The following is a 56,915-nucleotide window of genomic DNA, read 5'->3' as shown; positions in this document are numbered from 1 at the left end:
GGTCGGCCAGAACCTTAAGGATCTGCCAGGCCGCAGCAATACGATCGGGATTGGGGTAATTTTTGTTAGCCAGCATCACAATACCCAGCTGCTTTTCCGGGATAAAAGCAATATAGGCACCAAAGCCGTTAGTGCTGCCGGTTTTCTGCACCCAGGATGAGGCAACGGCAGACTGCGGTGCCTTGAGCGCGCTGGCAGGCCTGGCCTGCAAAGCCATCTCGTTACCGCTACCGGCGATCACTTCAGCAGGGACGATAGGCCAGTCCACCATTTCCCATCCCAGCCCCTGGTACATATTGCCGATGCGGTAATAGCGTGACTGCGCGCGGGTAATTCCCTTTGCTAACACTTTGTTTTCTGGAGACAAGCCTGCCGGATTGATGTTCGCCTGCATAAATTTCATCATATCCCCGGTGCCCGACTTCACCCCATAGGCCTCCGCATCCAGCATTCCCGGCGTAACGCGCACCGGCTTTCCGTCCTGATATCCCCACGCGTAGTTGGCCTGCGCCGATGGCGGAACCGTAATAAAGGTTTGGGTTAACTTCAGCGGCTGTAATACCGATTTTTTCAGGTAGTCAGCATAATTTAGGCCGCTGTTCTTCACCGCCAGCGCGCCGAACAGGCCAATGCTGGCGTTGGAATAATTGCGCATGGTGCCCGCAGGCCACTGCGGCTGCCACCCTTGATAATAGCGCCACAGCCCTGCGGGATCTGTCACCGCATCCGGCAGCTGAAGCGGCAGGCCGCCAGCGGTGTAAGTCGCCAGATTGAGCAGGGTTATCTTCTGCCACTGCTCACCCTTAAGCTCCGGGCTGTGCTGCGCCACCGTATCATTGAGATTAATCAGGCCACTCTGCACGGCAACCCCTCCAGCGACTCCGGTAAAGGTTTTGCTCACCGAACCCAGTTCAAACAGGGTATCTTGCGTGACCGCGCGCTGGTGCTCCGTTTCCGCTACGCCATAATTAAAAAACTGCGGCTGACCGTGATACAGCACCGCCACCGCCATACCGGGGATCTGCCGTTTTTCCAGCAGGGGCTTGATGGTGTTATCTACCAGCTGCGTTATCTGCTGCTGCGTCATTGGGGCAGCGGCGGCGTGTAACCAGGGGGCTGCGGCAAAGGCGGTGCCCAGCAGAAGCGTATTAAGCGATTTTTTCTTCATGGCATGATCTTCCATTAGTGACGGTGGGAGGTGTTCCTTTCGCCGAGAAGTGTGAACGGATTGACCCACGGTGACAAACGGTTATATTTAGCGGCAGACAATAGAAAAACTTACAGACACCGTCATGACACGCTCATATATCCCGCTGAACTCCCTACGCGCCTTCGAGGCTGCCGCCAGATTATTAAGTTTTACTAAGGCATCCAAAGAATTAAATGTAACCCATGCCGCCATCAGCCAGCAGGTTAAGGCGCTGGAACAGCACCTGAAATGTCGGCTTTTTATCCGTATTTCGCGCGGCCTGATGTTAACCGCCGAAGGAGAAAGCCTGCTGCCGATCCTTAATGATTCCTTTGATCGCATTGCCAATACGCTCGATCGTTTCTCCGACGGCCAAATGCGCGAAAAGATGAAAATTGGCGTGGTGGGCACCTTCGCCATTGGCTGGCTGCTGCCGCGTCTGGAAAATTTTCGCCGACTGCATCCGCATGTGGATGTACTGCTGTCGACGCACAACAATCAGGTCGACAGCGTGGCCGAAGGGCTGGATTACGCCATACGCTACGGTAGCGGGGCCTGGCACGGTACCGGGGCGCAGTTTCTTTGCGATGCGCCGCTTTCCCCGCTGTGCTGCCCGGCGCTGGGCGCGCAGCTGCGCGACCCCGGCGACCTGCATCGCTTCACCCTGCTGCGCTCGTATCGACGTGATGAGTGGTCAACCTGGTTTTCCTCGGTCGGCGCATCAGCGCCCTCCCTTTCTCAGCACTTCATGATGTTTGATTCCTCGCTGACCATGCTGCAAGCGGCACAGGCCGGTGCCGGCATCGCGCTGGCACCGGCGACCATGTTTAACCATCTGCTGGAGGACGGGCGTATCGTGCAACCTTTTAGCCAAAGCGTCAGCCTGGGTGGCTACTGGCTAACCCGCCTGCAATCGCGTGTAGAAACCGCCGCCATGCGTGATTTTTCCGCATGGTTGCTGGCAACGATAGCGGCTGAAGCCTCTTCCGCACCAGGTGGTTAGCCCGCGAGTTGGCGACTTTTGTCAGTACTTTTTGCGATATTTTTCCCGGTTGCTGGTTCTACCCATCGCTGATTGCCTTTAAAAGTCGGCGGACGTATTACACTGAGGGAGGTTTTATCAGCAATAAGGCAGCCATTCCCATGATGACTATCCTGGCGAAACAGGTAAGCAACAAAATCGTAACGATGGCCTACGGCCAGCGTAAAACTGAATTTATTAAAGAACGTTAAGTGATTAATCCCAAACCGTAATCGATAAAACTTTTCCTTAGGTTGACCTGGCAAAAGCGTTTGTATGGCAATAAACAGCAGTTCGCAGGAAATTTCAGATCGCGACAGGGTATGACAAAATCTAACCATCACAACCGACAATGGGTTAGGATTAAAACAGTTGCCAAGATGAATAAACGTGCTGACAATAAGCTCAAAGCTTCGTAGATAATTCTGTATCACCGCCATGCCATTATTATGTGCCTGTCACTGTTGTTGCAGTGAACATATCAAAAACGGGGTATGACACAAATTAAATGACAGGCTCCATTTTCATGGCAACAAAAAGCGGTGTGCTCGGCGGAAAAACCGTGTTGATTGGCTAAAATTCTGTCGTCAGCCCTTAGCTATAAATATCCAAGATATTTTTATTGAGCGCCACCCAATGATACGCAGCGCACCTATCACTTAAGCGTTGCAGACTCGTCTTAGCGACATTGTTGTCAGTCATTGCGAAAACGGCTCATTGAACCTGAAACACTCTCACTATCATATACTTGTGGATTTGCACAACTCATATGTGCTGCATTAATAAAACTGAGCATTTTGATTTTTGCCTGTTCAATAAGTCGAAAATCTAAGGGGTAATGAATTCCATTTAAGAATTCTTTTGTGGTATCTTCCAATTCTTTACAGTATTTTTCTATGTTATTAGCCTTGTATGCTGCGACGCTTTTAATTAGTTTTTTTGAATGATTAACTGTTTTTTTATAATCCTGATTATTTTTTTCACACAAATTATTTTTAACCGATTTTAATTTCTCTAAAAACACGCGCCCTTCAGTTATAGCAAACAACCGCTCTTGAGGAATATCACTTCTCTGGCAAAAAATAAAATAAGATGGATTAATTAGGGACATATTTCACTTCACTTTAAAATTATTTGAGAAACAAGCATATATTTATATTTCAGACTTAAATATCAAAAAACGCTTAGTCCTTATAAAGTGAACGTCGTTTGGTTTTTTCGCACGGGAAAGAATAGGAGAACATGTCGCGTAGCACCACCTGCGGTTTAAGAATAATCCAATGAAGTCATTCTGCGTATTAACGTTATCTTCCCACTGCATAAAAAACCTTAACGGAAATAGCCCGACTGCATTGTACTCATAAATACCGTCGCCATCTCAATTCGTATCGTATCAATAAATCCCCTCATCACCAGTGAGACTTTTATCACAATCCTCAGGTATATAGCCCGACAGCAAAACCGCTTAGCCCGATGTGTAACCGCTTATCGTGGTATTTAACCACTGAATCAATTATCCCTCCGCTGGCTGTGATAATTTGCCATCATATACCCGGAACAATATTGGCTTCTTACAATACCATCCCGATCACAATCTGATCCCCTATGAATAAAAATGAACGCTTCAAACATACCTCCTGGATGATCCTCAGGATCAACGGTACCAGCGCCTGCCTGGGTAGCGACTGGCTGACCCGCCTGCAGTCGCGTGTAGAAACCGCCGCCATGCGTGATTTTACCGCATGGTTGCTGGCAACAATAGCGGCTGAAGCCTCAACGCCAGCCGCGTGATGAGTGAGCGTATTGGCACAATTTTGCGCGTTTTCTTCGCGATTTGTCCTCCATCGCAACATCCCCTGCGTTTTATCGTCTGTGCTTAAGAGAGCATTTCCCCTTTTACACATGGCACTAAATCACCCAGATTTAAGAAGTATCTTATATTACGACATTGATAATCTCGGAGGGGAAGGAGTATGAAAGCACCCGGTGGGTTAGAAACGTTGTTCTGCCAAAGATTGCGGTACGGCCCCTGGCAAACCGGGGAAAGGGGAAATCCGCGTTGCTCTCGGCGGTCATATTGCGCAGATTGGGGTTTTATCAGGCAATGAAGCGGAAATCCCCATCCTGAGCATTCTGGGGAAACAGGCGCGTATCCACGGCCAGACGGTTGCCAGCCGCCAGGATCAGATTGAATTTGTTAAGGCGCTTGAAGTGATTGAGACTCAACCCGTCATCGATAAAATAGCCCACTATGATGACCTTGCTGAAGCCTTTGCCAGACAGCAAAGCGTCGCGCACTTCGGCAAAATTTGCGTTGAGTGGTAAAGTCGGCAACGTCATAAATATTAACCCAGCCCGGAGCCATTGCATCATGGCTCCGGCGTTAATTCGGAACGGTGGATCGGGGTAAGAATTTGTCGCCCAGTCCCCAAATCTGGCTGATGCTTCCCCCCTGATGAAGTAATAACTAAGCGGGTCGGACAGATTTCGCGGCAGCGATTAAATTATCACTGCAATTTTGTGAATGAATGATGGCCGGGTTATTTTCATCATCATTGATGCTATTAAAGAAAAGATCAGAGCTCACGGCAACATTATCAATGTAATAACTAATAAGATGAAAATGACCTTTCTGCACATTTTCTTTTAAAGCCTGCGCTTTCGATACCGTATTATTAAATGCACCTTCAACTCCTGCGCCTCTTTCAAGCACAATATGTTTAATGCTGCTCAAAGAGGTTAAGAATTCATTCGCACAGAAAAGGGTTTTTGATGCTTCGGGTGAAAGCCTGCGTCCAAGAAGATTAAGAAAGCAACAGCGGAAAAATTCCAAACTTATGCCCCTTTCAGATAGTTTATAAAAAATAATATATTTCATTACTGCTGACTGGGATACTGGAAAAAGTGCTCCCATCAATCCTACATTTATATCAACGGCCCTTTCCCCAGTGAGACCTTCCTCACAACAATCAGGCCATTAACCCAGGGGAAAAACCGCTTAGCCCCGTTAACAACCGCTTATTATGATATTTAACCGCTTAAACATTTATCCCCCCGGTCGATGTTGATTTTTGCCACCATATCCCCGCTATCAACATCTGTTTCTTCCAATGCTGTCTCTCTTGGTAAAAACCGGGTTCACTATGAATAAAAATAAAATTTTCAAACATATTCCCTGGATGATCCTTGGGATCATCGGTGCCTGCTGTCTGGCCGTGGTGGCGCTGCGACGCGGTGAGCATATCAGTGCGCTGTGGATCGTCGTCGCGTCAGTGTCAGTCTACCTTGTAGCGTATCGCTACTACAGCCTGTATATCGCCCAAAAGGTGATGAAACTTGACGCCAGCCGCGCCACGCCTGCCGTGGCCAACAACGATGGGCTGAACTACGTGCCTACCCACCGCAACGTCCTGTTTGGCCACCACTTCGCGGCGATTGCCGGGGCCGGGCCGCTGGTTGGCCCGGTGCTGGCGGCGCAAATGGGTTACCTGCCCGGCGTTCTGTGGCTGCTGGCCGGCGTGGTGCTGGCCGGAGCGGTACAGGACTTTATGGTGCTGTTTATCTCCACTCGTCGCAATGGCGCATCGCTCGGCGAGATGATCAAAAATGAGATGGGCCCGGTTCCCGGCACCATCGCGCTGTTCGGCTGTTTTCTGATTATGATTATAATCCTCGCGGTGCTGGCACTGATCGTGGTGAAGGCGCTGGCGGAAAGTCCGTGGGGGGTATTTACCGTCTGTTCCACGGTGCCGATCGCGCTGTTTATGGGCATCTGGATGCGTTTTATTCGCCCCGGGCGCGTGGGCGAAATTTCGTTGATTGGCGTATTGCTGCTGATCGCCAGCATCTGGTTTGGTGGCGTGATTGCGCACGATCCTTACTGGGGACCGGCGCTGACCTTTAAAGACACCACGATTACCTTCACCCTGATTGGCTATGCGTTTATTTCTGCGCTACTGCCGGTGTGGCTGATCCTTGCCCCGCGTGACTACCTGGCGACCTTTCTGAAAATCGGCGTTATCGTCGGTCTGGCAATCGGAATTGTCATCCTGAACCCGGAACTGAAGATGCCGGCGCTGACACCCTATATCGATGGATCGGGGCCGCTGTGGAAAGGGGCGCTGTTTCCGTTCTTGTTTATCACTATCGCCTGCGGTGCCGTTTCTGGTTTTCATGCCCTGATCGCCTCCGGCACCACGCCGAAGCTGCTGGCATGCGAAACCGATGCGCGCTTTATTGGTTATGGCGCGATGTTGATGGAGTCCTTCGTGGCGGTTATGGCGCTGGTGGCCGCTTCGATTATCGAACCGGGCCTTTATTTCGCCATGAACACGCCGCCGGCCGGGTTGGGCATTACCATGCCAAACCTGCACGAGCTGGGCGGGGCTAACGCGCCGATGATTATGGCGCAGCTGCAGGACGTCACCGCACAGGCGGCGGCAACCGTCAGTTCATGGGGGTTTGTCATCAGCCCAGAGCAGATCATGCAAACCGCCAAAGATATCGGCGAACCCTCGGTGCTCAATCGCGCCGGAGGGGCACCGACGCTGGCGGTCGGCATTGCCTGGGTCTTTGATAAAATGCTGCCAATTGCCGATATGGGATTCTGGTATCACTTCGGCATTCTGTTTGAAGCGCTGTTTATTCTCACCGCGCTGGATGCCGGGACACGCTCCGGCCGCTTTATGCTCCAGGACCTGCTGGGCAACTTTATTCCATTCCTGAAAAAAACCGACTCGCTGCTGGCGGGCGTGGTGGGAACGGCAGGCTGCGTGGGGCTTTGGGGCTATCTGCTGTATCAGGGCGTGGTCGACCCGCTGGGCGGCGTGAAAAGCCTTTGGCCGTTGTTTGGTATTTCCAACCAGATGCTGGCCGCCGTGGCGCTGGTATTGGCCACCGTGGTATTGATAAAAATGAAGCGGAATCGCTATATCTGGGTCACCGTGGTCCCAGCCGTATGGCTGCTGATTTGTACCACGTGGGCGCTGGGCCTGAAGCTGTTCAGCCAGGACCCACAGATGGAGGGCTTCTTCTTTATGGCGAGCGAGTACAAGGCAAAAATCGCCGCTGGCGGAGCGAACCTCACCGCCGGACAGATCGCCAATATGGATCATATTGTGGTCAATAATTACATCAATGCCGGTCTGAGTATTCTGTTCCTGCTGGTGGTTTACAGCATTATCTTCTACGCCATCAAAGCCTGGCTGCGTGCACGCCAGAACGACAGCCGGACGGATACCGAAATGCCTTACGTCACCGTGCCAAAAGAAGGGTAAAAGGCCCTTATCGCCACTGAACCTGTTCAACCGCCCCGCCGCCGCGGGGCTACAGGAAACACCATGTTTGACAACTTAGGCGCAGCGAAAAAATACCTCGGTCAGGCGGCCAGAATGCTGGTCGGCATTCCTGATTATGAGACTTACGTACTGCATATGCAGACTAACCATCCGGATGAAGCGGTGATGACCTATCAAGAGTTCTTTCGCGAACGCCAGCAGGCGCGTTACGGCGGAGAGGGTAAGGGTGGGATGCGCTGTTGTTAACAGGACAAAAAATGGAACCGATTACCGTTACGATACTGACCGGCTTTCTCGGCGCGGGAAAAACCACGCTACTGCGCCACATCCTGCACCAACAGCAGGATTATCGCATCGCGGTGATTGAAAATGAGTTGGCAGCCGTATCCGTGGACGATCGGCTGCTGGGCGATAGCGCCAGCCAGGTAAAAACCCTGGCCAACGGCTGCATCTGCTGCACGCGCTCCGGCGAACTGGAAACGGCGCTGCTGGAAATGCTCGATGGCATCGATCGGGGCGAACTGGCGTTTGATCGCCTGGTGATTGAATGCACCGGCATGGCCGATCCCGGCCCGATTATTCAGACCTTTTTTTCACACGATATGCTCTGCCAGCGCTATCTGCTGGACGGAGTTATCACCCTGGTGGATGCGGTTCACGCCGGACAACAGATGGATCGATTCCCCATTGCCCAATCTCAGGTGGGCTACGCAGACCGTATTCTGCTTAGCAAAACCGATATTGCCGGGGCCGTGCCAGCGTTGATGCAGCGGCTACAGCGCATAAATGCCCGCGCGCCCGTTTATCCGGTGGTCAAGGGGGATATCGACCTCTCGCTGCTGTTTAATATCGGTGGTTTTATGCTGGAAGACCGAGTCGTTGCGACCATGCCTCGTCTGCACTATATCCCTGAACAGCAAACTGAGGTTACCTCCCTGGTGCTGGAGCTGGGTTATCCGCTGGCGTTGGATGCGGTCTCAAAAGTGATGGAAGAGCTGCTGGCAGGCTTTGCCGACAGGCTACTGCGCTACAAGGGCATGCTGTGGATTAAAGAGATGCCCTGCCGCCTGCTGTTTCAGGGAGTCCAGCGCCTGTACAGCGCCGACTGGGATCGCGAATGGCAGCCCGACGAGCAGCCCGGCTGTACGCTGGTCTTTATCGGCATGCGGCTGCCGGAGGAGCAGATCCGTGCGGCGTTTTCCCGCCTGAAAAACGCGTAACGCTGGCGATCACAGCCCAACGGCCTCTTTCAGGGCTTTCAGATAACGGCGGCTGGCCGGCACGATATGGTTTCCGCGCAGCAATAGCGCTGCCTGGCCGCTATCCTCAAGGCGGATTTCCTGCAAATGCGCCATATTTACCAGAAACTGCCGATGGCAGCGCAACAGCGGCGTACGCCTTTCCAGCGTGCGCAGGGTCAGCTCGGTAAAACCCTCTTTGCCATCCAGACAGGTGACATAAATCCCGCTCAGGCGACTGCTGACAAAAACGACCTCCTCCATATGCAGCAGGCTGATGCGGCTGTGGCCGCTACAGGGAATACACTTCAGCGGCTGCTGGCTGTCCACCAGTGCCGAGAGATCCTGCCCGTGACCGTCGTAGCGCAGACGCGTAAGCGTTTTTGCCAGCCGTGACGGATCCACTGGTTTCAGCAGGTAGTCAAAGGCATGTTCTTCAAATGCCCGTACGGCGAACTCATCGAACGCGGTAAGAAACACAATCCGCGGCCGATGTACCGGGTCCAGCATGCTGACCATCTCCAGGCCGCTAATACGCGGCATCTGGATATCAAGAAAAACTACGTCGGGGCGCAGCCGGTGCACGGCCCCCAACGCCTCAATCGCGTTGGCACACTCGCCAACTATCCTGATATCGTTTTCAGCCTGTAACATGACCCGCAAATTTTCGCGCGCCAGCGGCTCATCATCGACAATCAATACGCTTAACATACTGGCTCCTCCAGCGGAAGATGCAGGGTAATACGGGTAAAGCTGTTCGGTTGGCAGTCAACGCGAATACCGCAGTCGTCACCAAAATGAGCGCGTAAACGCTTATCAACAAGGCCCATCCCCAGGCCCTCGCTGCCATTTTTCGCCTGATAAAGACCGGCATTATCCTCAATAGCCAGCAGCAGATACCCGTCCTGACGACTGGCCTGCAACGTGATTTCGCCGCAGCCGATCAACTGTGAAGTACCATGCTTGATAGCGTTTTCCACAATGGGTTGCAGGATAAAAGCGGGCAGTTGGTGATGGCCCAGTTCCGGCGGCACCCGCAGCTGTACCCGCAGGCGAGACTGGAAACGCGCCTGTTCAATTTGCAGATAGGCATTCACATGCTCAACCTCATTAGACAGCGTAACGATTTCCGAAGGGCGTTTAAGATTTTTACGGAAAAAGGTCGACAGGTACTGCACCAGCTGACTGGCCTTGTCACCGTCATGGCGGATCACGGCCAGGAGAGTGTTGAGCGCATTAAACAGAAAGTGCGGGTTGACCTGCGCATGCAGCAGCCTGATCTCCGACTGCGCCAGCAGTGCCTTCTGCCGCTCATACTGCCCGGCAAGGATCTGGGCCGACAGCAGCCGGGCGATCCCCTCTCCCAGCGTGCGGTTAATTGAGCTAAAAAGCCGATTGCGCGGCTCATAAAGTTTGATGGTGCCCATCACGCGCTGGTTTTCTCCGCGTAGCGGGATCACTAAGGTCGAACCCAGTCTGCACCCGGCATGCAGCGAACAGCGATAAGGCACTTCGTTTCCGTCTGCGTAAACCACCTCACCGCTCTCAATCGCCTTTAGCGTCAATGAAGAGGAGATCGGTGTACCCGGCAGATGGTGATCGTCGCCAGTGCCGATAAACGCCAGCAGCTGGTCGCGATCGGTGATCGCCACCGCGCCAATATCCAGCTCCTGGTAAAGCACCTGTGCCACCTTCATGCTGTTCTGCGAGTTGAACTCCTGACGTAGCATGCCTTCGGTCAAGGCCGCCACTTTCAGGGCGGTAGTGGAAAACGCCGTGGTGTATTTCTCAAACATCGCACGCTTATCCAACAGAATGCGCATAAACATCGCCGCGCCGAGAGTATTGGTGACCAGCATGGGTGCCGCAATATTTTGCACCAGGTGCAAAGCGTCATTAAAGGGGCGGGCAATAAGCAAAATGATTGCCATTTGCAGCAGTTCGGCAATAAAGGTAATGCCACCGGCCATCAGCGGGCTAAAGACTTTATCGCTGCGCCCGCGCCCGATCAAAACCGCATGTAAAACGCCACCCAGCAGCCCTTCAGCCATGGTGGAGATCATACAGCTGAGCGCGGTCATGCCGCCAAGCGAATAACGATGTAGCCCGCCGGTCAGGCCAACCAGTCCCCCTACCATCGGCCCACCGAGCAATCCGCCCATCACCGCGCCAATCGCCCGCGTGTTGGCAATAGAATCATCAATATGCAGACCAAAATAGGTGCCCATCAGGCAAAAAATGGAGAAGGTGATATAGCACAACAGTTTGTGCGGCAGGCGAACGGTAACCTGCATTAACGGGATAAAAAGACGTGTTTTGCTCATCAGCCAGGCGATGACCAAAAATACACACATTTGCTGTAGCAGCAGTAAGATTAACTTCAATTCGTACATTGTCTAAAACTCTGTATTCCCTGTAGCAGGCAACATACCCTGGCCGGTGGCATCCTGCCTTCCGGCAGTGAATGAAATGCGAGCTGGTACGATAATTTTTTCAAATTAACGTAGCATTTTCACTGCCTGACTGATGAAACATAATATTGTTCGTAAAGATAAATAAAGAATAATTCACCACTTAAAAAGGGAAAATACAGAGTAAAGAATTGAAAAACTTTTCTTTCCCTTCGCTTTACGTGGTAAAAGAGAGGCGTGTTTAACTACTGAGGACAATTTCCTTTCCGCACCGACGAGAAGCAACAATGCGGATAAGTTGTAAAAATTATGGACAATAAGAGCAAGGCTTGGCAAAAACGATCCCTCCCTCTGTTCTCTTCTGCTTTTACCCCTTCCGGTGAACAACACTGGCGTAACGCCCTTTAGTCCCGCTTCCTGCAACTAACTTAATGCTATTCAGGCTGCCGTCGGTTTTTTCCGATGCGGCGCGTTATTACGTTATCTCGCGGAAGATAAATCATGATTTACTGGATGTTACTGGCACTGGCAATTGGGCTTGAAATCACCGGCACCCTGTTTATGAAGTGGTCAAGCGTCAGCGGTAACCCACTGGGTTACATCATTATGCTGCTTATGATCGCCCTCTCTTATATTGCACTTTCCATCTCGATTAAAAAGATTGCAATGGGCGTTGCCTACGCAATGTGGGAAGGTATCGGGCTACTGTTTATTACGCTGTTCAGCGTGCTGCTGTTTGAGGAATCATTTTCGCTGGTCAAGATGGCCGGTCTGGTCACGCTGGTGACCGGGATCGCCCTGATCAAATCTGGCAGCTACAGCAGGAGGCCGCATGTCAGCGTTTGAATGGACCCATGCAGCCTGGCTGGTGGTAGCGGTCATACTGGAAATTGTCGCCAATATCTTTCTTAAACTCTCCAACGGCTTCCAGCGTAAAGTTTACGGCCTGATGTCACTGCTGGCGGTGCTTGCCGCCTTTAGCGCACTGGCGAAAGCGGTGGAGGGCATCGACCTTTCCGTTGCCTACGCGCTATGGGGAGGTTTCGGTATTATTGCCACCATTGTCGCGGGCTGGATCCTTTTCGATCAGCGCCTGAGCCGTAAAGGCTGGGCAGGCGTGCTGCTGCTGCTGATCGGTATGGTGATCATCAAACTGGCCTGAACCGCCTTTGTGACGGTGACCTTGCGTGGCCAGCTTATTCAGGTGCACCCGGCCGGACGAACCTGTAAAGTCGTGATGGGAACCAATCACCGCTGCCGGGACGCCAGCCATGAAACAGCAAAAAGCAACGCTCATTGGCTTAATCGCCATCCTGTTATGGAGTGCCATTGTCGGACTGATACGCAGCGTCAGCGAGGGATTGGGGGCCGTGGGTGGCGCCGCCATGATCTATACGCTTAGCGCTTTATTATTAGTCTTCACGGTTGGCTTTCCTAAGGTAAAAACCTTTCCACGCGGCTATCTGATCCTGGGTAGCCTGCTGTTCGTCAGCTATGAACTCTGCCTGTCGCTGTCGCTAGGCTATGCCCGCAGCGGCAGCCAGGCTATCGAGGTCGGCATGGTGAACTATCTCTGGCCCAGCCTGACCGTGCTGCTGAGCGTGCTTATCGCCCGGCAAAAATGCAGCCCGCTAATTATTCCAGGAATGCTCATCTCCCTGACCGGCATTGGCCTGGTACTGGCAGGCGACAGTGCCCTGTCGCTGGCTGAAATTGCGAGTAACGTAGGCTCTAACCCACTCAGTTACGGGCTGGCATTGAGCGGAGCGCTCATCTGGGCGCTGTACTGCGTGCTGACGCAAAAAGCAGCCAGGGGCAGTAACGGTATTACGCTGTTCTTTATGCTGACCGCGCTGGCGCTGTGGGGAAAATACTTCTGCACGCCGCAGCCGGAAATGACCTTCAGTTCGACGGTGCTGCTCGATCTCGGGCTGGCTGCCGGGGCGATGGGGTTTGGCTACGCCGCCTGGAATATCGGCATTCTGCACGGCAACGTCACGGTGCTGGCGACCGCATCCTATTTTATTCCGGTGATTTCCGCGCTGCTGGCCTCTTTTTTACTCCACTCCAGCCTCTCGCCGGGATTCTGGCAGGGAGCGGGCATGGTTAGCCTGGGCTCCCTACTTTGCTGGTGGTCGACCCGCACGAAAACGCGGGCGGCGGATGGTGCATAGCCGCACGCCGATGACGCTGGTAACGGCGATATCCTGCCACAGCACCCGCGACGATGCGATCCTCTGTTCCGGGGTTCGGCCTGTGCCGATCTGTCTACGAAGGTATTGCACCCCCGAAGAGAAACGAGGTGAGGCAAAGCATGCGGGTTATGAGGGAAATTAAGCCGCTTAGCGGCCGTCCGATTAAGCCGGCGTGGCGGGTACTGCCTGATAAGGCGAAAATAATGCCAAAAAGTGCATATTTGGCAAATCATCGTCCGGGTTTCTTCGTATAATGCGCCCCCTGTTATCACCCGCTCGGATAAATTGACATGAAAAAGCGGTTTTTGCTGTTAATCCTTACGGTTATCGCTCTGCTACTGGGATGGTTTACATTACGTACGCCCGCGCATGATGCGCATTACGATGCGGCAACCTGCGCGGCGGTAGTGGTTCTCGGGCCGCCGGAAAGCCCACAGGATTTTACTGATAAACTCCGCGCGGTCATCGTCAGCGAAAACAACTCCTGGTCACTAAAGCAGGTCGCCTATGACGATCGGCTGGGGCAGTTATCGATAGCAAAATATCAAAAACTTAGCGCCCCGGACAAAACAACGGCGGCGCAAAGCATCGACAGCTGTATAAAATCGATGCAGGTACAATAGCGTCAATCAGGCAAGGTGGAACACCGCGGTCGGCTGCTTGCACCAGCCTGGGCTTTATCGCTGGTCAACGCTACTGCTTTATTTATATTTATGTAAAACAAACGCCGGTTATTTGATAAACTTGCTACTGATGTCAAACGGCGTTAATGGCAACAAAACATTACCCTTCAAATTGTATATTTGGCAAAATTCAGAATAAATAAGAACTTTATCAATGCCTTAGCATGATAAATTATTCGTGAATACCTCTATAAAAAACAAGGTTTTTTAGAAAAACCATAAACAGAATCACCTCCCCCCACTCAATTAATAGGCACACCAAATCAATAAATGATTATTGATCTTTATTGTCGTTATAGTTAAGCGTACTTATAATCAATTACGTTCCGTGACTGATGATTTTTTCTGTTGATTTCCCGAATGAGGTACGCCGGATCTGCTCTCACGATCCCCGGGCGATGCAGTCATCAAGTACCCAATATAAAAATGTCCACAGGGAAGAAACAGTGATGAATGACCGATGGATGACAACGGTGATAGCGACCTGGATAATGGTTCCGGCGATCCTGCTGAGTGTCACCGATCGTGTTCGTGCCACAGGGATGGTTCCGCAAACTTCCGTGCTGATTGTCGATGAGCACGATGAAGAAGCATCAATGACGTTAACCAATACGGATACCCAGCCGGCACTTCTGGTGACCAGCGTAGAGGGTATCGGGCAGGACAGTGAGCGTTTGCTGCTTGTCTCCCCGCCGGTGGTGCGTGTGGAGGCGGGAAAAAACAGCGGGTCAGATCCCTGTTGACCTCACCGACACCGCTGAAAACAGAACGACTTCGCCGGATGATATTCAGAGGTATTCTGCCGCGAGATGGCGATGGACGGCAGATACGGGTTAGCGTGACGCAAAATTTGCCGGTCATTATAAGACCCGCCGGATTACCTAGAGATCCGGCACCGTGGGAGCGCTTTGGTAACCGATACTTCCGATACCCTGATCACCCTTGTTGATGAAGATGGCACTATTCTTATTCCGGATGCCAAACCGCAGCAAATTTTGTTTATCGCTATGCCCTACGGCCGTTGCAGATTGCTACCGGAAAACCTTCCTGAAAGGCCTCCCCGGGATAATATCATCTACGAAAAGACCGATAGGGTGTCTTGGGAAGTATGATTATTACATAAATTTCCTTGAAGTATATTTAAGGATAATCCATATTGTGATTGCCCATCAGACCTGAAAGATTCAGGAAGATACTCACTGAGATATCCTGTTTGCTGATGTTTTCATTCAACAAAGGACTGCTAAATGTTAAATAATTTTTTACTAACCTACTCTGTTAAGGCTCAAGACTTTTCAGAATCCAACAAAGAAAAAGCCTCAAAGGTTCGGGATGAGATTGCTGAACTCAACTGCTGGGATAAGCTCGATGAAGTCGAAACCACCTTTAGAGGTGAAATTAATGCCTCTGGCTCATTGGACTCAGAAAGAAAAAAATCGGCAATACGAGCAGTTGAGGAGCAATTCCAACCTGTTTTGAAAAAACACCATGCCAGCAGCCACAAAGTGAAAATTTTCTGCGCAATGATGCTGGATAATGTTGATATCCCATTCTATTTCACCATAGAAAATAAGCTCTAATCATCAGACCCACTCGCAAAGGGATCTTATGATGCCCCTGGCCGCCGCTTGCTTTTACTCTCACTGGGTTTAACGGCGGCCATCTACAGGATTGATACCTGCCAAGCAGGATATTGTTCTGTACGTTATTTATTCTTTTTAAATTTGCTACCTGCCCCCTCCATCAGCCTGCTGCCAGATCGCTTCAAGTGAGACGACCTGATAATTGTGACCATTCAACGCTGTAAAACACGCCCAGGTGAGTCTTAATGACCCTTCAACAGGCTGACCGATGTTTTATTTCCCTCACCCACATCATAGACATACTCTGAAAGCGGAATAAAAAGGGAGAAAATGCTGTTGAAATTCATTAGCATTGCATGATGGTTGAATACGGAAATATAGAGATACTATTATTACTTCACTAAAAGATAGGTTTGACTTTCAGGCGAAAGAATTCTGCCAAAAAGGGGGATTTTCAGCCCGGCAGAAATTGATACGCTGTTTTTCATGCTGCAACGCATGACGACTAAGAAATTGCCCGAGTTTATCAACTTAGCCACCACACGGTAGAGAGCCGTATTGATCGGAAGTCCGGAGTGTATACCCTGAACCAGTTTGAAGAGTTCTGCCGCCGTGTGGGGCTGGATCATTTCATACCGGATCGCCTGATATAAAAAAAGAGATCCCGGTTATTTAATCTGATAAAAGGAAATTATCATGCTGCGTATTGAAGATTATCCTCTAAGCCGCGTTCCCACCAATAAGCGCGTTTCGTTTCTCAGTGTTGCAGTCGTCCATATGGGAATGCTGACCGCGCTGGATCAGTTTATGCTCGCCGCCATTCTGGGTGATTCGATGAGTCTGGCCACGGCACTGCTGGCTATTTTTTCCGGGAGCGTGATTTTTGGCATCGTTACCTTTGGGTTAGGCTATGCCGGGATGAAAGAGGGCATAGCCGGAAGCCTGCTGGCGCGCTGGTGCGGTTTTGGTCGTATTGGTTCCGTGCTGATCGGGCTGGTGGTGGCTATCAGCCTGTTGGGCTGGTTTGGCATTCAAAATGCCCTCTTCGCCAAATCACTCAATTTTGCCCTCGGCGATGCGCTGGGCTTTCCCCTGGCGGCCAGCCTTACCGGCCTGCTGCTGACCAGCCTCGTCACGTTTGGCTTCAAGGCGCTGCGCGTCACGGCACGTATCGCGGTTCCGCTATTTATCTGCCTGATGGGCTTTATTTCATTTAGTACCCTGTCCGGGCAGAGCCTGCAGCAGATCATTGCTCTGCCTGCCACCGGTAGCCCGCTCGCCTTCAGCGCCGCCGTCACGATGGTGGTCGGTGGCGCAACGGTAGCCAGCCTGATGACGCCAGACCTGACGCGCTATTCCCGTTCGGCGAAGCACGTGGCCGCAATGACGTTGATGACGATCATTGCCGGTGAATTTGTCGTTAACGGCCTGGCGATTATGATTGCGCGCACTCTGCAAACCGCCGATGTGGTCAGCATTATGTCGCAGGCTGCGGGCGGCGCCGGGCTGCTGGTGGTCATCCTTTCCACCCTGCGCGTTAACGATCTCAACCTGTACTCCTCCTCGCTGGGAGTGATCAATGCCGTAGAAGGGATATTCGGGAAAAAGCTGCAATACCGATCGACAACGCTGGCAATCGGCGTGGCGGGCACTCTGCTGTCGGTGCTCGGTATCCTTGACCGCTTTGTCGACTTCCTTACCCTGCTCGGCGTTGTGTTTCCACCGATCCTCGGCATCATGCTGGTCGACTATCTGCTATTACGCACGCATCGCGAGGTGCTGGATCGCAGCCGTATGCAGGGCAAACTGCCCGACGATGACGAAACACCGGCCATTGGCTGGGTGGCTATCATCGCCACAATCATCGGCAGCGTGGTGGGGCTGTTATTCCATTGGGGGGTGCCGACGCTTAACTCGCTGCTGGTTTCATGCGTCATTTATTACCTGCTGATGCTGGCGTTGCGTAACCGGGCAATAGCGCCGGCGGTTGAATAACCGGCGCGCGGCCGGCCCTGCTCTGAAACCTTCGTGGTCACCGGGTTCAGCGGCCAGCCAGCCAGGGCCCCGGGGCCACGGAGTCGCGCACCATCAGGCGGCCGGCGATCGCGGGCAGCGGCTCGCTGGAATCCCCACCCAGCATCAGCACCAGCTTCTCCAGCGTATGTCTGATCATCTCCCCAACGGGGACATGCACCGTGGTCAACGGCGGCACGAAGAAAGACGCCATGGGGATGTCATCAAAGCTGAGCAGCGAGACATCCTGCGGGATGCGTTTCCCGGCAGCGTAAAGCGCGCGCGCCGCCCCCATCGCCATATCGTCGTTACTGGCCATCAGAGCGGTAAAACTCACACCACGGGCCATCAGTTCCTGCGCGGCGTTAAAACCGCTTTGCAGCGTCCACTCTCCCTGTACTATCCGTTGCTCATCCAGGTGAATGTGATGCGCCCGTAGAGCCTGGCGATACCCCTTAAAGCGGCTGAGCCCGGTTGGCGAGCCTGACGCACCGTGAATAAACGCGATTTCACGATGCCCTTGCGCCACCAGATAATTCACCGCCTCAACGCTGTTTTTCTGATGGGCGGCGATAACACAGTGTGCGGGATGCTTTTTCAGCAGGCGGTTAACCACAATAATTGGCCTGTGGGTTTGCTCAATAATATCATCCAGCTCGTCGGCATTCAGAAAACGGGGATAAATAATAATCGCATCGCAACGTAAATCGAGAAGAAATTCAATGGCCTGCCGCTCCTGACGCGCGTCATGCTTGCCATCGGCCAGGATCAGCTGGCGGCCGTGTTGTTCAGTCACTGTTGCTGCCTGAAATAACAACTCGTTAAAGTAAGGGCCGTTATATAAGGTATTGGTCACGACCAGCCCAATATTTTGCGATTTGCTGGTGGCTAAATTCCGCGCCAGTAAATTAGGCCTGTAGCCCGTCTCTTCGATCGCTTTTAATACCCGCTCGTGAGTGGTTTTACTGACATAATTATTGCCCGCCAATACTCGGGAGACCGTTGCTTTTGACACACCTGCTTTTTTGGCAACGTCCAACATGGTAATCATCATGTCATCCTGAAGGCTAAGTTTCGGCTGTCATAATAAACTGTTTATCCACATCGCCCAAGCCAATGTCACAAGACCATAGAGAAAAAAGGTCATCGTCATTCTGTCAGGTACAACGAGATAAAACGGATCAGAATTTCGCGGGAAAAACCCTCTCATAAGCACCTAACGTCATGAATAAAATCAATTTTTATATATTTTCCGACGTTGAAATCTGGCCCTTCACCTACAGCCTCATGCCGTTTGAGATCGTGCTCACAGAATAAACCAAATAATATGAAACCGGTTGCAGAAACGAGTCTCTTTCGGATATTTATATAAAAAAACAGACCGGAGACCCGCCATGAAAAAAATATTACTCTGTTGTGCCGCAGGGATGTCCACCAGCATGGTCGTTCAGCGCATGGAAAAAGCGGCAAAGGAAAAAAATATTGCGGTTGAGATAGATGCAGTGGGGCTTGAAGAGTTTAGCGAGCAGGTTAGCGGCCGCGACTGTTGCCTGCTGGGGCCACAGATTAAATATAAACTGGCTGACTTTGCTCCGCTGGCCGCGGAGCTGAACAAGCCCATAGCGGTCATCAATACCATAGATTACGGCATGATGAATGGTGAAAAGATCCTCACTGAAGCCCTGTCGATGATCGAGAACGCAAGGATCGCTCAATGAGCAGCCTCAGCCAGAGCCTGTTTGCCGTTATTGAAAACCGCATCAGCCCTGTAGCGGCACGTCTCTCCAGCCAACGCCACGTTGTGGCGATCAAAGACGGCTTTATCTCCTCGATGCCATTCCTGATCGTTGGCTCATTTATGCTGCTGTTTGCTCACCCGCCTTTCTCCGCCGATAGCCAGTGGGCGTTTGCCCAGTGGTGGCTGGGGATGGTGGATCGCCATTTTGCGCAAATTATGATGCCCTACAATATGACGATGGGCATTATGGCGGTGTATATCACCGCGGCTATCGCCTACAACCTCGCCATCAGCTATAAGATGAACGGCTTTATGGCGGCGTGCCTGGCACTGATGTCATTCCTGCTGGTGGCGGCACCGCAGAGCAACGGCGCTCTGCCGATCGGCTCGCTGGGTGGAGAAGGGATCTTTACCGCGATTTTAGTCAGCCTTTACTCCACCGAACTGATGCATTTTCTACAAAAACATCATATTGGCATTAAGCTGCCTGAGCAGGTTCCCCCCAAAATACGTCAATCTTTTGACCTGCTGATCCCGATCCTCGCCATTTTCCTGACGCTGTTCCCGCTCAGCCTGCTGATCCAGGATGGGTTCGACATGCTGCTGCCGCAGGCGATTATGGCGCTGTTTAAGCCCATCATCTCAGCCTCTGACTCTCTGCCCGCGGTACTGATTGCCGTGTTGCTGTGCCACCTGCTGTGGTTCGCCGGGATTCATGGCGCGGTGATCGTCGGCGGTATTTTGCAGGCTTTCTGGCTCACCAATCTTGGGATCAATCAGCAGGTATTGAACGGTGGGGAGCCCATTAGCCAAATTTTTATCGAGCCATTCTGGCAATTCTTTATCGTCGTGGGCGGCTCCGGTTCGACCATGGGCCTGGTGTTCCTCTACCTGCGTAGCCGCTCGGCACATTTACGCTCTATCGCCAAGCTGGGTCTGGTTCCAAGTATGTTCAATATCAATGAGCCGATTATCTTCGGCTCGCCGGTGGTGATGAACCCGGTGCTGTTTATTCCCTTTATTACCGCGCCTCTGGTCAACGCGGTTATCGCCTGGATCGCCACCCGTACCGATATGGTGAACCACGTCATCTCACTGGCCCCCTGGACAACGCCTGGCCCCATCGGTGCGGCATGGTCAACCGGCTGGGACTATCGTGCGGTGATTCTGGTCGGCGTACTGATCGCGATCTCAACCCTGATTTATTACCCGTTTTTCAAAATGTATGAACGTCAGTTATTACAACAGGAACAGCCCGCGGCGGCTGAAGAAAAATTAAACGCAGTGGAGAGCTGATAATGGATATGGAAACCACGGTGATGGAGCTGATTATTCAGGCTGGTGAAGCCCGCTCCTGTGCGATGCAGGCGCTACGTGCCGCACGCGGTTATGACTGGGAGGAGTCAGATCGGCAGCTGCTGGCCGCTACCGCCGCCGCCAGGGCCGCGCACAAGATCCAGACGTCGCTAATCGGGGCTGATGAGGGCGTCGGCAAGGTGCCGGTAAACCTGATCCTGGTGCATGCTCAGGATCACCTGATGAACGCGATGCTGTGCCGGGAACTGGCCGAAGAGATCGTGATCCTTCATCGCGAAGTGCAGGCCCTGAAACGGGTAAACGGCTAACGACCCTTTGCTAATGCGGTCTGACCTCGAGCGCTGCCTTTGTCATTCGCTGCCCTATTCCAGGGTTTTTCGGTGAGAAGCATGCCGCCAGCCTGAATATGCCACAGACCCGTCTGGGCAAAGGTTTTATTAAATTTCTCTCGCGCCTCAGCAGGCGCGGCTTTTTTAAACGTGGTTAATCTCACCGGAAAGGAAAGATGATGTCATTACCAAACGATTTTTTATGGGGCGGCGCGGTAGCGGCGCATCAGGTTGAAGGCGGCTGGAACCAGGGCGGTAAAGGCCCAAGCATCGTCGACGTGCTGTCCGGCGGATCGCACGGCGTAAACCGCGTCATTACCGACGGCATCGATGCGCAGCATCAGTATCCCAACCATTTGGCGGTGGATTTCTACCATCGATATAAAGAAGATATCGCGCTGTTTGCCGAAATGGGCTTTAAGTGTTTCCGCACCTCAATTGCCTGGACGCGCATCTTCCCGCAGGGCGACGAGCTGGAGCCAAATGAGGCTGGACTACAGTTTTATGACGATCTTTTTGACGAGCTGCTGAAATACAATATCGAACCGGTGATCACTCTGTCGCACTTCGAGATGCCGCTGCATCTGGTGAAAGAGTACGGCGGCTGGCTGAATCGCAAAGTGGTCGATTTCTTTGTGCGCTACAGCGAAGCGGTGCTGAAACGCTATCAGCACAAAGTAAAATACTGGATGACCTTTAATGAGATAAATAACCAGCGTAACTGGCGTTATCCGCTGTTCGGCTACTGTAACTCCGGGGTCATTTTTACCGATCACGAAAAGCCAGAGCAGGCAATGTATCAGGTGCTGCATCATCAGTTTGTCGCCAGCGCCCAGGTGGTGAAACTGGGCCACCAAATCAACCCCAATATGAAAATCGGCTGTATGCTGGCCATTGTGCCGCTCTACCCCTGGTCATGTCACCCGGACGATGTCATGTTCGCCCAGGAGGCGATGCGTGAACGCCATCTGTTCGGCGATGTTCATTTGCGCGGTTACTATCCGTCTTACATTGTCAAAGAGTGGCAGCGTAAGGGCTATCAGATTGAGATGCAGCCAGGTGACGAGCAGACGCTGCGCGAGGGTTGTGCCGACTATCTGGGCTTTAGCTATTACATGAGTAACGCGGTGCAGTACTCAGAGAAGGACAACAGCGATGGCCGCCATATTGAAGGCTTCCCTGGCAGCCGCCCGAACCCGCATGTGAAGGCGTCTGACTGGGGCTGGCAGATCGATCCTGTCGGCCTGCGCTACACGCTGAATGCCTTCTGGGAGCGCTACCAGAAACCGATGTTTATCGTGGAAAACGGTTTTGGCGCTTACGACAAGGTGGAAGCCGATGGTCAGATTAATGATGATTACCGCATCGCCTATTTGCAGGCGCATATTGAGCAGATGAAGATCGCCGTGCTGGAAGACGGCGTGGATCTCATGGGCTACACCCCGTGGGGCTGCATTGACTGCGTTTCCTTCACCACCGGCCAGTACGACAAGCGCTATGGCTTTATCCACGTCAATAAAAACGACGACGGCAACGGCGACCTGGCGCGCTCAAAGAAAAAGAGTTTCAACTGGTATAAGCAGGTGATTGCCAGCAATGGCGAGGATGTGTAACGCACCGTCGCAACCTGAGGATCGGGTTTAGCGCGATGAGGCCTAAGCTGAAAATACGCTAAATAACGGCGCGAAATAGTACACGAACTGCCCGCTTAGCGGGCAGATTCAGCCCTGTTTCAATCGGCAGTGCCTCACGATTAACATCATCAACCGCATTGAACGTGTGAAAACGCCGAACACAAATCAGAACATCACGCATGAAATCAACGGACTCACTGTGGTTTAACGCTTTTGGACGTCGCCAGCGGCGATGGATTAAGCACCATATGAATGGCACTGTTATACGGGCTGCTTACATGATCAGCGCGCCAGATGCCGCCGTTTTAATCCTTTTCCTGCCAGATACGCCAGCGCACTGCACAGCAGGTAATAGATGACGCCAACAAACAGAAAAATTTCGGCCGGGTAGAGCTGCACCCGGTTGTTAACCTGCCCGGCAACCGTAGTGAGCTCTGGGACATTAACAATAAACGCCAGTGATGTGTCCTTCAGCAGCGAAATCAGTAAACCCAGGTACGATGGCAGTAGATTTGGCCAGGCCTGCGGCAGCAGGATCACAGTGAGAATTTTGATTTTACTGAAGCCTGACGCAATGCCTGCTTCTGTCTGCCCGGCGGGCAGCGATTCCAGCCCAGCCAGCGTTGAGTGCATGACCGCCGCTGAGGTAAACCATGCCAGCGCGATAATTACCGTCAGCGGTCCGGGGATCGAACCGCCAAACACCACCGGCAGCAGGAAATAGAGCCAGAAAATGACGAAGATCAGCGGGATGCCGCGAATAAAGGAGGCCCAGAGAAACAGCACTCTACGCGTCCAGCCCCCGTAACGCCAGGCCAGCCCGGCCATCAGTACACCCAGCATCAGCGCGAGAAAACCGGCAGAGGTAGCCATAATCAACGTCAAGAGTACGCCGCCGGGTTCACCTTCCGTCACTCTTCCCCACAGCATGTAGCCGATATTATCGTGAAGTACTGAGTAATCAAATTCCATCGTTTGAACGCTCCGACAGGGCAGATTTTGGCTGATGGCGCTTAGGGCCGATCACGGTTAACAGCCCCCCCAGAATAAGGCCAAGCAACAGATACAGTGCAGTGCCCACCGCAAAACCTTCAAAAGCATGAGCGTTATAGCTTTCAATACGGCTGACCTGATAGGTCAGTTCGGAAAAGCCAATACCGGTTGCCAGCGAGGAAAGTTTCATCAGGTTAAGGTATTGCCCGGCGACAGGCTGCCAGGCATTAGTCAGTGCCTGGGGCAACAGAATTTCCCGCAGCAGCGTCCAGCGGCTGAAGCCCTGTGAAATCGCCGCCTCGCGCTGGCCTTTTGGCACGGAGTTCAGCCCGGCCTGAACCTCTTCCACTAAAAATGCCGCTGTGAACAGCCCCAGTCCCCAGACAACGCAGAGAAACTCCGGCGTCAGCCAGCTGATATCACCAGGGAACGTTGCCCAGGGATGAATATCCCCGATGTAAAAACGCCAGCTCTGCGGCAGTGCGCCCCAGGCGGCGAAATACCAGAACAGCAGCTGTACCAGCAGCGGTGTATTACGAAACAGGGAAACAAATGCCGACACCGCACCCTGTGCGATCCGTGATGGACTCAGACGCATAGCCAGCAGCAGTACCACCAACAGTGTGCTGAACAGGCTGGCGATCAGGCTGACGTAAAACGTGGTCAAAAAACCGGAGATAATCCATTGCAGGGGCGGCCCGGTCAGCACACCAGCCCAGTCGGGCTGCCAGTTCATCGGCCCACCTGTGATTCAGGATGCAGCGGGAACAGCACTTTCTGCAGAAAACGCTGGGCGCGCGGATGGGTGGGACGGGTAAAGAAATCTTCCGGGGCGGCCTGCTCCAGAATTTCACCCCCATCCATAAAAATCACCCGATCGGCGATTTCGCGGGCAAAGCTCATTTCATGAGTCACCACAATCATGGTGATACCGCTGCGTGCCAGTTCGCGCATCACCAGCAGCACTTCCCCGATCATCTCCGGGTCAAGTGCCGAGGTCGGTTCATCAAACAGAATGATATTCGGGTCAGTTGCCAGCGCCCGGGCAATCGCCACGCGCTGCTGCTGGCCGCCGGATAGCTGCTCGGGGTAATGCTGTGCCTTATCGGCCAGCCCAACGCGCGTCAGTAAGGCCAGCGCTTTTGCCCGTGCCTCCGTTTTCTTCCAGCCGTGTACTTTTATTAACGCCAGGCTGACATTGTCTTGTGCGGTCAGGTGGGCGTAGAGGTTGAACTGCTGAAACACAAAACCAATATGTGTTCTCAACCGCTGCAGTGCTGCCCCTTTCAGTCCCCGCGTTGGTTTACCGTCAATCAGGATCTCGCCGTCGCTCGCGGTTTCCAGTTGGTTAATCAGGCGGATCAGCGTCGATTTACCGGAACCTGACGGGCCGCAAACAGCGACCACTTCACCGCTGGCCACGCTAAGATCGACGGTAGTGATGACCTGATGGTGACCAAAAGACTTACTGACCTGACGGAATTCAACGGCGGTGCTTTGTCCTGGCGATGAACGTGAATAAACCGCAGACGCCGCTGCGGTTGATAAATTTTCTTGCTGCATGTGTGGCACCTGGCTGATTATTTTTCTTCGATTTTGAATAACCGGGGTTGTGGCGATTTTGTTTGCGGACCAAACCAGGTGTCATAGATTTTCAACGCCTGGCCATTTTTCTCCAGGTTCAACAGTTCATCGTTTACCACTTTCAGCAGGCTGGCTTCACCTTTTTTCACTCCCACGCCAATCTCTTCTTTGCTCAGTAACTCAGGCAATACTTTGTATTTCGCTTTATCCGGTGCACCGTCCAGCAGGCCAGCGAGAATGGTGCTGTCCTGAGTAATCGCCTGCACGTTGCCGTTACGCAGGGCAGAAAGCGCCAGGGGAATATCTTCATACGACAGCACGCGTGACTGCGGGAAACGGTTATGCAGTTCCTGCTCGCCAGTGGTGCCTTTAACGGCACCAATGCGTGCCGTCGCGTAGCCGTCCAGTTTATCCGGTGAACTGACGGGGACCAGGAACTGCTGCCCGGTGACAAAGTAAGGCACCGAGAAATCGATCACTTTTGCACGCTCTGGTGTGATAGTTATATCGGCCACAATCAGATCTGCTTTGCCTGACTGCAACAGAGGAATGCGATTAGCCGGGTTGGTCGGCACCAGTTGCAGCTTTACGCCCAGGGTTTTTGCCAGCGCTTTCGCGAAGTCGACGTCATAACCGACGATCTCGTGGGTTTTGGCATCTACCGAACCAAACGGTGGGTTGGCGTCAAAGGTCGCGACTTTGACCACACCGGCTTTTTTGATATCCGCCAGCCGATCGGCATGAGCGGCAAAAGTGGTGATACCGGTCAGTGTCAGCAGCAGTGCGGCAGAAAGACGGGTTTTATTCAATGAGAAGTTTTTGCGTGTCGCCGTAGTCATAATTTTTCCTTATGTATCATCTTAAAGGGGATAGCCCCGTTATCCTGAACGCAGGTGATATTTATTATTTTCTTTTAGGATCAATAGCGTTGCATAAAGGGAAAATGACGGCTACAAACAAAAAGGTATATCAACTGATAAATAGTGCATAAGTAAAACATCTGCATTGCGTGGAGCGATTCGTTGTTGGCAGGGCAGCACCGATGCTGCGTACCCATGACCCACACAACGATGAAAAAGTGACGTTAATCCACAACGCGCTGGAAGAGTGTCGCGCAGAGCATGCGGTATTTGATAAAGGCGAAACTCGGCGCTGGCTGAAAGCGAACCCGAAGCTCAGCGTGATTTATCAGCCTGTTTATTCGCCGGGGGAAATGAGGAACAACGGCATACGGCAGCCGCCGATACATGTCCGCGCCCTGCCGCGCCGCGACAAACCGCTTACGTCATCTTCCGCCGGCATTTTTTTCAGTCAATCACCCCTTCCTGCCCCCTGACTTGCCAATCCCCCGGTGCAGATCCTGAATACGCTTCATTGATTTCATGGTTTTTTGCGGCGTGGTTGAGGCCACCGACATCACCAGCATCTCCAGACACAGCAGCACCGAACCGTGCAAAGGTACCCTGCCGTTCTCACCGCCACGCGGCACGCCGATCACCGTATGCGCCTCGCGGCTGAAACGCGAGTCGGGCGCGTTGGTCAGAAGTATCACCGGGATCCCCAGACGGCGCGCCTCACCTAACGTGGTCAATCCTTCACGGTGCGCCGACTTTTGCCCCATCATAATCAGCACGTCGCCGCGCTGCATGTTCAGCAGTTGTTCAGCCAGCAGGATACCCGTCCGGTTAAGCACGCTGGCGGGGGTGCCGATTCGGGTAAACAGCCTGGCGGTGTACTCCGCCAGAATGCCGGAAGCGCCGATGCCGAAAATCGCCACCTGCCGGGCTTCCGCCAGCAGCGCCACCGCCTGTGCCATCGCCGCGCGGTTATGGGGGGCACTCAACGCCTCACAGGCACGCTGATGCCCATCAACCACAAAATCAATGCTGGCGTTAATATCGCTGGCCAGCGCGCCAACCGTGGTGTTCATCTTTTCCGCCGAGTTGATCCCCGGCCCGAAAAAACGCTCGATGGTCAGCTTCACATCACGCAGCCCGGCGAAGCCCAGCGCCTGCACGGCGCGGATCACCGTGGCATCCGAGCTCTGCGTCGCCGCCGCAATCTCCAGCGCGGTGCATTCCAGCACCCTGTGACGATGCTCGTTGATATAGCTGGCAACCGCAAACAGCCTTGGCGACAGCTGGTGAGCACGGGCGCGAAAGCGGTCGCCCAGCAGATCAACACGCCTGCGCGCCTCGGACAGGCTCATTTATTCTCCATTTGCGCCGGCAGCGGGCGGCCGGAAATCTGCGACTGTACCTGGGCCACCAGCAGCGCGAGGGCAGCAAAAGAGTTTGAAATCACCTCATCGCGCGACAGTAAAATATAATTTCCACGCCGACAGGCGGTTAAAAACTCGCAAAATCCCGGCAGCACGCGATTCATCTCCGCCAGCTCGTCCGCCGGTTTCCCGCCGGTATCGGCACGCCAGGTATCAAAAACAAAATCGGCATCCAGCTCCGGCAGACGCTCCGCGCTAACGTCAATGCGCCCACCGTCCGGGATCGCATCGATCAGCGGCGGAAAGCGAAAGCCCGCATCGCGCAGAACGCGTCCCAGCGAATGGTAGCTGTGATGAACGGTGATCTTGCCATTATTCGCCTGTAGCACCGCAACGCGGGTATGTTGCGTATCAACCACGTGCTTCAGCTGGGCGACCTGCTGCTGGTAACGGCGTTCAAGGATCGCCAGCTGCGCCTGGCGTCCGGTTAGCTGTGCCAGCTTGCGATAGATCGCCGGTGCGCCTCCCGTCAGATGATCGATACTGACCGTGGGTGCGATCTTCTCCAGCTGCTCCACCGCCACGTTGCGGTTGGGCTCGGTGATAATCAGATCCGGTTTGGCTGCGGCAATCGCCTCAATATCCATATCGGCAGTGCCGATAAACTGAATGTCTGAGTTATCAAAATCGACCCCGGTCAGCAATGCGCTGGAACGCAGAAAATGGCTGCCGTCCGGCCGGGTACGCCCGTGGCTTGCCACCGGCGGTACGCCCAGTTCAATCAGCGGAATGGTGATATCCAGATCGTGCAACGAGACGATGCGCTGTGGGTGCAGCGGAACGTTGACGGTTCGCCCCAAATCGTCGGTAAACGACTGGGTTGATGTTGCGGCCGCGGCGGCGCTTGTCAGCAGCAGCAGGAAAGTGAACAGAAGACGCATAAAGACTCCATGCAGCAAAGGGTTAAAACGCGTCACGACGACGCCAGAGCAACAGCAGGAAAAACGGCCCACCGACCAGTGCCATCACGATACCCGCCGGGATTTGCAGCGGGGCGAACGCCAGCCGCCCCAGGGTATCAGCCACCAGCACCAGCAGCGCACCCAGCAGCGCGCTGCCGCTGAGCAAGGTCACCTGCCCGCCGCGCAGCAGGAAACGTGCCATATGTGGCGCGATCAGCCCGACAAATCCGAGACTGCCAACGCAGGAGACGCTGGCCGCCGTCAGCAGTACTGGAGCGGTGAAACGCCACAGCGCCAGCCGCGCTATCTGCACGCCCAGTCCGGTGGCCGCCGGGTTACCCAGCGCCACCACGTCAGAAGCACGGGCGGTGAGGAACAGGATCAGCGCTCCCGGCAGCGCCCAGCCTGCCGCCACCGCCAGCAGTGGCCAGGTCGCCGCGTGCAGGCTGCCCGCCATCCACACCAGCGCCGTCTGCACGTCACGCACCTCTGCGGTAGTGATAAATACGCCAATTCCGGCCGCGAACAGCCACGAAACGCCGATTCCGACCAGGATAAAGCGCGGACGCGATATATCCCGCGCCAGCAACACCACCAGTAATGCCACCAGCAGGCCCCCCGCCATGCCGGCCAGCGGCCGCCACAGCAGGCTAAGCCCTGGGAATAACAGGATCAGCGTCAGCACTACCGCGCTGGTGCCCTCTTTCACCCCAATCAGCCCCGGATCGGCCAGGCCGTTGCGGGCTATCGACTGCATCGCCGCCCCGGCCATGCCGAGCATGGCGCCGCTCAACGCCGCCATCAGTAAACGCGGCAGCCGGATATCCCACACGATAAAGTGCTGCTGCGCGGGCAGCGCCTCCGGGTACAACAACGCCCGGCCAATCGCCGATGCCGGGACCGGCAGGGAACCCTGGGTCACGCCCAGTATCACCAGCCCCAGCAGTACGCCGATGAGCAGCAGGCACAGCGCCAGTACGCGCGGGCGTAGCAGCAGGGTATAGGGTCCAAGCTGCACGGGCCTGAAGCCAGCGCGCCGTGTGATGGGCCTCATTTAAATAACCTTGCGGCAATAAAGATAAATACCGGTGCGCCGACCAGCGCGGTCATGACCCCGGTTGCCAGCTCCTGCGGCGCAAGCAGCATACGCGCCGCGATATCGGCCAGCAGCATCAGCAGCGCTCCGCACAGGGCCGAGAGCGGCACCGCCAGCCGGATATCTTCGGCGCACGCCCGGCGCACGATATGGGGCACCAGCAGGCCGATAAAGCCCACCGGTCCTGCCATCGATACCGCCGCTCCGCATAATAAGGCGGTAGACGCCAGGCCGAGCAGGCGCGTACGGGCGATATTGACCCCCAATCCGCTGGCCACCCTGTCGCCGAGCGCCAGCAGGTTCAGCCGTGGGGCAATCCATACTGCCAGCAGTAGCCCCAACAGCGCCGGAAACGCCGCCGCGCGCGTGACTTCCCAGCTCTGCCCGGCCAGGTCGCCCGCCAGCCAGGTGCGCATCGCCAGCAGGGTCTGCTCGTCAAGGATCAGGATGGCGGCGGTGACAGAAGAAGCAAATGCCGAGAGCGCCACGCCGCACAGGGTCACCTTCAGCGGCGTCAGCCCGCTGCGCCCGGCCGAGGCCAGCAGCATCACCACGGCAAACAGCAGCGCGGCACCACAGGCGGCGATCGGCGGCCGTGCGGTTAACAGGCCGCCTCCGCTGACGCCCAGCGCCGTGCTGGCCACAACCGCCAGCGCTGCCCCGGCATTCAGGCCGAGGATATGCGGCTCGCCAAGGGGATTTCGCAGAACCGATTGCAGCATCATTCCGGCCACGCCCAGCGCTGCCCCGGTCAACAGCGCGCTGAGCAGCCTCAGCAGGCGCAGGTCAACAATCACCCGGTGGTCAAAGTTGCGCGGGTCATACTCCAGCAATGCGCGTATCACGGACTGCGGCGCAATATAGCGCGTCCCCAGCCCAAGATGGAGCACCGCGCAGCCGGATAACAGCACGCACAGAACGATTGCCATCAGCCTCGTTCGGGGATCGCGGCGGGGTAGCGCACTCATCCCCCCACCTCATCACGGCGGCGAAACGGCATAAAGAAAGGCCGACCGGTTAACGGGTTGACCGACATCTGCACCTCAACGTCAAACACGCTTTTAATCAACGCCGCGCTACAGTTTTCCGCCTCGCTCACGATGCCCGCCAGCCGCCCGCGTTTAAGAAACACCAGCGTATCGGCATAGTTCAGCGCGAAGTTAAGGTCGTGCAGCACCACCACAACCGTGCGCCCGTGCCGCCGCGTCAGATCGCTTAGCAGCTCAAGGATCTCCACCTGATAGCGCAGGTCGAGGAAGGTCGTCGGCTCATCCAGCAGGATGGTGGCGGTTTGCTGCGCCAGCGCCATCGCGATCCAGCAGCGCTGCCGCTGGCCGCCGGAGAGGCTGTCAACCGGCAAATGGGCTAAGTCCAGCGTGCCGGTCAGGCGCATGGCATCGTTTACCGCCTGCTCATCCTGTGCCGACCACTGGCGCATAAAGTGCTGCCAGGGATAACGCCCGCGTGATACCAGCTCAAATACCGTCAGTCCTTCCGGCAGCAGCGGTGACTGTGGCAGCATGCCAAGCTGGCGCGCCACGGCTTTGGTAGGCTGATGATGGATGGATTTACCGTCCAGACGTACGCTGCCGCCGAGCGGGTTAAGCATACGCGCAATAGTGGTCAACAACGTGGATTTCCCGGAGCCGTTAGCCCCGACCAGTACCGTCAGCTTCCCACGGGGAATGGTCAGGCTGACATCATCAACAATGCGCTGTTTACCGTAGCCGGCTGACAGCCGATCGAGGACGATACCCTGTTCTGTGGGCGCGCCGTATGCGCCAACATCGTTTTCCACCTGCTGTGGCATGTCCAACTCCTGCTGCGCACGGCATGGCGATAAAGCCCGTGCGTACATAGCGATTAAATAAAAATAAATCTCATTCTCTTTTGCGATCATGCGGAGAACGGCTGTAGTAGTCAAGAATTAAAGCCCTGCTTATCAGTCGGATTTATTACCTCTAACCATGCTGCGAAATGAAAACGAATTACAAACCCATCCTATTGATAAAATACGATTTAAATAAAAAAATACGCACTGTTAGTGGGCCATTAAGCCGCTTATTTACCGTCGTATTATTTGTTATTTCTTTCGTTTACTACTACATCACTACATGTTTGAATGATTCTCAATTACATATCTGCGCCACGTCAGGCGGACATAACAGATAGAAAAGCGCTGATGCCATTGGACGGGCAATGACTTTACCAACCCCTTCTCATTTAACTGAAAAATGCGAAGCCTGCGGGAAATAACATAAATGACAGAGTTAATACCTTCTTTTCTGGGGAAAAAAGGGCGTGAATTATTTTCAGTGCTGTTTATCGGGGCGCTGAGCACACCGACGGCGATGGCGGAAAAAAAACCGCCCTCCGCGGTCAGCACGGCCGCCAGCGATGGCGGCACCCTGACGGTCGAAGCCAGCAGCTCCGCTGCCGATACGCCGATGACTTCCGGCTATCAGCCGCTGAATTCCTCAACCGCCACCCTGACTACCCTGCCGCTGCTGGATATTCCCCAGGTGGTGAACACCGTCAGCGACAGGGTGATTGCCGACCAGCATGCCACCACGCTGGACGAGGTGTTGAACAACGTCAGTAACGTGGTGCAGACCAATACACTCGGCGGCACCCAGGACGCGTTTGTACGCCGGGGGTTCGGCAGTAATCGTGACGGTTCGGTGATGACCAACGGCCTGAAAACCGTGCTGCCGCGCAGTTTCAATGCCGCCACGGAGCGCGTTGAGGTTCTGAAGGGCCCGGCCTCCACCCTGTACGGCATTCTCGATCCGGGCGGCTTGATCAACGTGGTGACTAAACGGCCAGAAACCACCTTCGGCGGCTCCCTTCAGGCAACCTCAACCAGTTTTGGCGGCGGAACCGGCAGCGTTGATATTACAGGGCCGATTGAAGGCACCCGCCTGGCGTATCGCCTGATTGGCTCTTATCAGCATGAGGACTACTGGCGCAACTTTGGCAAGGAGCGCGGCAGCTTTATCGCCCCGTCACTGAGCTGGTTCGGCGACGATGCCACCGTAAACATCTCTTATTCACACCGTAACTACTCTACGCCTTTTGACCGCGGCACCATTTTTGATTTAAACACCGGCCATGCGGTGAACGTCAGTCGTGAAACGCGTTTTGACGAGGCGTATAACGTCACCGACGGCGCGTCCGATCTCGCGCAGCTGAACGCCGAATACCGTATTGATAACCAGTGGACCGCAAAATTCGATTACAGCTTCAGCCAGGACAAGTACAGCGATAATCAGGCGCGCGTGATGGCCTACGATGCCACCAGCGGCACGCTGACACGGCGCGTTGACGCAACCCAGGGATCGACCCAGCGCCAGCACGCGGCACGCGCCGATCTACAGGGCAATGTGAACATCGGCGGGTTCTATAATGAGATCCTGACCGGGATCGCCTACGAGAACTACGATCTGCTGCGTACCGATATGATCCGCTGTAAAAACGTGAAAGATTTCAATATCTACCGTCCATCCTACGGTTCGACAGGAACCTGTAGCAGCGTGTCGGCCTCCGACAGCGATCAGCGTATCCAGCAGGTGAGCTACTCTGCCTACGTCCAGGATGCGCTCTACCTGACCGACAGGTGGATTGCGGTCAGCGCCGTGCGCTACCAGTATTTCACCGAATTTGCCGGAAAAGGCCGTCCGTTTAACACCAATACCGACAGCCGTGACAGCGCCTGGGTACCAAAATTTGGCCTGGTCTACAAAGCAACGCCAAACGTATCGCTGTTTGGTAACGTTTCGCGTTCGTTTATGCCGCAGTATTCGATTGCCAGCTATATCGGTGAGCTGCCGCCGGAAACCGCTACGGCTTATGAGGTGGGGGCCAAATTCGATCTGTTCAGCGGCGTGACCGCTAACGTTACGCTGTTTAATATCGACAAGCGCAATGTGCTGTACACCGAGACGGTCGGTGACGAAAGCGTGGCGAAAACCGCCGGTAAAGTCCGTTCACGCGGCGTTGAGGTGGACGTTGCCGGTGCGTTAACGCAGAACGTTAACCTGATCGCCAGCTACGGCTATACCGATGCCAAAGTACTGGAAGATCCCGATTATAAAGGCAAGGTGCTGCCTAACGTTCCGCGCCACACCGGATCGCTGTTCCTGACGTACGATTTCCATAACGTTATCGGCGGCAATACGCTGACCGTTGGCGGCGGTGGCCATGCGGTGAGCCGCCGTTCGGGTGACAACGCTGAAAACTACTCATTACAGGGCTATGCGGTGGCCGATGCGTTTGCCGCTTACAAAATTAAGACGCGGCATCCGGTGACCCTGCAAGTTAACGTCAAGAACCTGTTCGACAAGACGTATTACACCTCATCTATCGCCACCAACAATCTGTCCAACCAGATTGGCGATCCGCGTGAGGTGCAGTTTACCGTGAAGATGGATTTCTAACCGCCTGCCTTGGCCAGAGTCGACTGAAAACAGAGGTCGATTCTGGCTTAATCAGCCATGAAGGATTACCCTCCCCCCCGCTGCCATACTCCTGGCGGATCACATTAGCTCTCATTTCACCCGCGTCGATGCAGATTAAACATTTCGCTAATTCGTTTATAGCCAGATCGTCTGCATTGATATATTTACAGCGTTTATTTTTACCCATCGGTGATAACGACACGATCGAAATAAAGAGATAAAAAACAGCCTCTGACGTTTCTAAAAAGTGGACTGGTTCCTGTTAGTAATAAACGACGGCTTTTATATTTTGCATTTTTTCAGCCAGATCGCGATAACGAATCATCCCGGTCAGGTATTTTTTGCTGTGATCCCCCCGCCCTGGCACAAAGCGCCGCCAGACCCGCCGGCACGCTGAAAGACAGCACCAGGGCAGGACGGCAGAGGCCCGCGCATCCTTAATAAGAATGGTTATCAGACTTATTTAAACTATTAATGAAAGGGGTTTAAATAATGGAATGATTATCAATAACTTTAAAAAAACGAAACGGGAATATTAATTTAGCCACTGCTATAATTAATCATGTTTATTTGCGCACAACATGTGCATAATGCACCGAAATCACCTGTTCAATACTGCCCATAGGGTAAAGGAGTCACCATGCTGACTAACGAAATGACCGCTCAGCTGAACGATCAGCTGAATCTGGAATTCTATTCTGCCAACCTGTACCTGCAGATGAGCGCATGGTGCAACAACAAAGGATTTGAAGGCGCTGCCGCTTTCCTACATGAGCATTCGGTAGAAGAGATGCAGCATATGCAGCGTCTGTTTAACTACCTGAGCGATACCGGCGCAATGCCGGTGCTGGGGACTATTGATGCGCCCCCGGTAACCTTTAACTCTCTGCACGAAGTGCTGGAGCAGGCGTATCAGCACGAGCAGCTGATCACCGCCAAGATCAATGAGCTGGCACATTCCGCGATCACCACTCAGGATTACTCAACGTTCAACTTCCTGCAGTGGTATGTCGCCGAGCAGCACGAAGAAGAGAAACTGTTCAAATCCGTGCTGGATAAACTGGCGCTGGTCGGTAACAGCGGTCAGGCCCTGTTCTTCGTGGATAAAGACCTGAAGAAAATGAGCGAGCCCGGCGCACATCCTCAGGCTTAAGCCTTCAGCGACTTCGCTTAAAAAAGGCGGCCCTGTTTCAGCGGCCGCCTTTTTTTATGCCGCCGCGCTTACCGCGCGCTCGCCGGCAATGTCACCCAGTAGCCAGGCTGATAATCTATCGGCAGGAAACGCTGATAAAACTCACGGAAAGTCGCATCCGGGTCGATATCTTTAAACAGCTCGGGATGCAGCCACTTGGCCAGCGCCTGAATGGCGACAAACTGATACGGGCTGTCGTAGAACTGGTGCCAGATAGCGTGCGCGTTGCCATCAGTGGCAACCGGCAAAGTACGGAATGCGGGCCGCGCCATCAGTGCGGTCAAACGCTGGCGGGCAACGGCTAAATCAGCCCCGGGCCCAACCCCCACCCAGCCGCCTGCGGTATTGTAGTTTTTCCAGTTGGCCCCGGTGACCACCACCACATCCGGACGCGCGGCAATAATCTGTTCGGGATTGAGCATGCCAAAGGTGCCGGGGATCAGCTCTTTGGCGATGTTGACGCCTCCGGCAACTTCAACCATGCGGCCAAAGTTCTCATCACCGAATGACATGCAGCACTCTTCCGTGTAGCCCCCCGCACGGTCCAGCATCACCTTCGGTCGTTTGCCCTGGAAGTTTTTCAGTCGGTCAGTCACGATATCGATCTGCCGCTGGCGAAAGGCAACGATCTCTTCCGCTCGCGCTGACTTACCCACCAGCTGTCCCATGATGCGAATACTTTTTTCAGCATTTTCGAAGGGCTTTTCACGAAAGTCGATAAACACAACCGGGATGCCCAGCTTGCTGAGTTTCTCGGTCAGTTTGGACTCGTCGGTCGCGGCTTTAGACTCAAGGTTCATCAGCACCAAATCAGGTTTCAGCGTCAGAGCCTGTTCAATGTTAAAGGTGCCGTCCTTCGCGCCGCCAAAGGTCGGTAAGGTGGCAATAGACGGATATTTCTTGGCGTAAATCTGATAGCTGTCGAAATCGGCCTTGGGCAGATCGTCACGCCAGCCGACCACGCGTTTAAATGGCGCATCGGTATCAAAGGCGGCTAGCAGATAAATCTGTCGTCCTTCTCCGAGGATCACTCGCTGTACTTCGGACTTAATTTCAACTTTACGCCCGCTGACGTCTTCCACCACGAAGGGTGCCGCCAGAAGCGTCGCTGACGTGAGCAAACCGCCAGCCAAAACCCATAATTTACCCCAGAATGTCATAGCCAACCCCATACAAAAGAAAATGATTATTATTATCAATCCCAAAGCTGCCCCCGGATGCTACGACGAATAAAAAGCAATGACAATATGTGTCAGGAAATTTCTTAAGATGTCTGGGGGCGGGAAGAAGAGATAGAGCAGATATGGGCGAAGGTGCCGGGGTATAGCAGCCTGCGCCCATTTTATCGATGGTGGTTAGCGCGCTGCGGCTACCGCATCGTGCAGGTTCAGGCGCTGCCAGAAGCTCTGGTCGGCATTTCCCGACAGCGGATAGCCGCCCGCCAGCGCCGTCTTCACCATCAGCTGACGGCGCTGCGCCGCACTAAGATGAGGTAACGGCGCTTCCAGCAGCACTTCAGCCCCTTGCGGCACCACCAGCGGTGACGGCGCTGCCGTTTCGCGCGGCAGGTTGTAGGTGAGGGTAAAGCGGTAGAAGGTCTGCATGGATGCCGCCGCGTAAGGATCGTCTTTTAACGGCACTTTCGCACAGGCAGATAGCGACATACCGCACTCTTTCTCCAGCGCCGTACGTAACTGCCGTTTCGCCTCATCGAACAGGGAACGATACTGCGGATCGTTAAGATAATGTGCCAGGTTACGCTGCGCCACCATGCGCGAACCCATGACGTCCAGCGGGTAGTGTACGCCGAGCACAACGCGCGAATAGCCGTAGCGCGCCGCGCGATCCACCAACGGAACAAAGCGTTCCGGCACCATTTGAGCCATCAGCAGCGCATCGGTATAGCCAGTATTGGTATGGCCGCTAGGGAAGGCGCCGCCGTCCGCCGTGTACGGATGGTTATCTTTGACGATGGCGCTGTCCGGTACAAGATGGATCGTGTTAGCTGGGATCAGGAACGGGCGCGGATAGCCAAAATGCTTTTTCGCTTCGCTGGTGCTGACCTCGCTGGCCTTGATCAGCGCCGCGGCTTTGCTTAACTCACCTTTGTTATAGGCGCGGATAAAAGCCTGCCCAAGCCGAGGCCCCAGCGCATCGGCCAGGAAAAAGAGATAATTCTGTCCTTCGGCGTCGACCAGCGCCTGCTGCCGCAGTCCGCTGGTCGCATTGAGATTGATCGTTTCCACCGTTGCCAGGTTCTGCCGCAGCGTATTTTTAGGCAGACTGCTAAAGGTTTCCAGCAGGGCAATCCCCGCCTGCTGCTGCTCTTTTTTCGCAAAATCGTAGCCGGTGGATTTCAACCAGGCCTTATCTGCCAGCGCCTGGCCCTGCCCGGCACCCTCCAGCTGGCTGCGGGTTAGCGTGCCGCTCTCGCCTTTGATGCTGTCGAGCAGCGAACGATGTATTTGATTTTCCAGTTCAACAAAAGCAGTACTTCTGCCAGCCGCGGTGGTTTCATTCGCCATCGCCGCCACCTGCGGCAGATCGGCGGCGTTTTTAGCCTGGGTAAATGGGCTGAGCAACAGTGCGGCGGTCAGTAACGTGAAGCGAAAACGCATAAATTATCCTTTTTATCATCATAAATTTAACCTTGCCGACAGGCAGGCTAAGGGCAAAAGATGACGTTTTTATGGCAATTCATATTCGGTAACAGATAAGTCCCCGGGATTTTATCCGGCGCTGTCCTGCTTCGATGTCGGCTGATGAGGTGCGATATAGCGCTGGTAGCGGCTCTCTTTCAACATCGTGATATCGACCAGGACCAGTCCATCAATACAGTGATTAAAATCCGGATCGCAGCCAAAATCGATGAACTGCACCCCGCCCGCTTCGCACAATTCGGAATATTGTTTGTATAAAGGTGGGATCGCGCTGCCGAGGTTGCCCAGCAGCTGCTTTAATCGCTTCAAATCCTCGCCGTAATTATCGCCGCTGAACTGCGCCAGCACAGCCGGTAGAGAAGCCGGATAAGGTCGGCGCGAGGTCGCCAGCGGCAGCTCAGCCGCAAAGTACAGGCGATAAAACGCAACCAGCAGATCGCGTGCCGCCAGCGGCAGACTGCCGGAGATAGACACCGGGCCAAAAAGATAGCGATACTGCGGGTACCTCGCCAGATAAACGCCGATCCCCATCCACAAATAATCAAGACCGCGTTTACCCCAGTAGGCCGGCTGAATAAAGCTGCGCCCCAGCTCAATCCCCTGCATCAGCACCGGATCCATTCGATGGTCGTAATGAAACAGGCTATGACTGTAAATACCGTCCAGCCCTTTGTCCTCAAGCTGCCGTGCCGTAGGGATAAAACGATAGGCGCCCACGATCTCCAGGGCCGCCTCATCCCACAGGATCAGGTGATAATAATCATCGTCAAAATCGTCGAGATCGCGCCGCTTACCGCTACCCTCTCCCACCGCCCGGAAGGCAATTTCGCGCAGTCGCCCCAGTTCGCGCAGAATGGGCACATATTCTTCACCATTTCGGCGATAAAGCCAGACGGTTTTACCGTCCGGCAGCTTCCCCAGTACCTCACAGTCACCCAGCACACGTTTTAGCACCGCGCGATCTTCGGCACGCGCGATGGCCGCTTCGGTTTGGAAGAGTCCGGGTTTGCCCTGCGCAATATGGTAAAGATGTTCGCGAAAGCGGGCCGCCAGCGCCTTCGCCGGGGGACGGCCATCGTACCAGCTGGCCCAGGGGATACGCCTGCCGACGATCAGCTTTAGCCGCGTGCCGCGTTTGTTAAACATCTCTTTAAACAGCAACAGCGTCGACAGCGGCCGATACATGACGGAAGTGAGATAGAACAAAAGGCTGTTGTGACCGCTAATGTGAACCGGCACGATGGGGGCACGAAAACGCGCGGCAAGCCGTAAAAAACCGTGGTTCCACGACCTGTCCCTGATCCCCTGTTTCCCCAGGCGGGAGACCTCTCCAGCCGGGAAGAAAATCAGTACCCCCTGCTGCTCCAGCTGCTGCTGCATGCTCTCAACCTGCTGGCGGCTGGTGCGCTTGCCCATGTTGTCTACCGGCAAAATCAGGCTATCCAACGATCCCATACGGCTCAACAAACGATTAGTGACGATTTTTACATCACGCCGCACCTGTGACACCGCATGCAACATTGCCAGCCCGTCCAGAGTACCAAGAGGATGATTAGCCACAATGACCACTGGCCCATGGCTGGGAATCTGTTCCAGATCGCGCTCGCTCAGTTCACAGCTGATGTCCAAATATTCGAGCACCTGCTCGACCCTATCCAGCCCTTTCAGATGCCTGTTTCGGTGGCTGAAAAGCTGGATCTCTTTTTCATGTAGCAGATATCGCAACAGGCTTTTCTGCCAGTCCGAGGCCTGATATTCGGGACGCAAATCGTTAAGTAGGCTTTCGACGGTAAGCACAGGCTAATCTCCGGGAACGTTACCGGTACGCTACCCCGCCTAAATGACGGTTCGATATCAAAGAGATGACAAAAAAATAATTCAGCATTAAGAAAAAGACAGTCTGGTTTAGCATTCACATTCGCGTTTAATGATGTCGGTTTTTGTTACAGGAGAAAAGGAACGACATCGTCAGGCCGTCTGCACCTGACGATATAAATCATTAAATTTATCGCTGCTTTTGGCCTTAATTAATTATCAGACTTAGTAATAATAACCGTTTATAATCGGCCCGCATGCGGTGAGGATAATGTCAACTTTGACGGTGAAATCTGTTATTACGTGGATACTCACATTTATTTCGATGATATACGGCGACTATGACTGTGGATTGTATTATTAATCACTGGGGCGTTGATTTTGCTTCCGGTACTTTACTCCATCAGGACAGCGGCGAACAACGCCGTTTGGGGGAGTATCAGCTCAAGCTACTGCGCGTACTGGCGGAAAATGCCGGAAAGACTTTTTCGCGTGAAGAGTTAAATCATCTTGTCTGGGAACGACGTGTAATTGGCAATAACAGCCTGCCGAATGCCATCCATGCGCTGCGTGTAGCGCTTGAGGATGATGGCAAGCTACAGAAGGTTATCAAGACCATTCCCAAAAAGGGCTATATTCTTGAGGCCGAATTTTGTGAGATGCTCTCCAATCCCCAATCTAAGACGCAGATGTCAGAAGCCGACGCGGCGATTGAGCAACATGCGCAGGCGGAGCCCGAGCTCGAGACTGCCGTTTCGCACCCGTCGTACAGCGCCCCAGGATCTGAACATCATCAGAAGCCCGCCGCCCGTAAGCTGTGGTATTGGCTGGTGCCTTTACAGGCCGTTCTTTTAATCGCTTTGCTTGTCTGGATGCTGATACCCCGCGATTTCTGGTTCCGCACGCAAATACGCGAGCAGGACGCGGGGGTTTACAGCAATATTCGCCTGCTTGAATTACACCGCCGCAATGAGAAAACCTCTGCCGCTGGCGAATTAAGCAAACAGCTGGAGCCCGCTTTTTATTCTCTCAACCAGATTTTAAAAAACAAGCAGGTCAATATGGAGGTGTTCTTTTTTTCATCCGGCGTTTCGCTCAACTACACGCTGACGTTGAAAAGCCGCTGCGGCAGCAAGCAGCTGGCAATGAATATCGTTAACTGGCGTATGAATGGCAATCTGCTTAGCGCGTTGATCTATCGGGAAAGTGAGAGAAAGCTGAATGAAATGGCGAACTGCGTCAATTAGTTTACTGTTGGCCACCCTGGCGATAGTGCTGGTGGCCGCTCTGATGAAACGGCTGCCAGGTCAGCAGGAAGTTCTGCTGTCTTCCGAATTTGCCGCAGAGGATCTGCAACTGGGATACTACGATCTGCTGTCTCGGCAGCGTGAAGTTTATGACTCCAGTATTGTCTCCCATGACAAAACCTCGATCATGACGCTAACCAGCCCTAATGATAGCCGCTTTGTGCTTAAAATTTATTTGCAGCAGCACAACTCGATTTTTAAAGGCGTCACGTTTGATTATCAGCTGGTTTATTTTGCAGAGAGCCATCAGGCGCGCATGATCAAAAGCATTATTGGGGATTCCGGGCGTAACGGGATTGCATTTGTCACGCTTCATTTTGAAGACAAACGCCTGATCGTTACGCCCTCGGGGCAGATCTACAGCTACCGTTAAATTAACGATCGATAAACCTCGCCTGCCAGTTGGCGAGGGTTTTGGGGAGCGTCTTTTTATCGTTTTCGGTGGTCACGTAGTGCAGCTTTACCCCCTTTCCTTCATCCGCTGGCTCCAGGCGTAGCGCCCATATTTTTCCCTGTGGGCTGGTCATTATCATCGCCGCTTTTCGATTCGCCAGACCTTTTACCCACAGAACCATCACGGTTGCCCCAATATTGTCGAGATCCCTTCCTCTGGCAAAATCCGTAGCGGTATCGACATACTGCTGATAATCCGTACCCACCAGCTGGCGGAATTTATCATCCGTTGCCCGATCGGTGAAAATCCCGATACTGAGCAAGGTCGCGGGCGGACGCGGATCGGTCTGGCCCTTTATATAGATACCGTCAATGGCCATCTCACCCGGCAAGAGCAGGCTGCAACTGCCGGCGCTATCACTACTGACTTTTAACCTGCCGTCTGCCAGCGGCACCAGAATAATGGCGCAATCTCCACCCCAGTTAATTTTATCGGTAAAACCAACGCCGGAATAACGGTGCACATCGCCCGCGAAAACCGAGTGGTTGACGCCGCCTTTTACGTTGCCATCCATATGGAATTGCTGACCGTCGTATCCGCTAATCAGGATATTGCCGCTGCTGCCAGAGGGGGCGGTGCTGTTCCACCACATCCCTTCCCAGTCAAACGGACGATCGGCCCCGTACAGCTGGCCAATCTGCCTGAGATAAGCGCCGCGAAGGCAGCGGGTATTGGTACACCAGGGCGATCCCTGACGCTGGGGCGCAACCAGCAGAGCGGCATGATGTGGATCTTCAGTCATCCGCTGATGGAAAGCATCATTGTACAGCCGATCGAGCCAGAGCAACTGGGGATTCGTACAGACGGTGTATTCCGCCATATTTGACGTTCGCCCACAGTCCAGAGCACGTGCCGGATCTATCGCGGCTATCAGCCACGCGAAAACGAATAATGGAAGGATTTTTTTTAACGTCATTTTTTCACCCACTATGAGGCATGCGCACAGCCCCTGCATGAAGCCGAGAGTCTACACATTGCGATGTCAGCTGGCTACTTCGCACTGGGACATAGGCCACTGTTATAACTTATTTAACCTAAACTGTGTCTGCCGTTATGACTGAAACCAGGGTCTAATGACATTCTGCCCGACATGTCTATCGGAGATATAAAATGGAAGAAGTGAAACAGATACTACTGCGCGAGATCGACACGTTAAACCGCGAGGAAAAGCGTGATAACAAACCCCGTTTCAGCTTTCAGTTCCTGAAGACCCATCCCGGACTCTGGGCATCCATGTATGGCTGCTACGCGTTGACCGTTGCACTGATTTTCACCACCGACTTTCTCGGCTGGCCTGCATTTTGGGGAGCAACGGTGTTTGTTCTGCTGATGAGTGGCCTGATGCTGATGGATATCAATCCCCGGTATCGCTTTGAAGACATTGACACGCTTGACCTGCGCGTTTGCTACAACGGCGAATGGTATTATGTGCGCACCCTTTCTCAACAGGCGGTGGCGGATATTCTCGCCGCTGATAACGTTCCCGATAACATCAAGCAGGGCATCCGTAAACTGCTGTCGCTGAAGGGCGAAGTGGATTTCTACGATGTGTTCCACCTCACCTGGGGGCAAAAACGCGCGGCCACGGTATAGGGTATCCGTCGTGGATACGGGAAGACCGCCCCGGCACGCTAAATGTCAATACATTCGGCGATCAGCCGTCCCAGGGTGGCTACCGCCTTTTCCTGCGACGCATTCCACCAGGCGGTGTTAAAACGGAAGTAGTTGGCGTACTGCTCGCTGGAGGAAAACATTTTGCCCGGCGCAATGCTGATATCGTGACGCAGAGCGCGATAACACAGCCCGGTCGTATCAACCTGTCTGGGCAGTTCAATCCACAAAAAATAGCCGCCGCGTGAATCATTGATCTGCGCTCCGGTCGGCAGGTATTTTTTCAGCGCCTGACGCGCCAAGTTCTTACGCTGCTCCAGCACCTGACGCAGACGCCGCAGGTGGCGGTCATAGCTTCCGGTACCCAGATAGGTTGCCAGCGCCTGCTGCATCGGCGCACTGGTCGACAGCGTGCTCATCAACTGCAATCGTTGAATGCGCTGGGCATGTTTACCCGCCGCCACCCAGCCGACACGAAACCCTGCCACCAGATTTTTTGAAAACGAAGAGCAGTGCAGAACATTATCATGGCGGTCAAATGCCTTTGCCGGTAGCGGCTTCTCGCTGCCAAAATAGAGTTCACTGTAGACATCGTCCTCAATCAGCGTGACGTTATATTGCGCCAGCAGCGCCACCAGCCGCTGCTTCTTCTCACTGCTTAGCGTGCAGCCCACCGGATTCTGCTGGTTAGTCATCATCCACAGCGCTTTTATCGGCCAGCGTTCCAGCGCACGCTCCAGCTCATCGAGATCGATGCCGGTTTGCGGATCGGTGGCGATAGCCACCGACCTGAGCTTGAGTCGTTCAATGGCCTGTAGCGCGCCATAAAAAGAGGGGTTTTCAATCGCCACCCAGTCTCCCGGCTCTGTTAGCGCCTGCAGGCTGAGGTTCAACGCTTCCAGCGCCCCGTTGGTGATAACAATATCATCCGGCGAAACCTGAATGCCCTGTAAGGCATAACGCTGCGCCAGCGTTTTGCGCAGCGCTTCATTACCGGGGGGCAAATTATGCAGGGCATCTACCGCTTTCATACTGTGCGAAACGGTAGTCAATGCACGCATCATCTGGCGTTGGGGAAACAGTTCCGGGTCGGGAAAGGCCGATCCAAACGGCACAATGCGCGGATCGCGGCAGGCCTGCAATACATCAAAAATAAAGGCGTTGATATCCACGGATTCAGCAAGCTGCACCTTCTGGTGGCTGGACGGCTGGCTAAGGAATTCGGCGTGAGGCGCAACAAAGTAGCCTGACTGTGGGCGAGACTGGATTAATCCCTGGCTTTCCAGTACCTGGTAAGCATGCATCACCGTCATCAGGCTCATGCTGCTCAACCTGACCTGATCGCGTAGCGAAGGCAACTTCTCTCCCGGCAACCATATTTCAGATTCTATTTGCTGGCGGATTAGCGCCACCAATTGTTCATATTTTGCCACTGCGCTACAACCCGCTACCATCAATGAGAGCTTAACAGTATATACCCTTATTCTTCAGGTTGCAGATGGTCCTAAAATAACAGCACGCGGGGTCACGTTCGTACTGCCATCAGAAACCAGGTGATATGATTGATAAAGATAGTTAACTAAATAATGATATTTTGACCCAGTGAAAAACGGCTAAAGTTCGTTCTCAGGCTGGGAAATAAAACCGACCTTCTATGAAAACAATTAAAACAATAGATTACATTTTTTATACATAGCGATATTCTTATATATTAATACGCCATTATATTTCACTTCACATAACAGATTTATTCACTTTATAGTTGCTTCAGATAACTCCAAATCAGTTAACAGGAGTTACTGATATAGGTTGTTAAAATTAATTCCCCTGTCACATTTTCGCACTTATTTCTTATGCTGCTTTTAATTGCAGACAATAAGACTTCATCAGGAAAAAAAAACCTTTTCACTCTGATAAGTAAGGAATAGTTATGAAAATGAAGCTTTTCTTGCTGGGCTGTGGTCTTGGACTCGGCGTCGTTTCGTCAGGTTATGCTGCAACCGCCACGGGCACCATCAACGCAACCCTTAATTTGACCAACAACTGCCTGGTTAATGGACAACCGGGAACGACCGGCATTAACTTCGGTAGCTTGAACTTCGGTACCAGCCCGTCAACGTTCACCACTCTGAACGCCTCGGTGGCCGGATCCGCGGGTAGCGGTATCTACATTAACTGCAGCGCTGGTGACACCTATACCGTTGCCATCACCGGCAGTAATACCGCGCCTGCTACGGTGTTCGGCACCGTAACCTCCGCGCCGAGGTACCTGATCAGCACCACGCAGGCCACAACGGCTATTGCCTATACGCTCTATCCGACAGCAGCCTCAAGCACGCCGATCGCCAACAATACCAATTTGACGGCAAACGGTACTCCTGACCCGGTACTGGGATCAAACTATCAGATCTTCGGTCGAATTACCGGAGGCGGTGACAATGCCGCCATTCCGGAAGGCACTTACACGGATGTGATTAACGTTGCTATAACCTACTGATTTTTGTCCCGGGGAACTTATTGTGCCATATCGGGCTTCTCTGTTTGCGGGCGTTATGCGCCCGCTTATTCCGCTACTGCTGCTGTTCAGCAGTAGCGGATGGTCGTTACCAACCCAACCCTTTGCGGTTAACGCCGTTATCGTCAACGGCTGCGTGATATCCGGCACCAATACCGGGGTATATGGCGCGCTGAATTTTGGCTCTCTGCCTGCCATTGGCACCTACAGCGCCAATGCCAGTCTGGTTCAGAATACGACCATTACGCTGGCCTGCCCCCCCGGCACCGTGCTCAGTATGAGTATTAACGGTGGCAGTTACTATGCCAACGGCAGCCGTAATCTGCAACGGACGGGCGGGGCTAACCTGGTGGCTTACAGCCTGTACAGCAACGCCGCTCTGACTACCGCCATTCCGGTTAACCAGAACGTGACGCTGAGCTACAGCAATGCGAACAATATTACTTTACCTGTTTATGGTCATCTTCAGGTAACAGGGGTTAACACTGCCGGTAGCTATACCGACACCTTGACGGTGACGCTGAGCTGGTAACTTTGCTACAAGGAGCAATAAAGGATGATGGCATTACCGCGTATTTCCGGGCTGTTATTGGTTGCGCTAAGCATGCTGCCTTCACCGGGCAGCCACGCAGCGAACTCCGTGATGATCTGGCCTATTGACCCCAAAATCAATAGCGATGACAAAGCCGCCGAGCTCTGGCTGGAGAATCGCGGTACCAGCACGACATTAATGCAGGTTCGGGTATTTCAGTGGCAGCAGAACCAGGGTCAGGAACAGTTCCAGACCCAGCAACAGGTCATGGCCAGCCCGCCGATGGTGCGCATCGAGCCCGGGAAAAGACAGCAGATACGCTTAATCAAGCAGGTTCCTCCCGCTGCGGGTCAGGAGATTGCCTACCGTATAGTACTGGATGAGATCCCGACTCCGCACCCTCAGGAAGAGAATAATGTCGGGCTTAACCTACAGATGCGTTACTCGGTGCCGCTGTTTGTCTACGGTGCCGGGCTGGGGGCAAATAACATCAAGCCAACTCTGAGCTGGCGGCTGGTGAATCAGGGGAAACAGCAGGCTATTGAGATTACCAACCGCGGCAATGGTCATGTGCGCCTGAGCAACGTATCTTTGGGTGGCCGCAGCATCACCGACAGCCTGATGGGCTATGTGCTGGCTAACGGCAGCCATACTTTCACATTGCCGTTTCCGCCCCCGGCCGGTGCTGAACTGAGCGCCCAGTTGGGCACGAAAGGCACCTGGCGCAGCAGCGCAGAGCGGTAGCCCATGCAAAGACGCCGCACCGCCTCATTACACCGTCGCACCCTGGCGATTACCGGGCTATTGAGCTGCCTGACCTCGTCAGGTGTCAGCGCTGAAACGTTTAACGGACTCCCGCCACCGCCGCCCGCCGCGACGTCGACAAGAGAGAAACAAACCTGGACGCTGGCACTGATAATCAATGGCCGTGATACGGGTGAGCTGATCCCAGTGCAGTTTAAGGATAACCATTATCTGATCCGCGCCAGCGATCTGCTTCGCGCCGGCATCCCAAATTCGCGCATCACCTCCACCATTATGGATGTTTCCGCAATGGATCGGGTGAAAGCGAGCTACGACAGTCAGGGCCAGCGCATCGTGCTGACCGTACCCGCTGATTGGTTACCGCAGCAGAGCTTCAGCGGCGCGGCGCACAACGGAGAATACTACGCCGGGCGCAGCAGTAGCGGGGCTTTGCTCAATTACGATTTCTATACCAGCCAGAACCGGGGCAGTGGTTCACATCTGTCTGCCTGGAATGAGCTGCGTCTTTTTGGCAACAGCGGTCAGTTTGCCAGCAACGGCATCTGGCAACAGCAGCTCTCTGGGTCATCAGGCTATCAGCAGGATGGCTATACGCGCTATGACACCTGGTGGACTATCGAAAATGAAGAAAATGCTCAGACGCTACGCGTCGGAGATCTGGTCACCGACGCGCTGGCGTGGAGCAGCAGCGTACGTCTCGGCGGAGTTCAGTTTGGACGTGATTTCTCGGTGCGGCCGGATTTAATTACCTATCCCCTGCCCGCATTTTCCGGTCAGGCGGCGGTACCCTCGACCGTCGATCTGTTTGTCAATGGCTATAGAAACAGCAGCAACAGCGTTCAGCCGGGGCCGTTTTCTCTGACCAATATGCCGTTTGTCAACGGCGCAGGTGAAGCGGTGGTGGTGACCACCGATGCGCTCGGACGCCGCGTGAGTACTACTTTGCCTTTTTATGTTGCCAGCGCACTGCTGAAGAAAGGCCTCTCTGACTATTCAATATCTGGCGGCGCACTGCGTGAAAACTACGGCTTAAACAGCTTTGATTATGGCCAGGCGGCGGGTAGCGGATCCTACCGCTATGGGGCAACTGACTGGCTTACGCTGGAAAGTCATGCTGAAGCCGCAAAATCGCTGGCGCTGGGCGGCGGCGGGTTGCAGATGGGGATCGGACCTTACGGGGTCATAAACGGTGCCGTCAGCCAAAGCCAGATGCAGGGGCAGAGTGGCAACCAGTACAACTGGGGCTATCAGTATAGCGCCAGTCGTTACAGCGTCGGTTTTCAACAAACCGTTCGTTCCGCTGAGTTCGCTAACCTTGCCCTCTATGGCGAGCAGCAGGCTTCAAACACGCTTACATTCGCTTCTCTCAGCCGCCGCAGCGCGCAATATAGCGCCAGCCTGGCGCTGGACAGGTTCGGCAACCTCGGGGCCGCGTTGATTGATATCACCCCCAGTACCGGGGAGCGCACCCGACTGTTAAACCTGTCGTGGAGTAAAACCCTGTGGGCAAACAGCAGCCTGTACCTGTCCGCCACCCGCGACCAGCAGGAGGGAAGCTGGTCAGGCGCGCTTTCGCTGGTCATACCGTTTAGCGATCTGAGCAACGTCAGCACGACGATGCAGCGCGATGCGCAGGGCAATAACTCACAGCGCATCGATGTCTCCCGGGCTATGCCGTCTGATGGTGGCTTCGCCTACGATGCCGCCTGGGCCAACCAGAGCATCAATGGTGATTACCGTCAGGCCACGGTGCAATGGCGCAATAATAAGCTGGACGCATCGGCCGGCTTCTATGGTGATGACAGTTACAATACGCGCTGGGCAGAGCTGAGCGGCTCGCTGATCCTGATGGACAATAGCCTGTTTGCCGCTAATCAGGTGAACGACGCCTTTGTGCTGGTAAAAACCGATTACCCGGATATCAAAGTCAGTTATGAAAATCAGCTGATGGGTAAAACCGACAGCAATGGCTATTTGCTGGTTCCACGGGTTAGCGCCTGGTATCCGGCAAAATACGAAATTAACACGCTCGACCTGCCTGCTGATATGACCAGCGCCAGCGTGGAACAACGTTTTGCGGTCAGACGGCAAAGCGGCTATCTGCTGAACTTCCCGATAAAACCACTGCGCGCTGCCAACGTCATCCTGCACGACCAGCACGGCGACCCGCTGCCGGTATCCACCATCATTACCCGCGACGGGCAACAGGATGAGTATGTCGGCTACGATGGGATTGTCTGGATGGAAAACCTGACCGTGCGCAATGTTATTCGTGCCGATACCCCTGACGGACGCCACTGCAACGCAGAACTGACGGTCGCAGAGACTAAACCGAAATCACTGATGACCTACGGCCCTCTGGTCTGCGTCCTGTCATCGTCACCCATGGGAGCAAATCAATGAAAAAACGGCTATTACTGTGTACCTTTTTGCTGATGATGGGGTATTCCCTGGCAGGGCGGGCGGCATGTAGCATCAGTCCCACCAGCGTGAACGCCAGCCTGGGTACGGTGACGTCATTTGTCCTTAACACCACCCCCAGCACCGTCAGTACCACTATCACCGTTAACTGCGGCAGTGGTCTGGTGGTTCTGCTAAGCAGTGACTTTGTTTCCGTCCAGCTGGTGGGGGCCACGCCTAACGCCGGGGGACGTGGCGAGCTGGCGCTTAATTCGAACGACATCCCGATCCAACTCTGTTCCACCTCGAACTGCAGCACCGAGCTGACGATAGGCGGCACCGCGACCACCTACAGCCAGAGCCAGTTGATAAACCTCGCCAATTTACTCGGGGGATTTGTCTTCCCCATTCCGTTGTATATTCGAACGCTACCTAACGCGGTGGTGCCGGCGGGCACCTATACCGGCCAGCTGTCGGTACTGTTTACTTACCGTATCTGTACCGGTATCGGCCTGTTCGGGGCCTGCTTACTGGGCCAACAACAAACCGGCACGTTCACCGTCCCCATTAACGTGACCATCACTATCACCAACGACTGCACGACGATTACCGCCCCGACGATTAACTTTGGCAGCGCACCTCTGGTAAGCAGCTTCCTGCCGGTAAATCAGTCAATCAGTGTCATATGCACCAAAGGCAGTACTTATACCGTGGGGTTAAACTACGGGTTACACGCCACAGGTCACCAGCGCTATATGACCAGCGGCGGTAACCAGCTGGCCTACCAGATCTATCAGGGCAGCGGCCCAGACGACTGGGGCGATAACGGCTCCGCTCGCGTGCCCAGTTCGGCATCCAACGCGATCAGCAGCGATCAGCTCACGCGCACCTTTAACTATACTGCGCTGATCCTCACCAGCCAGAACACGCCAGCGGCGGGGTCCTACAGCGATACGGTGACGGTTGATTTGTCCTTTTAACCGACTGCCGGGGGGGGCATTGTTGCCCCTCCCCGGCTGACGCTGATGAATTAAATTCTGATGTGGCATATTAATTAGTGCATTACGGTGTTTATTTATATTTTGCAATGTTCTGATATTTTTAAAAACAATAGTTTTTCGTAATTATTTCAGCTAGATAAAATAAATCATCATCATTTTCTGGACGTATCACTCCCGTCTGCCAAGCTTAGAAGGTTAAAAAAAATTAATCGACAGCTGGAGGACGAATGACAGACCAATATAAAATGCAGAATCCCCTTACTCAGTACCCAGCCACTGATTTCCCAAAACAGCACCAGCCGGCCCCCGGCGTTCAGGCTGAAATGCGCCCGGTACCGGACTGTGGTGAAAAAAGCTATCGCGGCAGCGGACGTCTGCAGGATCGAAAAGCGCTGGTGACCGGGGCTGATTCGGGGATCGGCCGGGCAGCCGCCATTGCCTATGCGCGAGAAGGCGCAGATGTCGCTCTCTCCTATCTGCCGGACGAACAGCAGGATGCGGAAGAAGTGGCAAAACTGGTGGAGCAGGCCGGGCGTAAGGCCGTACTGCTGCCGGGAGATATTAGTCAAGAAGCCTTCAGCAAAAAGCTGGTAGCGGATGCCCACAAGGCGCTCGGCGGGCTGGATATTCTGGCACTGGTCGCCGGGAAACAGGTAGCGGTGGAAGATGTTGCCGACCTTAGCAGCGAGCAGTTCCGCAAAACGTATGAAACTAACGTCTTTGCCCTGCACTGGATAACCCAGGCGGCCCTTCCGCTCCTGCCCGCGGGTGCCAGCATTATTACGACATCATCTATCCAGGCCTACCAGCCCAGCCCCAACCTGCTGGATTACGCCTCAACCAAGGCGGCAATTATCGCCTACACCCGCGCGCTCGCCAAACAGGTTGCCGCTAAAGGGATCCGCGTCAACTGCGTGGCGCCGGGACCGATCTGGACGCCGTTGCAGATATGCGGTGGGCAGCCGCAGGACGCCATCCCGACATTCGGTCAGCAAACGCCCCTTAAGCGCGCAGGGCAACCGGCGGAACTGGCGGGCGTTTATGTTTACCTGGCTTCTCAAGAATCCAGTTATGTCACCGCCGAGGTTCACGGCGTAACGGGCGGTAATCACTTGGGCTAGGTCCCGTTTCCCTGGGCGACAGGAAACTGACCCGTACGCCCCGCAGCCGGTGCTGCTCCTGTTTCCGGCATCGGCGAAGAGACGGATGTTGATCCGCGACAGCGGTCGGCGTTCGCTCCCTGCTAAAACTCTCCGGCCAGCGGGCTACCCCGCTGGCTTTTTTTTCGATGGCATCTGTTCGATCGCTATTTATAAACGCACCGTGCGTAGAATTCCCGGGTTGTGCAACCTCCAACTTCTTCATAACAGCAGACTTGTTTGTTATATTTTTGTTACATTAATGTATCAAGCACAGTTGGAAAATTAGACTGACATCACATTAAAAACGGCGCTGACAGGCTAAAACGGTGAAAAAATCACAAGGACACGTTAATGACCTCAACCGTAAACCCACCGGCCTCGCGCCAAAGCGGTGCCAGACGCATCTTCAACGTTACCAGCGGTAACTTCCTCGAAATGTATGATTTTATGGTATTTGGCTATTACGCCACTGCCATTGCCAAGACCTTTTTCCCCGGCGATGATCCCTTCGCCTCACTGATGCTGACGCTAATGACCTTTGGTGCCGGCTTCCTGATGCGCCCGCTGGGGGCCATTATCCTCGGTTCGTATATCGACCGGCATGGACGGCGCAAAGGCCTGCTGCTGACCCTCGGGTTGATGGCGCTTGGCACGTTGTCCATCGCGCTCACGCCCGGTTACAGCACGCTCGGTATGGCGGCACCGATTATGATCCTGCTGGGTCGCCTGTTACAGGGGTTCTCCGCCGGGGTCGAACTGGGCGGCGTATCGGTTTATCTGTCGGAAATTGCACCGAAGGGGAAAAAAGGGTTCTACGTCAGCTGGCAGTCCGCCAGCCAGCAGATTGCCGTGATCTTCGCCGCGCTGCTTGGCCTGCTGCTGAACCACGTTCTGGATAAAGGCGAAGTGACCGACTGGGGTTGGCGCATACCGTTCTTCGTGGGCTGTATGATCGTCCCCTTCCTGTTCTGGATCCGCCGCATGCTGGAAGAAACGGAAGCATTCAGCCAGCGCAAACACCATCCCTCTATGCGCCAGATTGTTCACTCGGTCGCCCGCAACTGGGCGCTGGTACTGGCCGGCATGTTAATGGTGGTCACGACCACAGTGATGTTTTATATGATCACCGCCTACACGCCGACATTCGGCAAAACCGTGCTGATGATCAGCGATAAACAGAGCTTCCTGGTGACCCTGTGCGTTGGGGTCTCTAATTTATTCTGGTTACCGGTCATGGGTTCACTCTCCGACCGCGTTGGCCGCCGCCCGCTGCTGCTGCTGTTTACCGTGCTGATGATCGCCACCGCATGGCCGGTACTGCACTGGTTGGTCGGATCGCCAAGCTTAGCCCACCTGCTGGCGGCCGAACTCTGGCTCTCTTTCCTGTACGGTAGTTACAACGGGGCGATGGTGGTCTACCTGGCAGAGGTGATGCCCGCCGAGGTGCGCGCGACCGGTTTCTCGCTGGCGTATAGTCTGGCAACCGCACTGTTTGGCGGCTTTACCCCGGCGGTATGCAGCTATTTGATCCATGTTACGGGAGATAAGGCGATGCCGGGCGTGTGGCTCTCTTTCGCCGCCGTCTGCGGCCTGATCGGTACGTTGATTATTAAACGGCTGGTAAAACAGTATCAGGTGAAACGGCTGCTGGAGCCGGCTATCGAGGTATAAAATTAAGGGCGGCGTGTAAGCCGCCCTGATAAATTCCGCATCCGCCCGCCCGGTTATTTTCCGGCGGTTTCCATGCCCATCAAACCAATCTTCAGATATCCGGCCTGGCGCAGTTTATCCATGACGCTCATCAGCGTTTCATAATCCACCGACTTATCAGCCTGGAAGAAGATAGTGGTGTCTTTTTTGCCTTCAGTCTGCTGGGTCAGGGTGTCGATCAGCGTTTCTTCGCTTACCGCATTATTACCAATAAACAGCTGCTTATCCGCTTTGATTGACAGATAAACCGGCTTTTCAGGGCGCGGCTGCGGGGCACTGGTAGATGCAGGCAGATCGACACGGACGTCAACGGTAGCAAGCGGCGCGGCGACCATAAAGATAATCAGCAGCACCAGCATCACATCGATAAACGGCGTCACGTTAATTTCGTGCATTTCACCGTTACTATCGAGATCTTCGTTCAATCGCATTGCCATAATGCTTAACCCACCCGCAGCTTCTGAGCAGGCTGGACGCGGTGAGGGCTTTCGCTAGAAGCGAGATCCAAATCGCGGCTTTGTAATAGCAGAACCTGCGCCGCCACATCCCCGAGCGAGGCTTTATAGCTACCGATGGTGCGGGCAAATACGTTATAGATGACCACGGCGGGGATAGCCGCAACCAGACCAATGGCGGTAGCCAGCAGCGCTTCGGCGATACCGGGAGCCACAACCGCCAGATTTGTGGTCTGGGTTTGAGCGATGCCGATAAAGCTGTTCATGATGCCCCACACGGTTCCGAACAGGCCGATGAACGGTGCCACCGCGCCGATAGTGGCGAGAAAACCGTTACCACGGCCCGCATGGCGGCTGATGGCGGCCACCCGGCGCTCAAGACGAAAGGCGGTACGCTCTTTAATACCGTTGTTGTCGTCAGAACCGACGGACAGCTCCAGCTCGTTGACCGCTTCGCTAACCAGCAAACTGCTGAGACTCTGATGATGAAAACCCTCACAGACCTGCGCTGCATTTTCCAGCGAACGCGCGTTTGCCAGTAGAGCCTGCTCGCGCTTAAGACGCTTGCGCGCGCGGCTTAATTCAATACTTTTGCTGAAGAAAATCGCCCAGGTGACAACCGATGCCAACAAAAGGCCTATCATCACCGCTTTTACCACGATGTCCGCATGCTGGTACATGCCCCAGACGGACAGATCCATCTGCATCAAATTATTTGTCACGCTGCCTCTCCGGGTCTGATTATCGACCAAAAAAATTCAGTGCGAATGATAACAAAACGGTCGTGAATTGATAGTGTGTCTCATTACTATTTACCTTAAACGGGACGTTTTTTACACTTATTTCCCTTAGTGGCGGCTGCCATCAGGACGGTATTTTTTTATCACTTACCCCACGGCTTAATATCGTCGCGGCGGCTGGCGTGTTAACGTTGAAACAGGGCGGCAAAGGACACAGGACTTTCATGAACAGCAAAAAACTTGAAACGGCGCTCGTCAGTGCCGGACGCAGCAAACGGTATACTCAGGGTTCGGTAAACCCGGTGATCCAGCGAGCTTCCTCACTGGTATTTGAAAGCATGGCTGAAAAAAAACGCGCTACGGCAGGACGCGCAGACGGCGAGCTGTTTTATGGCCGTCGGGGAACTCTGACCCACTTTTCGCTACAGGAAGCGATGACCGAGCTGGAAGGTGGCGCAGGCTGCTCACTTTATCCCTGCGGTGCAGCGGCGGTGGCCAATGCCATCCTTGCGTTTGTTTCTGCCGGGGATAACGTATTAATGAGCGGCAGCGTGTATGAACCCACCCAGGACTTCTGTACAAAAATCCTCAGTAAGATGAATGTCAGCACCACCTGGTTTGACCACAGCTCAGGGTGTGAAATTGCCGAACAGGTGCAGCCGAACACCCGCGTGGTTTTTCTTGAATCTCCGGCCTCAATTACTATGGAAGTGCAGGATGTCCCTGCCATCGTCGCGGCGGTGCGCAGCAAAGCGCCGGAAGCGATCATTATAATCGATAACACCTGGGGAGCTGGAGTTCTGTTCCGTGCGCTGGATTTCGGCGTCGATATTTCTATTCAGGCCGGAACAAAATATCTGATTGGCCATTCCGACGCGATGATCGGCACCGCCGTTGCTAACCAGCGCTGCTGGCCACAGCTGCGGGAAAATTCCTACCTGATGGGGCAAATGGTTGACGCCGATACCGCTTACATGGCCAGCCGCGGCCTGCGCACCCTGGCAGTACGCCTGCGCCAGCACGAACAGAGCGCCATTCAGGTCGCACGGTGGCTGGCCGAACGCCCGGAAGTGGCGGTGGTCAACCATCCTGCCCTGCCGCAGTGTAAGGGCCATGCGTTCTGGCAGCGGGACTTCACCGGCAGCAGCGGCCTGTTTTCCTTCGTTTTAAAGGAAAAAGTCAGCGATACGCAGCTCGCGCACTATCTGGATAATTTTACCCACTTCAGCATGGCCTACTCCTGGGGGGGTTACGAGTCGCTGATCCTTGCCAACCAGCCGGAAGAACTGGCAGCCATCCGCCCTGCCGGGGCGGTTGACTTTAGCGGCACCCTGGTGCGTTTGCATATCGGGCTGGAAAATGTAGACGATCTTATAGACGATTTGCGCAAGGGCTTTGAACGTTTACACCAATAAAAGCTGAATGAGATAGAGAAACCTTACGATCTACAGGTCTTTGTCCGGCGTCTCGCGCATAATGACGCTAGAATAGCTAAACTTATTGACGTTGCGGCATGTAGCTCGGTCAACTGCCACTCTTGCCGCAGGGTTGGATATCAAAGCAACGGGATAGACAGGAAAACAAATGGATGTACTGTACGAGATTGTCAAGGCGCTCTGGCATCAGGACTTTGCCGCGCTGGCCAATCCGAACGTTATTTGGATTGTTTATGGGGTGATGTTTTTGACGTTGCTATTAGAGAATGGCCTGCTTCCAGCCGCCTTTTTACCGGGCGACAGTCTGCTGCTGCTGGCAGGAGCCATGATCGCCAAAGGGGTAATGAACTTTATTCCCACCATGATGATCCTGACCGTGGCGGCCAGTCTGGGCTGTTGGCTGGGCTATCTGCAAGGCCGCTGGTTGGGTAATACCCGGCTGGTGAAAAGCTGGTTGTTCCATCTTCCCGAACAGTATCAACAGCGCGCATGGCATCTTTTCAATCGTCACGGGCTGATGGCTCTGCTGCTCGGGCGATTTTTAGCTTTTGTCCGTACTATCCTGCCGACGCTTGCCGGAATTTCCGGCCTGAAAAACGGCCGCTTTCAGCTGTTCAACTGGCTAAGCGGGTTGCTGTGGGTGGCGATTCTGGTCGGCCTGGGTTATGCCATCAGCCAGGTGCCATTTATCAAGCGCCATGAAGATCAGATGATGGCCTGCCTGATGGTGCTGCCGCTGGTGATGCTCTCCATCGGACTGATTGGCAGTATTGCGGTGGTGGTTCGCAGCAAAAAGGCCCGGTGAAGACACCGGGCCTTTGGGGCTGAAGCACATCATTCAGGGTGGCAGAAAGTCGCGGTCAGCTCTTAGCGCTCACCGTATAAGGGGCGGGCTTTTCGCCCGGCCCCTATAATATCAGGCACTCTGCAACTGCTCTGCCGTGCGCTCAACCAGTGCCAGCAGCAGTTTAATATCCTGCAGGCTCACCGTTGGATTCAGCAACGTCATCTTCAGGCAGGTGATACCCGCAAACTCCGTAACGCCAACGTTGGCACGCCCGGACTCCAGCAGCGCATCGCCAATCTGTTGGTTGAGCAGCGCAATAGCTGCATCGCTGCCCTCAGCCAGCGGCTGCGGGCGATAGCGGAACAGCACGCTGGCCAGCTGCGGCTGCATCACCAGCTCCAGTGACGCCTGCTCATCGACATACTGCGCTAC

56 protein-coding genes and 1 pseudogene (2 of these 57 running past the window's edge) are annotated in these 56,915 nt (G+C 54.1%); 31 read left to right on the top strand and 26 right to left on the bottom strand.

Annotated elements, in window-relative coordinates; genetic code table 11:
• Positions 1-1,168, bottom strand: the 5' portion of a protein-coding gene (ampC, locus tag ETA_RS03640; RefSeq protein ID WP_012440262.1) for a class C beta-lactamase. The gene continues 8 nt to the left of window position 1, outside the view; the window shows 1,168 of its 1,176 coding nt (coding positions 1-1,168); the start codon lies at positions 1,166-1,168; the stop codon falls past the left edge of the window.
• A gap of 124 nt (positions 1,169-1,292) precedes the next feature.
• Here ampC and ampR point away from each other — a divergent pair, with 124 nt between their 5' ends.
• The gene (gene ampR, locus ETA_RS03635; RefSeq protein ID WP_012440261.1) at positions 1,293-2,192 is read left to right on the top strand and encodes a LysR family transcriptional regulator AmpR; all 900 of its coding nucleotides are present in this window, start codon (positions 1,293-1,295) and stop codon (positions 2,190-2,192) included.
• On the opposite strand, the gene ETA_RS03630 is transcribed toward ampR, so the two are convergent.
• Both ETA_RS03630 and ETA_RS03625 read right to left on the bottom strand, forming a co-directional pair.
• A complete protein-coding gene (locus ETA_RS03630) occupies positions 2,189-2,650 on the bottom strand; it encodes a hypothetical protein (RefSeq protein ID WP_012440260.1) in 462 nt (153 codons plus the stop codon). The two genes, ampR and ETA_RS03630, sit on opposite strands and share 4 nt — an antisense overlap.
• A 254-nt stretch (positions 2,651-2,904) precedes the next feature.
• A complete protein-coding gene (locus tag ETA_RS03625) occupies positions 2,905-3,321 on the bottom strand; it encodes a hypothetical protein (protein WP_012440259.1) in 417 nt (138 codons plus the stop codon).
• A 494-nt stretch (positions 3,322-3,815) separates the two neighbouring features.
• Between ETA_RS03625 and ETA_RS20660 the strand changes: the two genes are divergently transcribed.
• Complete coding sequence (locus ETA_RS20660; protein ID WP_042958605.1) at positions 3,816-4,001, top strand: type 2 periplasmic-binding domain-containing protein; 186 nt, start codon at positions 3,816-3,818, stop codon at positions 3,999-4,001.
• 306 nt (positions 4,002-4,307) lie between these two features.
• On the opposite strand, the gene ETA_RS03615 is transcribed toward ETA_RS20660, so the two are convergent.
• Positions 4,308-4,550 carry a hypothetical protein gene (locus ETA_RS03615; RefSeq protein ID WP_042958603.1) on the bottom strand — a complete coding sequence of 81 codons (243 nt, stop codon included), beginning with the start codon at positions 4,548-4,550 and terminating at the stop codon, positions 4,308-4,310.
• Positions 4,551-4,677: 127 nt separating this feature from the next.
• Positions 4,678-5,088 (bottom strand): hypothetical protein, encoded by a 411-nt coding sequence (locus ETA_RS03610; protein ID WP_042958601.1) that lies wholly within the window; start codon positions 5,086-5,088, stop codon positions 4,678-4,680.
• A gap of 265 nt (positions 5,089-5,353) precedes the next feature.
• Here ETA_RS03610 and ETA_RS03605 point away from each other — a divergent pair, with 265 nt between their 5' ends.
• The 3 genes from ETA_RS03605 (at position 5,354) to yjiA (ending at position 8,727) form a co-directional block, all read left to right on the top strand.
• Positions 5,354-7,486, top strand: coding sequence for a carbon starvation CstA family protein (locus tag ETA_RS03605; RefSeq protein ID WP_042958598.1), 2,133 nt, complete (start codon positions 5,354-5,356; stop codon positions 7,484-7,486).
• 63 nt (positions 7,487-7,549) lie between these two features.
• Positions 7,550-7,753 carry a YbdD/YjiX family protein gene (locus ETA_RS03600; RefSeq protein ID WP_012440253.1) on the top strand — a complete coding sequence of 68 codons (204 nt, stop codon included), beginning with the start codon at positions 7,550-7,552 and terminating at the stop codon, positions 7,751-7,753.
• Positions 7,754-7,764: 11 nt separating this feature from the next.
• The gene (yjiA, locus tag ETA_RS03595; RefSeq protein ID WP_012440252.1) at positions 7,765-8,727 is read left to right on the top strand and encodes a GTPase; all 963 of its coding nucleotides are present in this window, start codon (positions 7,765-7,767) and stop codon (positions 8,725-8,727) included.
• 9 nt (positions 8,728-8,736) lie between these two features.
• Here the strand turns inward: yjiA and btsR are convergent, their stop codons facing one another.
• Together btsR and ETA_RS03585 are read right to left on the bottom strand one after the other, a co-directional pair.
• A complete protein-coding gene (btsR, locus tag ETA_RS03590) occupies positions 8,737-9,456 on the bottom strand; it encodes a two-component system response regulator BtsR (protein WP_012440251.1) in 720 nt (239 codons plus the stop codon).
• The gene (locus tag ETA_RS03585) at positions 9,450-11,138 is read right to left on the bottom strand and encodes a sensor histidine kinase (RefSeq protein ID WP_012440250.1); all 1,689 of its coding nucleotides are present in this window, start codon (positions 11,136-11,138) and stop codon (positions 9,450-9,452) included. The genes btsR and ETA_RS03585 overlap by 7 nt, the downstream gene beginning before the upstream one ends.
• 516 nt (positions 11,139-11,654) lie before the next feature.
• On the opposite strand from ETA_RS03585, the gene mdtJ reads away from it, so the two are divergent.
• The 6 genes and pseudogenes from mdtJ (at position 11,655) to ETA_RS03555 (ending at position 15,614) form a co-directional block, all read left to right on the top strand.
• Complete coding sequence (gene mdtJ, locus ETA_RS03580) at positions 11,655-12,002, top strand: multidrug/spermidine efflux SMR transporter subunit MdtJ (RefSeq protein ID WP_269446409.1); 348 nt, start codon at positions 11,655-11,657, stop codon at positions 12,000-12,002.
• Positions 11,989-12,318: a multidrug/spermidine efflux SMR transporter subunit MdtI gene (gene mdtI / locus ETA_RS03575; protein ID WP_012440248.1), complete on the top strand. Its 330-nt coding sequence runs from the start codon at positions 11,989-11,991 to the stop codon at positions 12,316-12,318. Before mdtJ ends, mdtI begins: the two co-directional genes overlap by 14 nt.
• 109 nt (positions 12,319-12,427) lie before the next feature.
• Entirely contained in the window at positions 12,428-13,330 is a 903-nt protein-coding gene (gene yddG / locus ETA_RS03570) for an aromatic amino acid DMT transporter YddG (RefSeq protein ID WP_012440247.1), read from the top strand.
• Positions 13,331-13,641: 311 nt separating this feature from the next.
• Positions 13,642-13,974 (top strand): hypothetical protein, encoded by a 333-nt coding sequence (locus ETA_RS03565; protein WP_012440246.1) that lies wholly within the window; start codon positions 13,642-13,644, stop codon positions 13,972-13,974.
• A gap of 395 nt (positions 13,975-14,369) precedes the next feature.
• Positions 14,370-14,983, top strand: a pseudogene (locus ETA_RS20655) (fimbria/pilus periplasmic chaperone).
• 298 nt (positions 14,984-15,281) lie between these two features.
• On the top strand, positions 15,282-15,614 hold the full coding sequence (locus ETA_RS03555; RefSeq protein ID WP_012440244.1) for a hypothetical protein: 333 nt from the start codon (positions 15,282-15,284) through the stop codon (positions 15,612-15,614).
• A gap of 395 nt (positions 15,615-16,009) precedes the next feature.
• Here the strand turns inward: ETA_RS03555 and ETA_RS03550 are convergent, their stop codons facing one another.
• Positions 16,010-16,246, bottom strand: a complete 237-nt coding sequence (locus ETA_RS03550) for a hypothetical protein (RefSeq protein WP_012440242.1) — start codon at positions 16,244-16,246, stop codon at positions 16,010-16,012.
• Between the two features lie 67 nt (positions 16,247-16,313).
• Here ETA_RS03550 and ETA_RS03545 point away from each other — a divergent pair, with 67 nt between their 5' ends.
• Positions 16,314-17,612 carry a cytosine permease gene (locus tag ETA_RS03545; RefSeq protein ID WP_012440241.1) on the top strand — a complete coding sequence of 433 codons (1,299 nt, stop codon included), beginning with the start codon at positions 16,314-16,316 and terminating at the stop codon, positions 17,610-17,612.
• Between the two features lie 46 nt (positions 17,613-17,658).
• On the opposite strand, the gene ETA_RS03540 is transcribed toward ETA_RS03545, so the two are convergent.
• The gene (locus ETA_RS03540; protein WP_042958595.1) at positions 17,659-18,684 is read right to left on the bottom strand and encodes a LacI family DNA-binding transcriptional regulator; all 1,026 of its coding nucleotides are present in this window, start codon (positions 18,682-18,684) and stop codon (positions 17,659-17,661) included.
• Positions 18,685-19,024: 340 nt separating this feature from the next.
• Here ETA_RS03540 and ETA_RS03535 point away from each other — a divergent pair, with 340 nt between their 5' ends.
• From ETA_RS03535 to ETA_RS03520, 4 genes are all read left to right on the top strand, one after another.
• A complete protein-coding gene (locus tag ETA_RS03535) occupies positions 19,025-19,348 on the top strand; it encodes a PTS sugar transporter subunit IIB (RefSeq protein ID WP_012440239.1) in 324 nt (107 codons plus the stop codon).
• Positions 19,345-20,664, top strand: a complete 1,320-nt coding sequence (locus tag ETA_RS03530; RefSeq protein WP_012440238.1) for a PTS cellobiose transporter subunit IIC — start codon at positions 19,345-19,347, stop codon at positions 20,662-20,664. Before ETA_RS03535 ends, ETA_RS03530 begins: the two co-directional genes overlap by 4 nt.
• Positions 20,665-20,666: 2 nt before the next feature.
• Entirely contained in the window at positions 20,667-20,993 is a 327-nt protein-coding gene (locus ETA_RS03525; protein ID WP_012440237.1) for a PTS lactose/cellobiose transporter subunit IIA, read from the top strand.
• Between the two features lie 200 nt (positions 20,994-21,193).
• Positions 21,194-22,627: a 6-phospho-beta-glucosidase gene (locus ETA_RS03520; protein WP_042958593.1), complete on the top strand. Its 1,434-nt coding sequence runs from the start codon at positions 21,194-21,196 to the stop codon at positions 22,625-22,627.
• A 303-nt stretch (positions 22,628-22,930) separates the two neighbouring features.
• Here ETA_RS03520 and ETA_RS03515 read toward each other — a convergent pair whose 3' ends face one another.
• The 4 genes from ETA_RS03515 to ETA_RS03500 are packed head-to-tail and all read right to left on the bottom strand — an operon-like array spanning position 22,931 to position 26,064.
• Positions 22,931-23,620 (bottom strand): amino acid ABC transporter permease, encoded by a 690-nt coding sequence (locus tag ETA_RS03515; RefSeq protein WP_012440234.1) that lies wholly within the window; start codon positions 23,618-23,620, stop codon positions 22,931-22,933.
• A complete protein-coding gene (locus ETA_RS03510) occupies positions 23,610-24,377 on the bottom strand; it encodes an amino acid ABC transporter permease (RefSeq protein WP_012440233.1) in 768 nt (255 codons plus the stop codon). Before ETA_RS03510 ends, ETA_RS03515 begins: the two co-directional genes overlap by 11 nt.
• Entirely contained in the window at positions 24,374-25,204 is an 831-nt protein-coding gene (locus ETA_RS03505) for an amino acid ABC transporter ATP-binding protein (RefSeq protein WP_012440232.1), read from the bottom strand. The genes ETA_RS03510 and ETA_RS03505 overlap by 4 nt, the downstream gene beginning before the upstream one ends.
• A gap of 17 nt (positions 25,205-25,221) precedes the next feature.
• Positions 25,222-26,064 carry an ABC transporter substrate-binding protein gene (locus ETA_RS03500; protein ID WP_012440231.1) on the bottom strand — a complete coding sequence of 281 codons (843 nt, stop codon included), beginning with the start codon at positions 26,062-26,064 and terminating at the stop codon, positions 25,222-25,224.
• A gap of 203 nt (positions 26,065-26,267) precedes the next feature.
• On the opposite strand from ETA_RS03500, the gene ETA_RS20650 reads away from it, so the two are divergent.
• On the top strand, positions 26,268-26,561 hold the full coding sequence (locus tag ETA_RS20650) for a hypothetical protein (protein WP_042958590.1): 294 nt from the start codon (positions 26,268-26,270) through the stop codon (positions 26,559-26,561).
• On the opposite strand, the gene ETA_RS03490 is transcribed toward ETA_RS20650, so the two are convergent.
• From ETA_RS03490 to ETA_RS03470, 5 genes are read right to left on the bottom strand one after another with little or no spacing between them, the layout of a single operon-like run.
• On the bottom strand, positions 26,541-27,434 hold the full coding sequence (locus tag ETA_RS03490; RefSeq protein WP_012440230.1) for a MurR/RpiR family transcriptional regulator: 894 nt from the start codon (positions 27,432-27,434) through the stop codon (positions 26,541-26,543). The genes ETA_RS20650 and ETA_RS03490 overlap by 21 nt on opposite strands.
• Complete coding sequence (locus ETA_RS03485; RefSeq protein WP_012440229.1) at positions 27,431-28,387, bottom strand: iron-siderophore ABC transporter substrate-binding protein; 957 nt, start codon at positions 28,385-28,387, stop codon at positions 27,431-27,433. Before ETA_RS03485 ends, ETA_RS03490 begins: the two co-directional genes overlap by 4 nt.
• Positions 28,388-28,409: 22 nt before the next feature.
• Complete coding sequence (locus ETA_RS03480) at positions 28,410-29,462, bottom strand: FecCD family ABC transporter permease (protein WP_012440228.1); 1,053 nt, start codon at positions 29,460-29,462, stop codon at positions 28,410-28,412.
• Positions 29,459-30,472 carry a FecCD family ABC transporter permease gene (locus tag ETA_RS03475; protein WP_012440227.1) on the bottom strand — a complete coding sequence of 338 codons (1,014 nt, stop codon included), beginning with the start codon at positions 30,470-30,472 and terminating at the stop codon, positions 29,459-29,461. Before ETA_RS03475 ends, ETA_RS03480 begins: the two co-directional genes overlap by 4 nt.
• Entirely contained in the window at positions 30,469-31,314 is an 846-nt protein-coding gene (locus ETA_RS03470) for an ABC transporter ATP-binding protein (protein WP_012440226.1), read from the bottom strand. The genes ETA_RS03475 and ETA_RS03470 overlap by 4 nt, the downstream gene beginning before the upstream one ends.
• Positions 31,315-31,765: 451 nt before the next feature.
• On the opposite strand from ETA_RS03470, the gene ETA_RS03465 reads away from it, so the two are divergent.
• Together ETA_RS03465 and ftnA are read left to right on the top strand one after the other, a co-directional pair.
• Positions 31,766-33,940 (top strand): TonB-dependent siderophore receptor, encoded by a 2,175-nt coding sequence (locus ETA_RS03465; protein ID WP_012440225.1) that lies wholly within the window; start codon positions 31,766-31,768, stop codon positions 33,938-33,940.
• 661 nt (positions 33,941-34,601) lie between these two features.
• Positions 34,602-35,114, top strand: a complete 513-nt coding sequence (gene ftnA / locus ETA_RS03460) for a non-heme ferritin (protein WP_012440224.1) — start codon at positions 34,602-34,604, stop codon at positions 35,112-35,114.
• 68 nt (positions 35,115-35,182) lie between these two features.
• Here the strand turns inward: ftnA and ETA_RS03455 are convergent, their stop codons facing one another.
• The 3 genes from ETA_RS03455 to ETA_RS03445 form a co-directional block, all read right to left on the bottom strand.
• Positions 35,183-36,313 (bottom strand): ABC transporter substrate-binding protein, encoded by a 1,131-nt coding sequence (locus ETA_RS03455; RefSeq protein WP_012440223.1) that lies wholly within the window; start codon positions 36,311-36,313, stop codon positions 35,183-35,185.
• A gap of 195 nt (positions 36,314-36,508) precedes the next feature.
• Positions 36,509-37,771 (bottom strand): acid phosphatase, encoded by a 1,263-nt coding sequence (locus ETA_RS03450; protein ID WP_012440222.1) that lies wholly within the window; start codon positions 37,769-37,771, stop codon positions 36,509-36,511.
• Positions 37,772-37,882: 111 nt separating this feature from the next.
• Positions 37,883-39,610 carry a lysophospholipid acyltransferase family protein gene (locus ETA_RS03445; protein ID WP_012440221.1) on the bottom strand — a complete coding sequence of 576 codons (1,728 nt, stop codon included), beginning with the start codon at positions 39,608-39,610 and terminating at the stop codon, positions 37,883-37,885.
• 359 nt (positions 39,611-39,969) lie between these two features.
• Between ETA_RS03445 and ETA_RS03440 the strand changes: the two genes are divergently transcribed.
• Both ETA_RS03440 and ETA_RS03435 read left to right on the top strand, forming a co-directional pair.
• The gene (locus ETA_RS03440; protein ID WP_012440220.1) at positions 39,970-40,875 is read left to right on the top strand and encodes a winged helix-turn-helix domain-containing protein; all 906 of its coding nucleotides are present in this window, start codon (positions 39,970-39,972) and stop codon (positions 40,873-40,875) included.
• Entirely contained in the window at positions 40,850-41,308 is a 459-nt protein-coding gene (locus tag ETA_RS03435) for a hypothetical protein (protein WP_012440219.1), read from the top strand. The genes ETA_RS03440 and ETA_RS03435 overlap by 26 nt, the downstream gene beginning before the upstream one ends.
• Before the next feature lies 1 nt (position 41,309).
• Here the strand turns inward: ETA_RS03435 and ETA_RS03430 are convergent, their stop codons facing one another.
• Positions 41,310-42,305, bottom strand: a complete 996-nt coding sequence (locus tag ETA_RS03430; protein ID WP_042959245.1) for a lysozyme inhibitor LprI family protein — start codon at positions 42,303-42,305, stop codon at positions 41,310-41,312.
• Positions 42,306-42,499: 194 nt separating this feature from the next.
• Here ETA_RS03430 and ETA_RS03425 point away from each other — a divergent pair, with 194 nt between their 5' ends.
• Positions 42,500-42,982 (top strand): YlaC family protein, encoded by a 483-nt coding sequence (locus ETA_RS03425; protein WP_012440217.1) that lies wholly within the window; start codon positions 42,500-42,502, stop codon positions 42,980-42,982.
• A gap of 38 nt (positions 42,983-43,020) precedes the next feature.
• Here ETA_RS03425 and ETA_RS03420 read toward each other — a convergent pair whose 3' ends face one another.
• Positions 43,021-44,433 (bottom strand): aminotransferase-like domain-containing protein, encoded by a 1,413-nt coding sequence (locus tag ETA_RS03420; RefSeq protein WP_012440216.1) that lies wholly within the window; start codon positions 44,431-44,433, stop codon positions 43,021-43,023.
• 497 nt (positions 44,434-44,930) lie between these two features.
• Between ETA_RS03420 and ETA_RS03415 the strand changes: the two genes are divergently transcribed.
• The 7 genes from ETA_RS03415 to tcuC all read left to right on the top strand — a co-directional run bounded on the left by ETA_RS03415 (position 44,931) and on the right by tcuC (position 53,026).
• Positions 44,931-45,497: a spore coat protein U domain-containing protein gene (locus ETA_RS03415; RefSeq protein ID WP_012440215.1), complete on the top strand. Its 567-nt coding sequence runs from the start codon at positions 44,931-44,933 to the stop codon at positions 45,495-45,497.
• 22 nt (positions 45,498-45,519) lie between these two features.
• Complete coding sequence (locus ETA_RS03410; RefSeq protein ID WP_042958587.1) at positions 45,520-46,047, top strand: Csu type fimbrial protein; 528 nt, start codon at positions 45,520-45,522, stop codon at positions 46,045-46,047.
• Positions 46,048-46,071: 24 nt separating this feature from the next.
• On the top strand, positions 46,072-46,791 hold the full coding sequence (locus ETA_RS03405) for a fimbrial biogenesis chaperone (RefSeq protein WP_012440213.1): 720 nt from the start codon (positions 46,072-46,074) through the stop codon (positions 46,789-46,791).
• A gap of 3 nt (positions 46,792-46,794) precedes the next feature.
• Positions 46,795-49,215 (top strand): fimbria/pilus outer membrane usher protein, encoded by a 2,421-nt coding sequence (locus tag ETA_RS03400; protein WP_012440212.1) that lies wholly within the window; start codon positions 46,795-46,797, stop codon positions 49,213-49,215.
• Positions 49,212-50,192: a Csu type fimbrial protein gene (locus tag ETA_RS03395; protein ID WP_012440211.1), complete on the top strand. Its 981-nt coding sequence runs from the start codon at positions 49,212-49,214 to the stop codon at positions 50,190-50,192. Before ETA_RS03400 ends, ETA_RS03395 begins: the two co-directional genes overlap by 4 nt.
• Positions 50,193-50,440: 248 nt before the next feature.
• Positions 50,441-51,334, top strand: a complete 894-nt coding sequence (locus ETA_RS03390; protein ID WP_012440210.1) for an SDR family oxidoreductase — start codon at positions 50,441-50,443, stop codon at positions 51,332-51,334.
• Positions 51,335-51,706: 372 nt separating this feature from the next.
• The gene (gene tcuC / locus ETA_RS03385) at positions 51,707-53,026 is read left to right on the top strand and encodes an MFS transporter (RefSeq protein ID WP_012440209.1); all 1,320 of its coding nucleotides are present in this window, start codon (positions 51,707-51,709) and stop codon (positions 53,024-53,026) included.
• Between the two features lie 53 nt (positions 53,027-53,079).
• Here the strand turns inward: tcuC and exbD are convergent, their stop codons facing one another.
• Positions 53,080-53,502, bottom strand: a complete 423-nt coding sequence (exbD, locus tag ETA_RS03380) for a TonB system transport protein ExbD (RefSeq protein ID WP_012440208.1) — start codon at positions 53,500-53,502, stop codon at positions 53,080-53,082.
• A 5-nt stretch (positions 53,503-53,507) separates the two neighbouring features.
• The gene (exbB, locus tag ETA_RS03375) at positions 53,508-54,242 is read right to left on the bottom strand and encodes a tol-pal system-associated acyl-CoA thioesterase (RefSeq protein WP_012440207.1); all 735 of its coding nucleotides are present in this window, start codon (positions 54,240-54,242) and stop codon (positions 53,508-53,510) included.
• A 242-nt stretch (positions 54,243-54,484) separates the two neighbouring features.
• On the opposite strand from exbB, the gene metC reads away from it, so the two are divergent.
• Together metC and ETA_RS03365 are read left to right on the top strand one after the other, a co-directional pair.
• A complete protein-coding gene (gene metC / locus ETA_RS03370) occupies positions 54,485-55,675 on the top strand; it encodes a cystathionine beta-lyase (protein ID WP_012440206.1) in 1,191 nt (396 codons plus the stop codon).
• Between the two features lie 169 nt (positions 55,676-55,844).
• Positions 55,845-56,501, top strand: coding sequence for a DedA family protein (locus tag ETA_RS03365; RefSeq protein ID WP_012440205.1), 657 nt, complete (start codon positions 55,845-55,847; stop codon positions 56,499-56,501).
• Between the two features lie 111 nt (positions 56,502-56,612).
• On the opposite strand, the gene ETA_RS03360 is transcribed toward ETA_RS03365, so the two are convergent.
• Positions 56,613-56,915, bottom strand: partial view of a pyridoxal phosphate-dependent decarboxylase family protein gene (locus ETA_RS03360; protein WP_012440204.1) — the 3' portion only. Its footprint extends 1,170 nt past the window's final position; the window shows 303 of its 1,473 coding nt (coding positions 1,171-1,473); its start codon lies beyond the right edge, outside the window; it ends in the stop codon at positions 56,613-56,615.

Origin of the sequence: Erwinia tasmaniensis Et1/99 (assembly GCF_000026185.1) — a bacterium.
Lineage (GTDB): Bacteria > Pseudomonadota > Gammaproteobacteria > Enterobacterales > Enterobacteriaceae > Erwinia > Erwinia tasmaniensis.
This window is presented reverse-complemented; position numbering and strand designations above follow the sequence as displayed.

Coding starts and splice junctions, on each gene's coding strand:
- ETA_RS03395 (WP_012440211.1), top strand. CDS start 49,212: ATGAAAAAACGGCTATTACTGTGTACCTTTTTGCTGATGATGGGGTAT.
- ampR (WP_012440261.1), top strand. CDS start 1,293: ATGACACGCTCATATATCCCGCTGAACTCCCTACGCGCCTTCGAGGCT.
- ETA_RS03470 (WP_012440226.1), bottom strand. CDS start 31,314: ATGCCACAGCAGGTGGAAAACGATGTTGGCGCATACGGCGCGCCCACA.
- ETA_RS03545 (WP_012440241.1), top strand. CDS start 16,314: ATGCTGCGTATTGAAGATTATCCTCTAAGCCGCGTTCCCACCAATAAG.
- ETA_RS03405 (WP_012440213.1), top strand. CDS start 46,072: ATGATGGCATTACCGCGTATTTCCGGGCTGTTATTGGTTGCGCTAAGC.
- ETA_RS03535 (WP_012440239.1), top strand. CDS start 19,025: ATGAAAAAAATATTACTCTGTTGTGCCGCAGGGATGTCCACCAGCATG.
- ETA_RS03465 (WP_012440225.1), top strand. CDS start 31,766: ATGACAGAGTTAATACCTTCTTTTCTGGGGAAAAAAGGGCGTGAATTA.
- ETA_RS03400 (WP_012440212.1), top strand. CDS start 46,795: ATGCAAAGACGCCGCACCGCCTCATTACACCGTCGCACCCTGGCGATT.
- ETA_RS03540 (WP_042958595.1), bottom strand. CDS start 18,684: ATGATGATTACCATGTTGGACGTTGCCAAAAAAGCAGGTGTGTCAAAA.
- ETA_RS03520 (WP_042958593.1), top strand. CDS start 21,194: ATGTCATTACCAAACGATTTTTTATGGGGCGGCGCGGTAGCGGCGCAT.
- ETA_RS03505 (WP_012440232.1), bottom strand. CDS start 25,204: ATGCAGCAAGAAAATTTATCAACCGCAGCGGCGTCTGCGGTTTATTCA.
- ETA_RS03530 (WP_012440238.1), top strand. CDS start 19,345: ATGAGCAGCCTCAGCCAGAGCCTGTTTGCCGTTATTGAAAACCGCATC.
- btsR (WP_012440251.1), bottom strand. CDS start 9,456: ATGTTAAGCGTATTGATTGTCGATGATGAGCCGCTGGCGCGCGAAAAT.
- ETA_RS03625 (WP_012440259.1), bottom strand. CDS start 3,321: ATGTCCCTAATTAATCCATCTTATTTTATTTTTTGCCAGAGAAGTGAT.
- ETA_RS03365 (WP_012440205.1), top strand. CDS start 55,845: ATGGATGTACTGTACGAGATTGTCAAGGCGCTCTGGCATCAGGACTTT.
- ETA_RS03455 (WP_012440223.1), bottom strand. CDS start 36,313: ATGACATTCTGGGGTAAATTATGGGTTTTGGCTGGCGGTTTGCTCACG.
- tcuC (WP_012440209.1), top strand. CDS start 51,707: ATGACCTCAACCGTAAACCCACCGGCCTCGCGCCAAAGCGGTGCCAGA.
- ETA_RS03585 (WP_012440250.1), bottom strand. CDS start 11,138: ATGTACGAATTGAAGTTAATCTTACTGCTGCTACAGCAAATGTGTGTA.
- ETA_RS03425 (WP_012440217.1), top strand. CDS start 42,500: ATGGAAGAAGTGAAACAGATACTACTGCGCGAGATCGACACGTTAAAC.
- ETA_RS03600 (WP_012440253.1), top strand. CDS start 7,550: ATGTTTGACAACTTAGGCGCAGCGAAAAAATACCTCGGTCAGGCGGCC.
- ETA_RS03615 (WP_042958603.1), bottom strand. CDS start 4,550: ATGACGTTGCCGACTTTACCACTCAACGCAAATTTTGCCGAAGTGCGC.
- ETA_RS03605 (WP_042958598.1), top strand. CDS start 5,354: ATGAATAAAAATAAAATTTTCAAACATATTCCCTGGATGATCCTTGGG.
- ETA_RS03510 (WP_012440233.1), bottom strand. CDS start 24,377: ATGAACTGGCAGCCCGACTGGGCTGGTGTGCTGACCGGGCCGCCCCTG.
- ETA_RS03550 (WP_012440242.1), bottom strand. CDS start 16,246: ATGATCCAGCCCCACACGGCGGCAGAACTCTTCAAACTGGTTCAGGGT.
- ETA_RS03435 (WP_012440219.1), top strand. CDS start 40,850: ATGAAATGGCGAACTGCGTCAATTAGTTTACTGTTGGCCACCCTGGCG.
- ETA_RS03485 (WP_012440229.1), bottom strand. CDS start 28,387: ATGCGTCTTCTGTTCACTTTCCTGCTGCTGCTGACAAGCGCCGCCGCG.
- exbD (WP_012440208.1), bottom strand. CDS start 53,502: ATGGCAATGCGATTGAACGAAGATCTCGATAGTAACGGTGAAATGCAC.
- ETA_RS03490 (WP_012440230.1), bottom strand. CDS start 27,434: ATGAGCCTGTCCGAGGCGCGCAGGCGTGTTGATCTGCTGGGCGACCGC.
- ETA_RS03390 (WP_012440210.1), top strand. CDS start 50,441: ATGACAGACCAATATAAAATGCAGAATCCCCTTACTCAGTACCCAGCC.
- ETA_RS03415 (WP_012440215.1), top strand. CDS start 44,931: ATGAAAATGAAGCTTTTCTTGCTGGGCTGTGGTCTTGGACTCGGCGTC.
- ETA_RS03610 (WP_042958601.1), bottom strand. CDS start 5,088: ATGAAATATATTATTTTTTATAAACTATCTGAAAGGGGCATAAGTTTG.
- ETA_RS03565 (WP_012440246.1), top strand. CDS start 13,642: ATGAAAAAGCGGTTTTTGCTGTTAATCCTTACGGTTATCGCTCTGCTA.
- ETA_RS03475 (WP_012440227.1), bottom strand. CDS start 30,472: ATGAGTGCGCTACCCCGCCGCGATCCCCGAACGAGGCTGATGGCAATC.
- ETA_RS03500 (WP_012440231.1), bottom strand. CDS start 26,064: ATGACTACGGCGACACGCAAAAACTTCTCATTGAATAAAACCCGTCTT.
- ETA_RS03515 (WP_012440234.1), bottom strand. CDS start 23,620: ATGGAATTTGATTACTCAGTACTTCACGATAATATCGGCTACATGCTG.
- ftnA (WP_012440224.1), top strand. CDS start 34,602: ATGCTGACTAACGAAATGACCGCTCAGCTGAACGATCAGCTGAATCTG.
- ETA_RS03440 (WP_012440220.1), top strand. CDS start 39,970: ATGACTGTGGATTGTATTATTAATCACTGGGGCGTTGATTTTGCTTCC.
- yddG (WP_012440247.1), top strand. CDS start 12,428: ATGAAACAGCAAAAAGCAACGCTCATTGGCTTAATCGCCATCCTGTTA.
- ETA_RS03430 (WP_042959245.1), bottom strand. CDS start 42,305: ATGACGTTAAAAAAAATCCTTCCATTATTCGTTTTCGCGTGGCTGATA.
- ETA_RS03555 (WP_012440244.1), top strand. CDS start 15,282: ATGTTAAATAATTTTTTACTAACCTACTCTGTTAAGGCTCAAGACTTT.
- ETA_RS03630 (WP_012440260.1), bottom strand. CDS start 2,650: ATGGCGGTGATACAGAATTATCTACGAAGCTTTGAGCTTATTGTCAGC.
- mdtI (WP_012440248.1), top strand. CDS start 11,989: ATGTCAGCGTTTGAATGGACCCATGCAGCCTGGCTGGTGGTAGCGGTC.
- metC (WP_012440206.1), top strand. CDS start 54,485: ATGAACAGCAAAAAACTTGAAACGGCGCTCGTCAGTGCCGGACGCAGC.
- ETA_RS03450 (WP_012440222.1), bottom strand. CDS start 37,771: ATGCGTTTTCGCTTCACGTTACTGACCGCCGCACTGTTGCTCAGCCCA.
- yjiA (WP_012440252.1), top strand. CDS start 7,765: ATGGAACCGATTACCGTTACGATACTGACCGGCTTTCTCGGCGCGGGA.
- ETA_RS20660 (WP_042958605.1), top strand. CDS start 3,816: ATGAATAAAAATGAACGCTTCAAACATACCTCCTGGATGATCCTCAGG.
- ETA_RS03525 (WP_012440237.1), top strand. CDS start 20,667: ATGGATATGGAAACCACGGTGATGGAGCTGATTATTCAGGCTGGTGAA.
- ETA_RS20650 (WP_042958590.1), top strand. CDS start 26,268: ATGCTGCGTACCCATGACCCACACAACGATGAAAAAGTGACGTTAATC.
- ETA_RS03480 (WP_012440228.1), bottom strand. CDS start 29,462: ATGAGGCCCATCACACGGCGCGCTGGCTTCAGGCCCGTGCAGCTTGGA.